The organism is Muribacter muris (genome assembly GCF_001038205.1).
Taxonomy (GTDB): Bacteria; Pseudomonadota; Gammaproteobacteria; order Enterobacterales; family Pasteurellaceae; genus Muribacter; species Muribacter muris.
The window spans coordinates 1-45,194 of the sequence record NZ_JWIZ01000054.1; the positions used below are offsets into that span (position 1 = coordinate 1).

Consider the following 45,194-nt stretch of genomic DNA (forward strand, 5'->3'; position numbering starts at 1 on the left):
ATTATAGAGAAATCCAAAATCAATGCAAGTGGTTTTTGAGAAAAATGTGCAAAATAATCGAAAAATCTTACCGCTTGGTGAAAATAGAATCAAAATCAACCATTTTAGTCTAAATTATCGGCTGTTTTCTCTCTAGACAATGAAATTCTCCACACTCAATTCAGTTTTATTCAAAAACTGAGCTAAGACAAAAGTTTGGTTATTCACCTGATAATTTAGTGTTTGGGTGTCTTTACTCCAAGAAATCGCTGTATTTCCATTCGGTTCATTTGAAAATAACCCGGCAAAATCTCCTTTCAGATCCAGTACGCTTAGGTCCAATTTATCTTCTGCTGCATTAAAATCACCGATAATATTGAGTTCTTGATGTTTAAAATCATTATTTCCCAACACAAAAATATCCTTCCCTTTACCACCAAAAAGCACATTTGTGCCACTCCCACCATCTAGGCGATTATCGCCATCATTACCGTATATATGTTCTATTTTAGCTTGAGACGTGCTACTAAAGTCTTGTTTATCCGCTAAATGATAAACAACAACCGGCATAACTTCTTGTGTCTCACGCCCATTAATCAATAATTTGGATTGTGCCAACCGACTATTTGCATCATTTGGATCAGAATGGAAATGTAATTCAACAATATCTGCAATACCGTCTTTATCGCTATCTTTCATATAAGCATTTTCACCCTCTTCCCATTTATCGTGGCGACCACCGAAAGAAAAATGTTTTACCAAATCGTCGGTTTTTTCATAAAAACGGATCATTGAATGAGATTCAATCCAATCTTTTTTCAACGGTTCAAAACGTACCGTATTGTCATAAGTACCTAGTCCTTCTTTTTCTAATTTTTCCAGTACTTCATTAGCAAGGGAATTACCTTTTAAAGCACCTAAAGAACCACCTAGCAATGCACCAGCTGCAAGACTAGCTCCCCCAGTAACCAAAGCCAAAAGACCACCTACTATAGTACCAGCTACGCCTCCACCGATAATACCAGCCTCCTTTGCCTTATCTCGCGGAACTCCTCCATCAGCAAGAAACTCACCATTTATTATATAAGAATTGGTTTTGTAAAGAAAATTACCGCTCATTACATCATCGTTACTAATTGCTTCTTTAACAAATCTATCCGTATTTTCTCTAGCCTTAATAAGACTAAGATTAGAGCCTTTATCCGTTAATAACAGGAGTGGATTAAAAATCGCACTATGTTTCATTTTTGCTTGAAATGCCGCACTTTCTTGCATCGCATAGGCAGTGAAATATTGTGTTAAATACCCACCTAAGGAATGTCCGGTAGCATAAACAGTATCAGGGCTATACTTATCCACAATCGCTTTCGTCTTCCCAACCAACTCTTTTGCCTGTGTTGGTAAATCGCCTCGTAATACTTTCAAATCAGCATACCAATCTTGCAAATTAGTATAACTTCCCTTCGATCCCCGAAAAGCAAGTACAATTTGTTGATAACTACCATCAGGCTTTTTACCATTCCCAAATACGGAATAGTCTAAACCACTACCTAAAAAATCACTTGTATTCTTAAATTCAATTAACGCCCAATTCTGAATAAAATCTTCGCTCTCTTTTTCGCTAAAGGTATTATTTAGCCCGCTCTTCTTATCGAGATTGATTTCTTGCCACGCTTTTAGGTTTTTATTGGTAAAAATAGCGTTAAGTTCTTTTTCATCTTTATAAGACAAGGTTGTAAAAGTGCGTAGATCCCGTTCGGATACATTCCACATAGTAGGATTAGGATCGAGTGCATCAAATAAACCGTCTTTATCCGTATCGTTTTTAAACATACTATCATCATATTGATAGGATTTTATCAGTATTGGTTTCTGCTCAACTTCAGGCTTCTCCAATACTTCTTTTTCTGCGGAATCAGCCGGCTTATCTACTTGCAGTTTATCGGACTGAGACTGCCCCATCTGAACTTTGTCTATTTTAGATGCCGAAGATTGAACATTATCCTTAGTCGGCTGAGTCTGTCCTTTATCTATCTGAGATGCAGGAGATTGAACATTATCTTTAGTTTGATGAGAATGTGTTGCCACATTACTTCCATCACCTTTACGCCCTCCACCGGACAATGCGAATGCACCTCCGCCCAATACCAATCCACCGAACAAATACCATTTTAAATAGTCGCTTTGTGAATGGGAGCTCTCTCTTTGTTCTACCTCTTCAGCAACAACAGGTTCTGAAGAAGATATTTCGGACAACATACCTCGCTCCTCTGTATATGAGGACGGTAAATTACTGTGCGTCTGAACTTCTGCTTCAGGTATATTGCCCTGTGTAACCGCATTGTCGATATTTTGTTCTAAAGCACTTAAATCGTGTTTTTTGGCTTGTTCAACCATAAAGAGCTCCTGTCAATAAAATCAAAAGGTTTAAATATCACCAATAAATACGATTCACATACATCTCGATAAATGGTGGTTTTTTAATTATATATTGTTTTTTTTTTGCGCAATTATTTATACTACTTGAGAGATTTTCTAATTAAAGAACAAAAGAAAAAATGAAAATAAAGATTTGTCTAACGATTTGGTTAAGAAAAAATATCAGATTCGGTTTGAAGTATATTGGGGGAAAAGAATCGAAAACTAATATAGACTTAGTTGAGATATACAAGAAAATTCTAATTAAGTGGAAAGATATAATGATAGTAATCAGATTGAATATAAGGAATGAGGATGGTCGGCGAGATAGGATTTGAACCTACGACCCACTGGTCCCAAACCAGTTGCGCTACCAAGCTGCGCTACTCGCCGATAGTTACTCATAAAGAGTATATTGAATGGGGTGGCTAATGGGACTTGAACCCACGACAACTGGAATCACAATCCAGGGCTCTACCAACTGAGCTATAGCCACCAACGCTATGTTGAACTTGCATTACCTCTGGCGCGCTCGACAGGATTCGAACCTGCGACCTTTGGCTCCGGAGGCCAACGCTCTATCCAACTGAGCTACGAACGCTTTGTTTCAGTATTGCGTCGCAACGGAGGCGTATATTAGTGATTTCACCCTCGCTTGTCTAGCACTTTTTTCAAAAATATGCTTACTTGCTTTTAATTTGCTCAAAACGTTTATTTATTATCAAAGCTGCTGATTTTATAGCTGTTTTGTCAAATAATAGTAGGCATATTTCATCAATCTTAGCTGCCGCTGCCAGCGCGTCGGTTGCTGCCATAATCGAAAAAGCCATTCTAACCCTAATTGCCGCCAAATTTGGGGGGCTCGTTTCACTTTTCCCACAAATACATCATAACTGCCGCCGACTCCCATATAGAGCGTATCAGGGTAAATCTGCTGTGCATTAGCAATAAACATTTCCTGTTTTGGAGACCCCATCGCCACGCTCACAAATTTTGCGCCGCTTTGACGGATTCGCTCGATCACACTATCCTGATCTTCCGCAGCAAAATAACCATCTTGCAAGCCGACTATACGCACACCTAAACGGCGTAATTTTTCTGCCGTTGCTGCCAGCACATCAGGCTTTCCCCCCACTAAAAAAACAGGGAGGTCATAGGCAATCCCCGCCATAAACAACGCTTCCCATAATTCTACGCCGGCAATTCTTTCTACCTGCCGATGCTGCGGATATTTCCGCTTAATTGCACACACAATACTGATACCATCGGCATACTTATACTCGGTATTGTGTAAAAGGTGGAGAAGTTGCGGGTTTTGTTCGCTGATGATAACCTTCTCGGCGTTAATGGCGACCAATTTTCCTGTGCGAATATCGCCGTGGTTTAGCAAAAAATCCACAAATTGCATTTGATTTGGCACGGCTAACAGCTCAATCCCTCTAATTGTTACGCTCCCGATCATTTGCCACCTTTCCTTGCCAGATAGCCAAGCCATTTTGCCAGCTGCCACGCAAGCACAAACACAATACTAAAAAAGACCCAGCGGGACACAAACGCATCTGCCCCCTCCCTCACTAGCACAACCAAATTGAACAGGTTTGCCAAGCAATAGGCTTTACCTAAAACTTCGACACGCTCAAACACGACGTCAAAGGCACGGATTATCGCCCCGACCGCCAGCATTCCGCACGCCATCAACGGATAACCGCCCATAATATAGAATGAACCCAACAACGTCGGCGACATCGCCAAGCCGGACTGATTGCCCAACACAATTTTGGTGAAATAATTCGCACTGTTCCACACAATATCCGGGCGATCCGCCCACCACGCCTGCGGAATATAGACATAAAAATCCCGCACAATCGGCATCAGACCTTGATAGTCAATCTCACTGGCAAGAATAAGGGCAAAATTTTGCCACGGCGAAAAGGTATCCCGTGTCAAATAAAGAAAAGTAAACCACGCTTCTCGCCCGCTCACCGCCAAATCGTACCGCCATAACGCCAACCAGAACATTGCGATGACCGCCAAACAAGCGCTCGAAATCAGCCATTTTTTTGCAACATAGCCGAAACGCCAGCCTAATAGCAGAAAAAGTGCCACCACCAAGGCGATATTTGCCCTTGTCCCACCAACCGCCAAATAGCTTAAAATGCCGAACCCGAGACCAAGTATCAGCCCCCACCACCAGCGTTTTAGGCTGGGCTTGAGCCAGAAAAAAATCAGTAATGCCGGAATGAAAAAGTAGAAAAACCGCTTTAACGGCACGCCCTTCACCCTTGCCGAAAAAATCTGGCTGTATTTTTCCAATTTAAACAGTAGCAATCCTTCATTTAAGCCGATAAACAGAGCCAATGCGACCGTGCTAATCAACATCAATAGACAAGCGGTCAGTTGCACCTCTTTTGTTGCAAGCGCAGTAGAACGATAAGCGGCTTTTCCGCCTATCCGGTTCGCCCCTTGGTAGCCTAGCCAATACAGCCCGTAGCCGCCTAACGCCGCCCCCAGTGCAGAGATGGAGGCCGCCGTATCCGGCAATGGCTGCCCGAACTGCCACGCCAGCAGCACTGAAAACGGCACGCCCAAAAAGCAGGTTACCCCATAAATCAGACTAAACAAAAGATGGAACGTCTGCCCCTGCTGCCGTAGGCCCTGCCAAATTACCGAGCCAATCAGTACAACTGCTACAAAAAACAGGCTGATTAAGATTCCGTATGCCATTGTGCCTCTTTGCAAAAATATCGCCAAAACCGACCGCTTGTCAGGCAGCGTTCGCCCAATTCGCCAAGCAATGCCGCCATAACGGCAGATAATTCGGTGGGAAAAAACGGATATGCCCTTTATCCAACGCCGCTAATTGCTGGTTGGTCGCCTGAATAGCCGCTCGGTTCACGCACCCGCTGAATAAAAACGGAATCTGCTCCGCCTGCATATCTACACAAAACGGATTTTCCTTCGCCAAAACCACCGGAATATTCATCGCCAACAATGCACAAATCGTGCCAATGCCCTGCTGCCGCTTAAACAAAAACAGCCCGACATCACACTGCGCCAAGATCGCCAAATACGCCTCAAAAGCCAGTTTTTGCGTGAGAATTTGCACATTTTCAGCAGGAAATAACCGCTTGCTATGGGCTGCAACCGCCTCAACATAAGCGTGATTTTGCACTGGATAGCCCATCGGGATAATCACCCTCACCTGCGAGCCAAATTGCCGATGAATATCGTCCAAGCCTTGCAAATGGCGATTAGCACTATCACCGGAATTGCCCAATAAAATAGTCAGTTTCGACCGTTCTTCTGATTGTTGAGGCAATGCAGGCGGCATTTTAGACGGAAAATACAATAATTGATCCTGATCGCCCTTGCGCTTTAACAAAGAGTGGGAAAACTGCAAATCACCGCGGGTCGCCCATATTTGAGCTATTTTACGTTGTGCAGCACGGCGGATCGGATACGCTAATCTAAACCGCCAAGCCGTTGAATGCTCGTACAAATCTGCGCCCCAAACGTGCCACGCACAACGCTCACCGGGCAATCGCCCACACAAAATCGCCAGCCAAAGCGGAAAATTAAACTGCCCGTGCAACACAAATTTTGCCTGCGGCTGCGACTTTGCCGCTTCAATCACCGCCTTAGCTAACTGCATTTTGCCTGCAAAACGGCGGATCGATAATGCCGGAAATGCCACCGCTAAATCATCTTGACTCACCACATAAAATAGCGACTGCTCTCCCCATTCCGCCAAACGCATTTCTTGAAAAAAGGCTAACAACGTGCGGTTATGGTGGGGAATATCCGCCCCAAGAATATGATAAATCACCACTGCCCTTTCTATTTTTTAAATAAGGAATATCAGCGATCATAACAAAACTTAGCAGAATTATCCGAAAAACTCACACTTCAGAGTTATTTGAGCAAGACAACCTACGTTTCTTTTGATGTGGGGTAGAAAGATTATCCACTAAAGAATAAACTCATTTCTATTCCAATCGACAATAGCCATACAAGCCAGAGAAAAATAACCGGCTCAAGACTTGGGGAAATATAGCTATCAACGAACCATCTCACTCTTTACTATTTATCGTATTCCCCTAATATGAATCCGTCATTAATTCTTCTGAATATTTAAACAAAACCCGCAAGCCAGAGGCGGATTTTTAAGCCCCAGTAGCTGGTTAAGCCGGTTGTGTGGTTGATAATCTGTCCGTTTTTGATTATTAAAATGGTGGGGGTTGCTTGGATTCCCCATTGTTTTGAAAGTTGCCCGTTAGGATCGTTAATAACGCTGAATGTGTAGCGATTATCCGCTAAATAGCCTTGTACCTCTGCCGCCGAGCCGGATTTTAGGGCAACGCTTAATACCGGCGAACCTTGCTCGGCAAATTTTTGGACGGCGGGAGAGGTATATTCACAAAAATGACACCAACTGCCCCAGAAGTAGAGTAACATTGGTTGATTATGGCTCAACTGTGCAATGATTTTCGGCTGTTGGGCAACATCATAAAGCACCTGATCTGCAAATTGAGCCGGCGCAGTGGGCTTTCGATACCAATCTACCACGATGCTCAAGATAATGAACAAGCTGCCGAACAGGAGTAGGTTTTTCGTAAAACGGACAATAAGAGACGGCTTTTTCATTTGTGTTCTTGCCCCATTGCTAAATAATTTGCACCTCTGGCGAGCATTCTAAGTTGCATTACCACCCTTTGTTTGAGTTTTTCCCGCTCTTGTGTATTCATATCAAGCGCGTGAGAACCGGCGGTAAATACTAACGTAACCAGTCCTTCCGATTCAATATAAGCCAATTCTCGCCCGATGCTATGGTTTTTAATCTGAATGTAATCCGCCAATTCCGCCACAAAATGTTGGATTTCCCGAGATGCCGCAGTTCGAAAGGCTTGCGATGTGCCGGAACTTTCCCGTAATAGCAGGCGGAACATATTCGGTCGTTCTTCAATAAACTCAAAAAAGGTTTCCACTGAGATGACGATCACACTACCGCCCTTTTCCAACCGCTTGCGAGCTTGCCGCATTAGCTGGCGAAGAATTAAGCCCGACTCGTCCACCATTGCCAGTCCTAATTCATCCATATCTTTGAAATGCCGATAAAACGAGGTGGCGGCGATGCCGGCTTCTCTGGCAACTTCTCTTAAGCTGAGATTGGAAAAACTTTTTTCGGCGGTCAATTGGTTAAATGCGGCGTCCACTAAGGCGCGGCGGGTTTTCTCTTTTTGAATCGCCCGAATACCGACCGTACTCATTTGACGTCATCCATCATTGTTTTAATCGTTTTCGCTAAGCGTTCATAGCGAAGTCTAAGCGGTGAACCGGGGCGATATACCAAACCGATTGTTCTGAAGGGTTTTGGTTCGTTGAAGCCGAGATAGACACTATGCTCATTTTGATCGGAACCTGCCGCTAACTCCGGCATTAAGGTAATCCCTGCACCCGTGGCGACCATATTACGCAAGGTTTCCAAACTGCCTACTTTAATCCGCTCATTCTCTTTTGCACCAATAGTATTACAGTAGTCCATTATTTTAGTGCGTAAGCAATGACCGTTATCTAACACCAAAATTTCTTGATCGGATAATTGATCCAAATCGATTTTCTCTTGTTTTGCCCAAGGGTGATCGTCCGACACCGCTAACAACATATTTTCATTAAAAATCGGCACTTCGATAAAGGACTCTGTTTCCTTGGCAAGCGATAAAATCGCACAGTCTAGTTGCCCCGACTCTAACTGCTCAATCACCGTATTGGTTGGCAATTCGTAGAGGTAAATTTCAAGTTCGGGGAATTGAGACTTTAACTGCGGCAGAATAAGAGGGGAAATATAAGGTGCTAAGGTCGGAATAATCCCGATATGCATCGGGCCGGACATCTCTTTACCTTGGCTACTCGCCATTTCACGCAGAATTTTTACCTCTCTCAGCACGACTTTTGCCTGCTCGACCAGACCAAGCCCCGCTTGCGTAAATAGCACTTTACGGCTCGTTCTTTCCAGCAATACCGTGCCTAATTCATCTTCTAATTTACGAATTTGCCCGCTTAATGTCGGCTGGCTCACATTACACGCATCGGCCGCTTTACGAAAATGCTTAAAATCAGCGAGCGCAATGAGATATTCTAAGTCACGGATATTCATACTGTTTCCTTGCTAAATTGAAGATGGCGAATTATGGCATATTTATGTGTATAATGCCTGTGATTTTTCACACAACGAAATATTAGGAGAAAATTAAGATGTCTTTTAAAGATATGACCGGGCAAAAAGTCCCGCACGTTACGTTCAAAACCCGCCAAGATGATGCTTGGGTAGATGTTACTACCGATGAGCTGTTTAATAACAAAACCGTCATCGTCTTTTCACTGCCGGGTGCCTTCACACCGACTTGTTCATCGACCCACTTACCCCGCTACAATGAATTAGCACCGGAGTTTTACGCTTTAGGTGTCGATGAAATCATTTGTATGTCGGTAAACGATACCTTTGTAATGAACGCGTGGAAAGCCGATCAAGAATCAGACAACATCACCGTTATTCCAGACGGTAACGGCGAATTTACCGCCGGAATGGGAATGTTAGTCGGCAAAGAAGATTTAGGCTTTGGCAAACGTTCTTGGCGTTATTCAATGTTGGTGAAAAACGGTATCGTTGAGAAAATGTTTGTCGAGCCGCAAGAGCCGGGCGATCCGTTTAAAGTGTCTGATGCCGATACAATGATCAAATATCTCAAACCGGACTGGCAGGCAAAACCGTCTGTGGCGATTTTCACTAAGCCGGGCTGCACCTTCTGCCAACAAGCCAAAGCGTTACTTGCAGAGAAAGGGTTGAGCTATGAAGAAATCGTCTTAGGGCGTGATGCCAGCACCACTTCATTACGGGCGATTACCGGGAAATCCACCGCACCGCAGATTTTTATCGGCGGAAAATTGATCGGCGGTAGCGATGATTTAGCCCGCTATTTCGCATAGTGATCTCTAAAGCTAAGCCCTATGCTTAGCTTTTTTCGTTTCCGGCTCTTAAAGAGATCTCCCCTATCGTAAACGCTCGAATAATTTCCCCCTGCTGCAAAATCAGCTCGCCTTGATCATTAATCCCCAGCGAAATTCCTTGTATTTCCTCCTTTTCAGTGATCAATTTCACCGAGCGGTGATAAAAGAGATCAAAACGTTGCCAACGCTGGGCATACGGCGCAAAACCTTGTTGTCGGTAGTGTTGTAATGCGGTTTGTAATCGCTGACCAAGTTCAATTACCAAAGCGGTACGATCCAACTCATAGGCGGATAAATCACTCCATTGCTGAGTTACGAGTGAGAGATCAACCTGATCCATTCCCAAATTCAGCCCGATCCCGATCACCAAATAAATCCCCTGTCGATCGACACGGCTTTCAATTAAGATCCCGCCCATTTTTCTGCCTTGATAGTAAATATCGTTAGGCCATTTAATCTGAATCGCGGGAATGTCCAATGCCTCAAAGGTTTCCGCAATCACCACCGATACCACCAAGCTCAACGCCGATAGTTGCGGGATCTCCGCCGTTTCATAATGCCATAGCATTGAAAAATAGAGATTACGGCTTTGGGGCGAAAACCACTGCCGCCCCCGTCTGCCCCGCCCCGCCGTTTGTGTTTGTGCTACGCACAGCGATCCGTTGGCTAAATCTCGGTAATGCTGCAACACATATTCATTGGTCGAATTAAGCTGCGCAAAACTCAATACCTGCCCTTGCGTTAAGGCTTGGGCGATCCGCTGTGCATCAATATCATCGCTCATCGGGTCGCTACCTCGCTATCCACTTCCCCTTGCTTGCCGATAAAACGCACTTCAGGGTGCAATTCCACCCCAAACCGCTCCCGTACTTTACGGCGAACCGCTTGCGCTAATGCCACCACATCTGCCCCGGTGGCATTCTCTTTATTGATCAGCACCAACGCTTGTTGCGTATGCACCGCCGCTCCACCAATTTGATAGCCTTTGAGTGCGGCTTGATCGATCAGCCAGCCCGCCGGCAATTTAACGCGACCATCAGCTTGCGGATAGTGAGGAATGGTAGGGCAAGCGGTCTGAATCCGCACAAAATTTGCAAAATCCACTACCGGATTTTTAAAGAAACTGCCCGCATTACCCACATCATCGGGATCAGGCAATTTAGCACGGCGAACGGCACACACCTCGTCAAAAATCTGCTTAGGGGTAACCGTTTGCGGGTCAAGCTGCGTGAGCGAGCCATAATTCAGCACCGGCTGCCACGCTTTCGCCAGTTTAAGCCCAACCGCTACAATCGCATAACCTTCACGGTACTGCCGTTTGAAAATGCTGTCCCGATAGCCGAACCGGCAATCCTCTCGGCTTAAACGGATCGTTTCACCGTTGTTTAAATTCAGCAGATCGACATAATCGCACACCTGCTCAAACTCTACACCGTACGCTCCGATATTTTGGATCGGTGCAGAGCCCGCCACGCCGGGAATTAACGCCAGATTTTCCAAGCCGCCCATACCGTGAGCCAACGTCCACTCCACCAAAGCGTGCCAATTTTCGCCGCCGCCAACGTGTAAATAGTAAAACTGCTCGTCCTCACGCGGTTCAATCCCTTTTAATCGGTTAATTAGCACCGTGCCGTCAAAATCCGCTAAAAATAGGACGTTAGACCCCTGCCCCAGCAACAAAGTCGGTTCATTATTTTGCTTTGCTTGCTGCCAAGCCGCCAGCAACTGTTCAACCGTATCAAAGGGTACGATCGTTTTGGCTTGCACAGGCAGGTGAAAGGTGTGAAAAGCGGTTAATTGTTTCATTCGGTTTCTCCACGTCAAAGGGGAAGGCACTACTCTAGATTTTGGATCTGCTCACGCATCTGCTCGATTAACACCTTCAGCTCAACCGCAGAATTGGTAATGTCAGCATTGATCGATTTTGATGCCAACGTATTCGCTTCTCGGTTCAACTCTTGCATCATAAAATCCAATTTACGCCCGACCGCTCCGCCTTTATTCAGGATTGCCGTTGTTTCTTTAACGTGAAGTTGCAAGCGATCCAACTCTTCCGCCACATCGATTTTTTGTGCCAATAGTACCATTTCTTGCTCTAAACGTTGCGGGTCGAGTGCCAGATTTAACTCGTCAAAACGCTGCTGCAAGCGGTCTTTTTGCCACTGTAAAATGCAAGGCATCTGCGCCTGCACTTTGGCGGTTTCTGCCGCAATGCTATCGAGACGTTGTTGAATAAGGGCGTGTAAATTCGCCCCTTCCCGTCCTCGCATTGCGATAAACTCCGCCAAAATTTGCTCAAAGCCTTGCAACACGTCTTGGCTCATCGCATCAAGATCTTGATGCTGCGTATCAACCACCCCCGGCACACGCAGAATATCGACAAGGTTAATCTCACCCTGCCCTGCGGTATTTTGTAGCCATTTTAACGCCTCGATAACTTGGACGGCATAGCCCTCATTTAAAGCTACCCCTTTATTTTCAGCCTGATTAAACTCAATGCGCAGGCTACATTCCACTTTGCCCCGAGTGAGCGCTTGGCGCAACCGCTCACGCAAGCCCATTTCTAAATGGCGAAAACTTTCCGGCAAGCGAAAATAGGTTTCCAAAAAACGTTGATTAACGGAACGTATTTCCCATACGGCATTGCCCCACGCTTTTTTCAGTTCCAAGTGGGCAAACGCGGTCATACTGTAAATCATTTTGTGCTTCTCTCTTGATAAAATTTGGCATATTGTACTGGTTATTCTGCTAAAATAGGCAAAATTTTATTAAAAAGGAAGAAATATGCGTCCAAATAACCGCCCTGCCCACCAAACCCGCCCGATTAACATCACCCGCCATTACACCCGCTATGCCGAAGGGTCAGTTCTGGTTGAATTTGGCGAAACCAAAGTGCTGTGTAATGCCACGGTTGAAGAAAGCGTGCCACGCTTTCTGAAAGGTCAGCAACAAGGTTGGATTACTGCCGAATACGGAATGTTACCCCGTGCTACCCATAGCCGCAGTCAGCGGGAAGCGGCAAAAGGCAAACAGAGCGGACGCACGATGGAAATTCAGCGACTAATCGCCCGCTCGCTGCGTGCGGTGGTTGATTTGACCGCCTTAGGCGAACGTACGATTACCCTTGATTGTGATGTCATTCAAGCGGACGGTGGCACCCGTACCGCTGCAATTACCGGTGCGTGCGTGGCACTCCACGATGCGTTAAGCAAATTAGTGGCTGACGGCGTATTAAAACAGCATCCGATGAAAGCCTTGGTTGCCGCGATTTCGGTCGGCATTGTCGCAGGCGAAGCGGTTTGCGATTTGGAATATGTGGAAGACTCCAACGCCGAAACGGATATGAATGTGGTAATGTTGGAGGACGGACGTTTGGTCGAGGTGCAAGGCACTGCCGAAGGCGAACCGTTCAGCCACACTGAATTGCTGACTCTGCTGGATTTAGCAAAGCAAGGCATTCAACAGCTGATTAGCGCTCAACGCCAAGCGCTTAATTTAGCCTAAACAACAATCGGTCAATAATGACCGCTTTTTTGCAAAAGGAGATAAACAATGCACCACAACACCATTCACCCGAAAATGTTTTATTACGGTTTTCCGGTAATTTTACTCACCACCTGCGATCAACAGGGTAAAACCAATATCACCCCGATTTCGTCCAGTTGGTGCTTAGGCGATAATGTCGTCATCGGTTTAAGCACACAGGGCAAAGCCTTTGAAAATTTACAGCAATGTGGGGAAGCGGTGCTAAATCTTGCCGACCAATCCCTATGGCAACAGGTTGAAAGTATTGCCTCTCTCACCGCCAAAAGCCCGATACCTGATTTTAAACAAGATCACTACCAATTCTGCGACACTAAATTTGAACGAGGCAATTTTACTGCCCAAGCCGCTACACAGATTCAGCCTGCCCGAATCTTAGAATGTCCGATTCAAGCAGAAACCCAAGTGGCGCAGATCAACTTACGGGAGGGCTATGCGATTATTGAGCTGAAAATCGTTGTGGTACACGCCCACCCGGATTTAATCTTCGACAACGACAAAATCAATCCGGAAAAATGGCAACCGCTCATCTACAATTTCCGCCATTATCACGGATTGAGCGAAACCCTCGGTAAAAACTTTCGGGCATAGCTACGACAAGCGGTCGGTTTTCGGTCATTTCTTGCAAAACAGTCGCGTTAAGTTTTTCTTAAGATTTATTTGCTTTAATAGATTTAAGCGCAATGCGCTGCTTAAATGAAACATAATAAATTTAGTAGAGGACACCGAATGAAAAAAGTGATCGCACTCGCCGCTTTAGTCGGCTTATCTTCCATTGCCGTTGCTCAAGGTTTTAAAGACGACAACAACACTTATCACGGTAAACCGCATACCCAACACGGTTTTTACGATGACAGAAATGCCGCTAAAAGCGTAAAAGACGCCTTAAACGCCGCCGATAACAGCCTTGTAATTATCGAGGGGAAAATTGTTAAACAAGTCGGCAAAGATGATTTTATTTTCCAAGATGCCACCGGCGAAATGGAAATTGAGGTCAGCCGTAAAGCGTGGAACGGGCAAACCATTACCCCGCAAGATACCGTTGAAATCCGAGGCAAAGTGGATAAAGACTGGGGTAAAACCGAGATTGAAGTGAAGCAAGTGATTAAGAAATAATGGCATTAAAGGGATATCGTAATATATCCCTTTATTTATTTTTTAAGATATTATTTCTCGAATAACGTACTGATACCCCGTTTCGTGCGAGACAAATTCAAAAATGTGGCTAATGCAGTCGGGTGCATCGCTCTCTTGGTGGGAAACAAATAAGAGTTGGGTTTGGCTGTTTTGAACCAGTTGGTCGATAAAATGCTTCACCAGCTTGCGATTTAAGCCGTCCAACCCTTGTAGCGGTTCATCTAAAATCAAAATCGGTGGGTGCTTTACCATTGCCCGTGCAATGAGCAGTAGCCGTTGTTGCCCCCACGAGAGCGAGCGAAACGGGGCATTTGCCAAATGTAATAGATTTAAACGAGCCAGCCACTCTTGCGCCTTATGTTTTAAGGTATCGGGAATCCGTTGATAAACGCCGATCGAATCAAAAAAGCCCGACACAATCACATCGCACACACTGCAATTTACCCGATAATCCATATGCAACTGGCTGCTCACATAGCCGATACGTTGCTTGATCTCCCAAATGGTTTCACCCGATCCCCGCTGCTTGCCAAACAGTACAACGTGGTTGGCATAGGCTTGCGGGTGATCGCCCGTGATGAGCGAAAGAAGCGTAGATTTGCCCGCTCCGTTCGGCCCTTTAATCCACCAATGCTGCTGCAGTTTCACCGTCCACGAGAGATCCGCTAAAATTTGCTTTTCGCCATATTGCACGGTTACATTCTTCAATTCAAAGGGGACAACATCAGGCGGAAGGCGAACGGGCGGTTGCGGGCTGGTCGGAAGCGGGACTGTGATAGCGGTTTCCGCATAGATAAGTTGCTGAAATAACGCATTTTGTGCCGCCTCCGTCTGACTCCCCTGCCAAACCAAATTCAGTTGGTCGAGCAAAGCAATATGCGTGGCTTGCGGGGGAATGTCGTTAAACCGATTCACGATAAGCACCACCGCCATTCGCTGCCGTAACCGCTGCAACAAGCTAAGCCAATGTTGAACGGATAGCTGATCCAACCCCTCAAAAGGCTCGTCTAAAATCAGCAAATCCGGCTCACTCACCAATAATTGACACAATAGCACTTTGCGGCTTTCGCCGGTGGAGAGCTGAATAAACGGGCGATCCAACAAAGCAAGAATGCCTAGCTGCTCGGCGTAATCCTCACACCGGTTCGCCTCACCGCCTTCTGCTAAGATCACTTGGCGGGCGGTAAGACCGAAATCATCGGGTTCAACGGTATCATTATTACGAGCGTGAAAAATCGCCTCGATCAGTTGCTGTTGCTGCTCAAACGACGATAAGCCGATTTTGCAAAAATCGCTGTCAAACCGACCGCTTGTCAGCGGGAAATCGCCCCGCAGCGTGCGGGCAAAAACACTTTTTCCACTGCCGTTGCCGCCGACAACGACCCAAAAATCCGAACGGCAGATCGTTAACTGTTCAATCCCTAATCTGTGTTTGCCGAGCTGGAATACCCCTTGCTGAATAGTCAGTTGCATATTTCCCCCTAGTAAATGTCTTGATCCCGCAATAAATGCACGTTTCCCTTACGCCGTAAAAAGCCGCTGCGATCAAAGTATTCAATCAGTTGCACCGTCAATTTACGCCCGTATTGCAATTCATCACGCAGTTGATTAACGGAAATATCGCCCTGTTCCGCGATGATCCCTTTAATGCGTTGCGCAAAGTCAACAATATGTTCGTGCAGTAAAAAGCGATCCTTGACAATCGGCACGAGATAGCCCAATTTGCCCGCTTTATAGAGCAGATGGCGGATCGCCGTTTCATCTGCCGATAACGCCTCGGCAATCTCTCTTACCCACAATGCGTGGTGAGTTGCCGCAAAAAGCGGTTGGATCATAGCCCATTTTTGCCATTCATCTTGATTAAATTCAATCCGATGATCAGGCAGATGCAACCAACCTCGTGTTTGGTTAAGACGCTTGTCTGCCAATAACTGATCAATAATGTGATAGACCAACGGTTCGGACTGATGCAAAGCGGCAATCCGATATAAGCGCGCCTTAGTTACTCCGATTTGATCGTTATGCTGTGCGTGATAATCTGCCAATTTAGCCACGATTTGTTGCTGGAGCTGCTGCTGAAAAACATCAGTATATAACCATTTACCATAGGTGAGCGTATCCGAACCGTCTAAATCGGCACTAAACATTTGCTCAAGCCAAGCCAATTTTTCTCTTTCAACCGCATTCTGCTGCGTATAAAGCGCAAGACGCTGCGGATAGTCGGCAGCACACGCCAGTCGTGCCAAATACTCTAGCCGCTGTGGTGTGCGTTTGTGTCGTTTGGGTGCGTAAATTTCCAGCACCCTCGCACCAGCGAGCGTTTGACTATCATCACCACTACGCAGAATGAGCTTATCCCCAAAGGCAATATGCAACGGTTCATCAAGGATAATTTCTGCAAAAAATTGCCCGTTTCCGACCGCTTGCTCGGTATTAAGTAAGTTCATTTTTGCGGTAATGTGGCTCGCATAGTGGTAAAGATGCACCACCGTACTTGGCTTTAGCGATAAAAGCGGGGTAAGTTCAACGGTTATGCGCAGAGTGGCATTATCAAGGGGCAGCTCGGTAAGCCAATCCCCCCGTTTTATTGTCGCCTTATCCGCATTTGCCAAATTTAACGCCAGCCGCTGCCCCGCACAGCCTTGCTCACTCGGCTGATTTTGGGCGTGGATTTGTTTTACCCGCACCATTGCACCACCGGAAAATGACAGTTCATCGCCAACCTTTACCCGACCTGCCACAGCTGTGCCGGTTACAACCACGCCCGCGCCTTTCACCGTAAACACCCGATCAATCGCATAACGAAATGGTTTGGTGATCGGCGCATTCTCGCTTTTTAAACGAATTAAGTGCTGCTTTAAGTCATCAATGCCCTGCCCGGAATGGGCTGATGTAATAAAAAAAGGGGCGGTGGCTAAACAAGCGTAACGCTGTTTGAGTTCAACGATAAGTTGCTGAATGTGATCCGGTTCGGCACGATCGGCTTTCGTCAGCACCACCATAATATGTTGAAATGCTAACAAAGTGAGAATGCGAAGGTGTTCATCAGTTTGCGGTTTAATCCCTTCCTCCGCCGACACAACCAACAATGCGTGCTGAAGACTGCCCAACCCCGCCAGCATATTGGAGAGAAATTTTTGATGCCCCGGCACATCAATAAAACCGAGCGTATCATTTTCAACAGGCAAATAGGCGTAGCCTAAATCAATCGTCAATCCCCGTTTTTTCTCTTCGGGAAGATGGGCGGTGTGCGTGCCGGTTAATGCTTGCAAGAGTGAGGTTTTGCCATGGTCAACGTGGCCGGCGGTAACAACAATCATTGTGCCTCCAAATCCATTCAATCAGCCAATGATATAAGGAAAGAGAAAAAGAATCCAGATAAGAAAAACACCGCATTATGCGGTGTTCAACTGATTATAATGATTGAGCAATGCGATCCAACTCGGCTTTTGCAGATTGTCGCGCTTTTTCAACCGCTTGTTCGCCCATTCCAATCCCTTCCGCATAGACAAATTCGACATCGGTAATCCCAATAAAAGCAAGGAAAGTTTTTACATATTGTTTCACTAAATCTGTCGGACTGTCTTTATGTAAACCGCCGGTCGTTAAAATAACCACAGCTTTTTTGCCCTTCACCAACCCTTCCGGTCCTTCTGAAGTATAGCGGAACGTTACACCTGCGCGGGCAACATAATCAAAATAGCTTTTAAGCTGTGCCGGAACACTGAAATTATACATTGGCGCATTGATAACCAGTACATCCGTCTTTTGTAACTCGGCAACCAACTCATCCGAAAGAGCCAGTAGTGATTTTTGTGCCTCTGTCTGCGGCGCACCACGAGTTGCAACCGCTGCTTCACCGTTAAAATAAGGCAACGGCTCTGCCGCAAGATCACGGGTAGTTATATTGGCGTTTAACTGCGCCGTGAAATAATCACTTAATAAATTAGATTGGGAATGGTCAGCCAAAATACTGGATTTTAATACTAATACATTTTTCATCATTAACCTCAATATATCAACAACGGCGATAAGAAACACCATCAAATCTATTGCTAGTTTACGTTATTTTAACTAGAAATAAACCCTCTAAAAATGAAAAGAGTATTTACTCATACTAAATAATCGTAAGTGGCAATTTATCTAACTTCACTATTATATTGCCATTGCATAAACTGATATTTTCACACATCATCATAGTGCAATGCCCACGTTTGCAATTCAAGAGTGCTATTCAATATACCACTTGGCACACAATGTAAAATGCTAATCAATTATTGAATATCTACTGTTATAAATGCAATACCGCAAATTTTCTCGGCGATCTCACCGCTTGCAAAAGTTCACAGAAAAACAAAAAGCCCGAATAAATCGGGCTTTTAGCATCAATCAAATAGATTATTCAGTTACAGTTTCTGCAGAAACTTCCGGGCGATCTACTAACTCAATGTAAGCCATTGGCGCATTATCACCTGCACGGAAACCACATTTTAAGATACGGGTATAACCACCCGCACGTTGTGCAAAACGTGGACCTAATTCATTGAATAATTTAGCAACGGTTTCGATGTTGCGAGTACGGGCAAAAGCTAAGCGACGATTCGCTACGCTATCAACTTTTGCTAAAGTAATTAACGGCTCAACTACACGACGTAACTCTTTCGCTTTTGGCAATGTAGTCTTGATAATTTCATGACTAATTAATGAACTTGCCATATTGCGGAACATCGCTTGGCGATGACTGCTGTTACGGTTTAATTGACGTCCACTCTTACGATGGCGCATAACCTATTCCTTCTTAGAAAATCTAATATCTGAATTAGTCTTCAGCAATACTTGCCGGAGGCCAATTTTCAAGGCGCATACCCAGTGATAAACCACGAGAAGCAAGCACATCCTTAATCTCGGTAAGTGATTTCTTACCAAGGTTAGGTGTTTTTAATAACTCAACTTCTGTACGTTGGACTAAATCACCGATATAGTGAATTGTCTCTGCCTTCAAACAGTTAGCAGAACGAACTGTCAGCTCTAAGTCATCTACTGGACGTAGAAGAATTGGATCAAACTCCGGTTTTTCTTCTTTCACTTCTGGCTGACGAACATCACGCAAATCAACGAATGCAGCTAGCTGTTCTGCTAAAATCGTTGCAGCACGGCGGATGGCTTCTTCCGGATCAAGCGTGCCGTTAGTTTCCATCTCAATAACCAGCTTATCTAAGTCTGTACGTTGTTCCACACGTGCCGCTTCTACATTGTAGGCGATACGGTCAACCGGACTAAAACGTGCATCCACTAATAAGCGGCCGATAGGACGATCATCTTCTTGCGTATGTACACGAGCAGATGCCGGTACATAACCCCGACCACGTTGCACACGGATACGCATATTGATAGAGGCGTTTTTATCCGTTAAGTGACAAATAACGTGTTCAGGATTCACAATTTCAACATCACTATCAAGTGTAATGTCGGCTGCAGTTACAGGGCCAATCCCAGATTTAGTCAGTGTCAAAATAATATCATCTTTATTTTGCACTTTTACCGCTAGACCTTTTAGGTTTAACAAGACTTCAAGAATATCTTCTTGAACACCTTCTTTGCTGCTGTATTCGTGTAATACACCATCAATTTCTACTTCTGTAACTGCGCAACCAGGCATAGACGAAAGTAAAATGCGACGAAGTGCGTTACCTAAAGTGTGCCCGAAGCCACGCTCTAACGGTTCTAATGTCACTTTTGCGTGAGTTGAACTGATTTGTTCAATATTCACTAAGTGGGGTTTTAAAAATTCTGTTACAGAACCCTGCATTTTATCCTCTCTTTGCTTTCAAGCTACTATTGCTAACGATTATTTAGAATAGAGCTCAACGATCAGATGTTCATTAATATCTGCTGATAGATCAGAACGTTCAGGCGTACGTTTAAATACACCTTCCATTTTAGTTGCATCCACGTCTAACCAAGTTGGTTTTTCACGTTGGGTTGCTAACTCTAATGATGCTTTAATACGTGCTTGTTTTTTAGATTTCTCACGTACAGCGATCACATCATCAACAGAAACTTGGAATGAAGGAATGTTGACAACACGACCGTTTACCACGATAGATTTGTGGCTTACAAGCTGACGTGCTTCCGCACGTGTTGCTGCAAAGCCCATACGGTAAACAACATTATCTAAACGACCTTCTAATAACACTAATAAGTTTTCACCGGTATTGCCTTTTAAGCGGTTAGCTTCTTTATAGTAGTTACGGAATTGACGTTCCAAAATACCATACATACGGCGAACTTTTTGTTTTTCACGAAGCTGACTACCATAGTCAGATAAGCGAGGTTTACGAGCACCGTGTTGACCTGGCGCTGTATCAATTTTACATTTTGACTCGATCGCGCGAACACCTGATTTAAGGAATAAATCGGTACCTTCACGACGGCTTAGCTTGAGTTTTGGACCCAAATATCTTGCCATTTTCTTTCTCCAATTATCCTACGTCAATTACACACGACGTTTTTTCGGTGGACGACAACCGTTATGAGGAATCGGAGTCACGTCAGTAATATTCGTAATACGGAAACCCGCTGCATTTAATGCACGAATAGTGGATTCACGACCTGGACCCGGACCTTTAACCATAACTTCTAAATTCTTTAAACCAAACTCTTTAACCATTTCAGCACAACGCTCAGCAGCAACCTGTGCGGCGAATGGTGTTGATTTACGAGAACCACGGAAACCTGAGCCACCCGCAGTTGCCCAAGCAAGAGCATTACCTTGACGGTCAGTAATGGTTACGATTGTATTATTGAAAGACGCATGGATATGAGCTACGCCATCTGCGATCTGTTTTTTTACACGTTTACGTGCACGAACTGGTGTTTTAGCCATTTTATCTATCTACTCCGATTATTTTTTGATCGGTTTGCGTGGACCTTTACGGGTACGCGCATTAGTCTTAGTACGTTGACCACGTACCGGTAAACTACGACGATGACGTAAACCACGATAGCAACCTAGGTCTAAAAGACGTTTGATGCTTAAAGTTACTTCACGACGTAAATCACCTTCGACAGTAAATTTACCAACTTCTTCACGCAGTTTTTCAATCTGCTCTTCAGACAATTCTCTGATCTTCACATCTTCAGCAATACCCGTTGCAGCGCAAATTGCTTTTGCACGAGTTTTACCGATGCCATAAATAGCAGTCAGTGCAATTACGGTATGTTTTTGATCAGGAATGTTAATGCCTGCAATACGGGCCACTATGCACTCCTATTTTTAAAGTTATTGATATACTGATCTTGAAAAGCCCGTTTCAGGATACTCAAACAGCATATCAGGACAAAATGAGCTGAGCAGTATAACTGCCCAGCAGGTTCTTTGCAAGAAATTTGTCAATTAACCTTGACGTTGTTTGTGTTTAGGATCGCTACAAATAACGCGTACGACACCTTCACGCTTAACAACTTTACAGTTACGACACATTCTTTTTACTGAAGCACGAACTTTCATTGCTTATCCTTTGATATCAAAGGGCTACTGCCCTAAGCCTTTTAGATTGGCTTTCTTCAACACAGAATCATACTGCAAAGACATTAAATGACTTTGTACCTGTGCGATGAAATCCATAATAACAACCACAACAATCAATAATGAAGTTCCGCCTAATTGGAAAGAAACTTTCCATAGAGATGTTATGATATAAGGAACCAAACAAACAAAGGTGATATATAACGCACCAATTAAGGTTAAACGTGTCATCACTTTATCAATATAACGAGATGTTTGCTCGCCTGGTCGATAACCTGGTACAAACGCACCTGATTTTTTTAAATTATCCGCTGTATCACGAGGATTATACTGCATTCCTGTATAAAAGAATGCAAAGAATATGACAGCCATCGTAAATAATACGACATATAACGGCTGACCCGGTTGTAATAACTGTGATAAATCAAATAACCATTCAAATCCTTCGGCAGAACCGAACCATTGTGCTATCGTTGCCGGAAATAAGATAATACTTGAGGCGAAAATTGCAGGAATAACGCCTGCCATATTAACTTTTAATGGTAAATGAGATGATCTTGCAGGTGCCATCATTCTTCCTTGCTGGCGACTTGCATAGTTTACAACGATTCTTCTTTGTCCACGCTCAACAAAAACGACAAAATATGTTACTGCAAACGCAATGACCGCTATCAACAGTAGGACAAGTAACGAGATCTCACCTTGACGAGATTGTTCAATTGTCTGACCGATTGCCGATGGCAAATCTGCGACAATCCCTGCAAAGATAATAAGTGAAATACCATTACCAATACCCCGCTCCGTAATTTGTTCGCCTAGCCACATCAGGAACATTGTTCCGGTTACTAAGCTGATTACAGAGGTAATATAGAATAGCATACTTGGATTAGGCACTAATCCGTGCAGCATATTCGGAAGTCCGACTGAGATACCGATAGACTGAATGAGTGCTAATAACAATGTCGCATAACGTGTATATTTGCTGATTTTGCGTCTGCCCGCTTCGCCTTCTTTTTTCAATTCAGCTAGGGCAGGGTGAACTGCTGTCAATAATTGAAGAATAATTGACGCAGAAATATAGGGCATAATCCCTAATGCAAATATAGAAGCTCTACTTAAAGCACCACCAGAGAACATATTGAACATATCAATGATGGTGCCTTGCTGTTGTCGAACTAGCTCGGATAATACAGAAGCATCAATACCAGGAACAGGAATAAAAGAACCGATACGAAAAACGATTAAAGCACCTAAAACGAACAATAATCTTGATTTTAATTCACTAGTCCCCTTCTGAGTATTACCTTGATATCCTGGTTGTTTAGCCATTTATTATTCCTCGATAGAACCACCAGCAGCTTCAATAGCAGCTTTTGCACCTTTAGTTACGCTTAAGCCTTTAACCACTACTGCTTTTTCAATTTTACCTGAAAGAATAACTTTAGCAGATAAAATATCTTTTGTGATTACGTTAGCTGCTTTTAAAGCCTCTAAAGTAACTGTGTTACCTTCTACTTTTGCTAACTCATTTAAACGTACTTCAGCTGTATGCAATGATTTAAGAGAAGTAAAACCAAATTTTGGTAAACGACGGTATAAAGGCATTTGACCACCCTCGAAACCACGGCGAACACTGCCACCGGTACGAGATTTTTGACCTTTATGACCACGACCACCTGTTTTACCTAAACCGGAACCAATACCACGGCCTAAACGTTTTGCACTGTGCTTAGCACCTTCAGCTGGAGAAAGAGTATTTAAACGCATTTGATTACTCCTCCACTTTAACCATATATGAAACTTGATTGATCATACCGCGTACAGCAGGTGTATCTTCCAACTCAACAGTATGACGAATATGACGTAGACCTAAGCCTTTTAACGTCGCTTTATGCTTCGGTAAACGAGCAATCGAGCTACGGGTTTGAGTTACTTTAATTTTTGCCATATTCAATTACCCCAAAATTTCTTCAACGGTTTTACCACGTTTAGCAGCAACCATTTCCGGTGATTTCATATTTGCAAGTGCATCAATTGTTGCACGAACAACGTTAATAGGGTTAGTTGAACCGTACGCTTTAGAAAGAACGTTATGCACACCTGCAACTTCTAACACCGCACGCATTGCACCGCCTGCGATGATACCCGTACCTTCGCTTGCCGGTTGCATAAATACACGTGAACCTGTGTGAGAACCTTTAACAGGGTGTTGTAATGTACCTTCGTTTAACGCTACATTAACCATATTGCGACGAGCTTTCTCCATCGCTTTTTGGATTGCTGCCGGAACTTCACGAGCTTTACCGTAACCAAAACCTACACGACCGTTACCATCGCCTACTACTGTTAAAGCAGTAAAGCTCATAATACGACCACCTTTAACGGTTTTTGATACACGATTAACCGCAATTAGCTTTTCCTGCAGTTCACCAGCTTGTTTTTCGATGTTTGACATCTCAAATTCCTCTATTAGAACTGAAGACCAGCTTCACGAGCAGCATCTGCTAAAACTTGCACACGACCGTGATATTTAAAACCAGAACGATCAAATGCAACCGCTTGAATACCTTTTTCTAAAGCACGCTCTGCAATAAGTTTACCTACTACTGCCGCCGCATCTTTATTACCGGTATATTTAACTTGCTCTTTAATTACTTTTTCAACAGTTGAAGCTGCTGCTAAAACTTCTGAGCCATTTGGTGCAATTACCTGCGCATAAATATGACGAGGTGTGCGATGTACAACTAAACGCGTTGCACCTTGCTCTCTCATTAAATGACGTGCACGGCTTGCACGACGGATACGAGCTACTTTCTTATCCATAGTGTTACCTTACTTTACTTTTTCTTAGCCTCTTTTGTACGTACGATTTCATCAGCGTAACGTACACCTTTACCTTTATAAGGCTCTGGACGGCGATATGCACGAATATCTGCTGCTACTTGACCGATTAACTGTTTGTCTGCACTCTTAAGAACGATTTCTGTTTGAGACGGACATTCACCAGTTACGCCAGCAGGCAATACATGTTCAATCGGGTGTGAGAAGCCTAAACTTAACGCAACTGTGTTGCCTTTCATTTGTGCTCTATAACCAACACCAACTAATTGTAATTTCTTAGTAAAGCCTTCGGTAACACCGATAACCATTGCATTAACTAATGCACGAGCAGTACCTGCTTGCGCATCCGCATTGACAATCCCTGCTTTAGGGGCGAATGTTAATACATTAGCTTCGTATTTTACTTCAACCGCATTATGAATTTCACGAGATAACTCGCCGTTTTTACCTTTAACTGTTAATAGCTGACCATCGAGTTTTACATCAACTCCGGCAGGAACATTAACAGGTGCTTTTGCAACACGAGACATTTTTCCTACCTCACTATTATGCTACGTAACAGATAATTTCACCGCCGAGACCCGCTTGACGCGCTGCACGGTCGGTCATTACACCTTTAGATGTAGAAACTACTGCGATACCTAATCCGCCCATTACTTTTGGTAACTCGTCTTTACGTTTATAAATACGAAGACCAGGACGGCTCACGCGCTGGATACTTTCTACAACCGGTTTGTTTTGGAAATATTTTAACGTAATTTCCAGTTCAGGTTTAACACCTTCAACAACTTTAAAGCTCTCAACGTAACCTTCTTCAGCTAAAACGCTTGCAATCGCAACTTTTAACTTAGATGAAGGCATACTGATTGCAACTTTGTTCGCAGCTTGACCGTTACGAATACGGGTCAGCATATCTGCGATTGGATCTTGCATACTCATGTATTTACTCCCATGATTCCAAATTAAAAGAGGTTATTACCAGCTTGCTTTTTTAAGGCCCGGAATTTCGCCACGCATAGCGGCTTCACGCACCTTAATACGGCTTAAACCAAACTTGCTCAGTACGCCGTGAGGACGACCAGTTTGGCGGCAACGATTACGCTGACGGCTAGGGCTAGAATCGCGAGGAAGTGTTTGTAATTTTAACACTGCTGCCCAACGATCTTCGTCAGAAGAATTTACATCAGAGATGATTTTCTTTAATTCTTGACGTTTAGCGTAGAATTTATCAGCTAATTTCGCACGTTTTACATCACGTGCAATCATTGATTGTTTTGCCACGATAACCTACCTTATTTACGGAATGGGAAATTGAAAGCAGCTAAAAGAGCTTGACCTTCTTCATCACTTTTCGCTGTTGTTGTGATAGTAATATCCAAACCACGCACACGATCTACTTTATCATAGTCGATCTCAGGGAAAATGATTTGCTCACGCACACCCATGCTGTAATTACCACGACCATCGAAAGACTTCGCATTTAAACCACGGAAGTCACGGATACGTGGAACAGCAATAGTAATCAATCTTTCAAAGAATTCCCACATACGTTCGCCACGAAGGGTTACTTTGCAGCCGATAGGGTAGCCTTGACGGATTTTAAAGCCTGCAACAGATTTGCGTGCTTTTGTAATTAAAGGTTTTTGACCGCTGATTGCTGTTAGATCCGCCACGGCGTTATCTAATAGTTTTTTGTCGGTCAATGCTTCACCCACACCCATATTTAGGGTTATCTTTTCGATTCGTGGGACTTGCATGACAGATGAGTAGTTGAATTTTGCTTTTAATTCATTAACTACTGTATCTCTGTAGTAATCATGCAGTTTCGCCATCGCATTACTCCAGTTAATTAAATTGTTTTATCGTTAGACTTGAAGAAACGTACTTTCTTACCGTCTTCAAATCTAAATCCTACACGGTCAGCTTTATTTGTTTCAGGGTTAAAGATTGCAACATTTGACGCATCAATCGCTGCTTCTTTTTTCACTAAACCACCCGCTTTGCCTAATGCCGGCACCGGTTTTTCGTGCTTAGTGATAATGTTGATACCCTCAACAAACACTTTACCGTTTGGTAACACTTTAGTTACCTTACCACGCTTACCTTTATCTTTACCGGTAAGTACGATTACTTCATCGTTTTGACGGATTTTTGCAGCCATTACATTCTCCTTATAGTACTTCTGGAGCTAAAGAGATGATCTTCATAAACTTCTCAGAACGAAGTTCACGCGTCACAGGTCCAAAAATACGAGTACCGATTGGTTGCTCTGTGTTATTGTTTAAGATTACACAAGCATTGCCATCGAAACGAATAACTGCGCCATCTGGGCGACGAACACCCTTCTTGGTGCGCACAACAACTGCTTTTAACACATCACCTTTTTTCACTTTACCGCGTGGAATTGCTTCTTTTACAGTAACTTTGATGATATCGCCAATAGCAGCGTAACGACGGTGCGATCCACCTAGAACCTTGATACACATTACGCTACGAGCCCCTGAGTTATCAGCAACATCCAGCATAGTCTGTTCTTGGATCATATTAGTGCTCCGTTAAAATAAAAAACACCCTTTCGGGACGAATCTACTTGCCCTATGCAAATAGCTGGCGGAATATATCATAATTATGCTCAACATATCAAGCAAATTTTTACGGTAAGCGGTCGCTTTCCATTGAAATTTTGCAAAAAAATCACGCCGACCGACCGCTTGCAAATAAAAAAGCGAACCGAAGTTCGCTTTTTAGGGTTAATGATCAATACGGCCAAATCGTCCGTTTTTCACATCATCAAATGCCTGTACAATTTCTTCACGGCTGTTCATTACAAACGGGCCGTAACCGACAACAGGCTCGTTCAACGGCTGTCCGGTTAAAATCAGCAATTTTGCATCATTATTGGCTTCAACCAGCACATCTGCACCGCCACGTTCAAAGGTAGCCAATTCACCTCGGCGGGCAATGTGATCACCACCGATTTGCACCGTGCCGTCCAACACCAAAATCACCACATTATGCGCTGCCGGTACGCTGAAAAGGTGGCTTTTGCCCGCATTCATCACCGTATCCCACATATTGATTGGGCTAAAAGTGCTGGCTGCCCCGTGGATATGGAGTAATTCACCGGCAATCACACGCACTGTACCTGCCGCGTTCGGCAATGCCACCACCGGAATCTCCGCCGAGTTAATCGCTTGATATTTTGGTGCGGTCATCTTATCTTTTGCCGGTAAATTGACCCAAAGTTGCACCATTTCAAATAAGCCGCCCTCTTTAGCGAATTTTTCGGAGTGCATCTCTTCGTGCATAATGCCTGAGCCTGCGGTCATCCATTGCACATCACCCGTGCCGATAGTACCGCCGCCACCGTGTGAATCCCGATGAGCCACTTCGCCTTGGTAAGCAATGGTAACGGTTTCAAAACCACGGTGCGGGTGCTCTTCCACACCTCGCAAATCAAATGCCGAGTTATCACGGCGACCACCTTGGAAATATTTCGGCGGGTTATAATCCATCAATAAAAACGGATCAAGGTGTTTATCACGATCGTTATAGTTAAACATTGATTGAACGTGGAAACCGTTACCGACCCAGTGTTTTTCCGGCGCTTGCCAAACATTTGCGACTTTTTTCATTTTATCCTCACTTATTTATTACTCAAACGCTGTCGTTTGTTGATGGACGTATTATAGATAATCAAAACAAGTAGATAAATAAGCCTTTTATTGAAAGATAATTTCTAAAAAAGAAAGAATAAGCGGTCGGTTTCGTGATGAAATTTGCAAAAAATCGCCCGCACCCGACCGCTTACTTACCAGACAATCTGTTCAAAACGGGTAACGAGAAAATCAATCAATGTCCGTACTGCAAGGGGCAGACGGTGGCGGCTAGGGTAAAGTAAATAGACATTAAAGGTCGGGAGCTGCCACTCATTCAGCACCGTTTGCAGCGTGCCGTTTTGCACCAAATCCGCCACCAAGTAAGTCGGTAACATTGCAATGCCCTTGTGAGCCAACACACTGTGAAGCAATACGTTCGTATCGTTGGTCGCAAATCGGCTGCTGAGGGTTAAACTGACCGTTTGTTGTGCTTTTTGAAAAGTTAATACCTTTTGATTGACGTTGATATGCGATAAAAAGCTGTGGCAGCTTAGTTGCTCTAATTGGCTCGGCGTACCAAATTGCGCCAAATACTCAGGGGTGGCAACCAGTACGGAATGGCACTCCGCCAATTTACGTGCGACCAAATGCGGATCGGGGCTATGGGTAAAGCGGACGGCTAAATCAATCCGCTCGGCGATTAAATCGACCAAGGTATCGGTCAGTTGAAGCTGAATATTCAGTTTCGGGTGTAGGGCAAGAAAATCGTTCACCGCTTGCAATAAATGGTTCGCACCGAACGCCGCATTACAAGACAAACGCACCACGCCTCGCAACTCGCCCTGCATTGCCGCCATTTCCTGCTGCATTTCTTCGCTTAAATTTGCCATTTTCCGACAGAAAACGACCGCTTGCTCACCGGCATCCGTCAGCGAAACTTTACGGGTTGTACGTTGTAGCAATCTCGCGCTTAGCCACTCTTCCATTAACGCAACATAACGGCTAACCATCGGTTTGGATAACCCCAATCGCTCTGCCGTTACCGTAAAATTACCCGTTTCTGCAACACTGAGAAAGACGTGAATAGCGGTTAATCTGTCCATTTTACCCTCCCATTTATTTCTTATATTGAAACAATTATATGCAAAAAACGTACTTTTTCCGAGAGTTTATTTCAGTATAATGCCTGCCATTCAAAACACACTTCATCATTTAGAGGAACACATAATGAAAAAATCACTCACCTTTTTAGCCGCACTTGCGGCTGCAACAACGGCATTGGCACACACCACACCGGAACAAAACAAAGCAGCGGTACTCGCCTTTTACGAATTAGCGTTCAATCAGCATAAAGTGCAAGAGGCGGTTGATAAATATGTGGGAGCGGAATATCGTCAGCACAATCCGACTGTGGCGGACGGCGGCAAAGACTTCGTTGATGCCTTCGAGCCTTTCTTAAAAGCAAACCCGAAATCTAAAGCCACAATCAAACGTGTTTTGGCAGACGGCGATTTGGTCGCATTGCACGTACACAGCCAACTTGACGATCAAGATAAAGGCGAGGCGGTGGTGGATATTTTCCGTTTCGATGAAAACGGCAAAATTATCGAGCATTGGGACGTGATCCAAGCCGTGCCGACAGAAAGTGCCAGCGGGCGTGGAATGTTTTAATAAACGGCAACTATTGTTTTAGACACAGTCGCTCAAAAAACAAAAACCGCCTGAATAGATTGGGCGGTTTTTAACAAGCGGTTACATTCACCGTCAAATTTACAAAAGGCTCACTTAAAGCAGGTTTACAATATTCACCTCAAGCGGTTGGCTGAGCAGATCTCCAAACGCTTTCACTGCGGCAAAAATACGGCTGTTGAATATGCCATTCTAAATCCGCCATTGAGTGCCACTGTTCAATGTTTCATCAAGGCTAGTCAAACAAACCTTTAACGGTTAATGCTAACCAGTCCCACGCTTTGCCGAAAATACCGGCTTCTTCCACTGCTTGCATCACTTGTAGGTTGATCGTTGCCAGATCTTTCCCGTTCAGTTGATACACGATTTTCCCGACTACCTGACCTTTCGCCAGCGGCGCTTCAAGATTTTTCTTATCTAGTGTGAAGCGAGCCTTCAACTCGCCGGCTTTACCTTTCGGCACGGTGATATAGCTGTCTTGCAATACGCCGAGTTGCACTTTGTTCAAATCGCCGTAATAGACGCTCTGCTCGGACACGCTCTGCCCCGCAATAAGCGGTTTGACCGTTTCAAAATTAGCAAAGCCCCATTGCAGTAATTTTTTACTTTCGACTTCACGGCCTTTGTAGGTCGGCACGCCCATTACCACAGACACAAGGCGGGTATTGCTGTTATACGCCGAAGCCACCAGATTATAACCGGCTTTATCGGTATGACCGGTTTTCATTCCGTCCACATTAATGGTTTTATCCCATAATAAGCCGTTGCGGTTAGGCTGCTTGATTTTATTGAAAGTAAACTCTTTTTCAGCGTAGATTTTATACTCGTCCGGCAAATCACGAATAATATGGATACCGAGCAACGCCATATCACGTGCAGAGGAATATTGGTTTGCATCGTCCAAGCCGTGTACGGTGGTAAAATGGGTATTTTTCAAGCCGAATTGATGGGCATACTTATTCATCGTTTCAATAAAGGCTTGCTGAGAGCCGGAAATATGCTCCGCTGCTGCTACGCTGGCATCGTTACCGGAGACAATAATAATCCCTTTGTTCAGATCTTCCAGCGAAACCTGCTGATTGAGGTTGAGGAACATTTTAGACGAGCCGGGAAATTTTTGCCCCCACGAGCTTTCCGTTACCGTAATCATATCGCTGTTTTTTACTTTGCCGCTTTTTAACGCATCGCCAATCACATAGCTGGTCATCATTTTGGTTAAACTAGCAGGGTACTGACGCTGATCCGGATTTAACGCCGCCAACACTGCCCCGGAGTTGTAATCCATTAAAATAAAGGTTTGGGCGTTCAGTTGCGGTGCAGGAATACCGTGCCCGATCTCATCGGCGTGGGCAAATTGCATACTGGAAAATGCCAATGCGCACACACCGGCAGAAATGCGTAATTTTTTCTTTAACATATTAAGTCCCGTTTATTTTGCTGAATAATGAATAGATTGATAATGCGCCAATTTCACAATCTGCTTTTTCACGCTCTTGCTTTCGCTGAGATTGGTAACGGCGATCACTACCCGATACTGCTTACCGACTTTTTCAACATAGGCTTTTTGCTTTACCGCTCTTGCGATTTTTTTCGCCTCTTTTTCGTTATCGGTTATCACGGTTAAACTTGGCGAAGGCTGTTTGGTCGCTTTGGAAGCGGTCTGTTTTTCCGGTTTTTTTGCCGAAATCTCCGCTTTAATCGCCAGGCTGTTTCCTGACCCTTTCACCCTAAAGGCTAACCCCTCTTTTTGTGCCAGCTTGCGTAAACTCTCCGCGCCTTTGCCGATGATGTAACCTTGGCTATCCACCTGCATCGCTTCCACCCGCACTTTTGCGACACCGGAATGAAACATACCGATTTCACGAGCCGCCGCTACCGACAGATCAATAATACGGGCTTTGCTGAACGGACCTCGATCGTTGATTTTCACAATCACCTTACGCCCATTGCGTAAATTGGTAACTAACGCATAAGAACCTAACGCTAAGGTTTTATGCGCCGCCGTATAGGCATTTTTATTGAAGATCTCACCGCTTGCGGTTTTTCGCCCGTGGAACATTCCGCCATAATAGCTGGCAACGCCCGTTTGACTATACAGACGAGATGCCTCTTTGCTGATCGTTGTATGCGTTTTACCTTTTTCACGGTAACTGTAACGCTTCGTGCTGACTTTAGTCGGCTGCAACTTTGCCCCTTTCACGCCGTAAAGGGTTTTGGTTTCATTTGCCATAGCTGACGGCTTTTTTTGAGTAACCGCCGTTTTCTTGGTTGCTTTTTTCACCACTGTCTTTTTTGGTGATGACTTTTTTATCGAACCTTTAGTTGCACCAAAACTCTGCGTGGGCAACAATGCCATTAAGATTGCCATCAATACGGCGGCAAATTTTGTGAATTTCATTCAATCCTCCTTAAATTCCCCTGCACGATGCAGACGATTGCGTTATTTTAATTTATTAAACGGATTATTTTTGTCCTTACGTTCACGGTGAACATAAGCGGACATCATCAACCCAAAAGCTGCCATCAGGGTAACATAGGACGTTCCCCCATAGCTAAACAGAGGTAAAGGCACGCCCACTACAGGCAAAATCCCGCTTACCATACCAATATTAACGAACACATACACAAAAAACAGCAATGCCGTGCCGCCGGATAAAATCCGCCCGAATGCCGTGCCGGCTTTTGCGCCGATCGTCAGCCCGCGAGCGATAATAAACAGATAGATCGCCAATAAAATCAACACGCCGATCAAGCCGTGTTCTTCACCCAATACCGCAAAAATAAAATCCGTATGGGGTTCGGGCAAAAATTCCAACTGTGATTGTGTGCCTTCCATCCAGCCTTTGCCTTCAATCCCCCCCGAGCCAATCGCAATTTTCGATTGGATAATGTGATACCCCGAACCGAGCGGATCTTTTTCCGGATCAATCAGCGTCATTACCCGTGTTTTCTGGTAGTCGTGCATTAAATAGAACCACATTATCGGGATAAAACCGGCTAAGAATACAACACCCGCGCCGATCAGCTTCCAGCTCAAACCGGCAAGGAATAAGACAAAAATCCCCGCCGCACACACCAAAATAGATGTACCTAAATCCGGCTGTAACGCCACCAATAAGGTTGGCACAATAATCATCGCCAAAGCAATAAAGGTATCCCGAAAATCCGGTGGTAGCGGACGCTTGCCTAAATAAGTCGCCACCATTAGCGGCACGGCAAGTTTAGCAATTTCAGACGGCTGAAAGCGAATAAAGCCCAAATTCAGCCAACGCTGCGCGCCCTTACTGGTTTCCCCTGCCACATCGACCAACACGAGTAGGATAATGCACACCACATACAGATACGGGGCAAGTTTTTCATAAAAGCGTGGCGGGAAAAATGCCATCACCAGCATTAGCCCCAAGCCTAAGCCGACTTGGAATAGGCGGCTGATAAACATTTTTTCACTGCCGCCGCTGGCACTATACAATACAATTAAACCATAGCCGGTAACCGCCAGCAGACCGGTCAGCAGGAAAATATCCAATGCGAACACTTTCCAAAAACGAGCTAAAAATTTATTCACGGCGTTCCCCATTATTGACAGGCGGTGCGTTATCGTCATTTTTTTGCAAATCCGGACGTGCTACGGATTGGTTCAACGCATAATCCATCACTTTACGTCCCATTGGCGCAGCCGTGCTACCACCACCGCCGGCATTTTCTAAAATCACCGCCACCACCACCGTTGGATTGTCGTAAGGTGCATAGCCGATAAACCAGCCGTGATCGTGCAATTTCTTTGAGATTGCGTGCTTGTTATAGGTCGCACCTTTTAAGCTGAACACCTGCGCCGTCCCCGTTTTACCTGCCGCACGGTAAGACGCACCGGCAAAGGCTTTTCGCCCCGTCCCATTGCTGGCGTTAATCACATTGTACATACCGAGCTTGGCAATCTGCCAGTAACGGGCCGGCACGTTTTTAATATCGTCATACAGCAGCGGATCTTGATAAGGGATCGTTTCAGTGGACATAATCTCTTTCATTAAATGCGGGGTATTCACCCGTCCGTTATTGATAAGCACCGCCGTTGCCTTCGCTAATTGCAACGGCGTGGAAATCCAATAGCCCTGCCCAATGCCGACAGAAATGGTATCCCCCGGAATCCAGCCTTTTTTATAGCGTTTCTGTTTCCACTCACGGCTTGGCATAATCCCTGAGGATTCTTCGTGCAAATCAATGCCGGTTTTGACCCCAAAACCGAACATTTTCATCCAATCGGACATTTTATCGATCCCCATATCGTAGGCGAGCTGATAAAAATAGGTATCCGACGACTCGGTGATTGCTTTATTCACATCTGTGCTGCCGTGTCCGCTTTTTTTCCAATCCCGAAAGCGTTGGGTTGTACCGGGTAAGAGCCAGTAGCCGGGGTCAAACACGGTTTTAGTCGGCGTAATTTTGCCTTCCGCCAAGCCCGCCACTGCCATAAACGGTTTAATCGTGGAGGCGGGTGGGTAAGTCCCTTGCGTTGCCCGACTGTACAAAGGGCGGTCAGGATCGTCCAATACTTGCTTATAATCCTTACCTGAAATGCCGTCCACAAACAGATTATTGTCGTAACTCGGTGTCGTTACCATCGCTAAAATACTACTATCACGAGGGTCAAGCACCACCACCGAGCCTCGATGATTACCGAGTAAATCGGCAACATAGCGTTGCAGTTCGACATCAATGGTCAAGCGAATACTGCCGCCGGCAACCGCCGCTTGATCCCGCAGTTTGCGGATCACTTTGCCCCGGTTATTGATTTCCACTTCTTCAAAACCGGTTGTGCCGTGAAGCTGATCTTCATAAAACTTCTCAATCCCCAGTTTTCCAATATCGTGCGAGCCAGCATAATTACCGAATTTCCCCTCATCTTGCAGCCGTTTTTTATCCTTATCGTTAATTTTAGCGACATAGCCGAGAATATGGGTCATTATTTCGCCGTACGGGTAATTCCGTTTGAAATAGGGGTGAATATCCATTCCCTGAAAACGATGCTGATTGACCGAAAAGCGGGCGATCTGCTCTTCGGTCAAATCCGGTTTAAGCAAAATCGGCGTATAGCGAGACGAACGTTTCTTTTCCTTACGAAAATTATCAATATCCGCCTCGCTCAAACCGACCAACGCCTGCAATTCCGCCAGCGTTTGCTCTAAATTATCCACCTTTTCCGGCACAATATATAAGCCGAAAAAGGTTAAGTTTTCCGCCAATACTTTACCGTTACGATCGTAAATCAGCCCTCTTGTCGGCGTAACCGGCAACAACTTGATGCGATTGCCGTTGGAACGGGTTTGGTAGGATTCATAGTCGGTAATTTGCAAATGATATAGATTCGTCAGCAAAATGCCCGTCAGCCCTAATACGCCGAGAAAAGCAATCAACGCCCGACGGATAAACAGATTTAACTCTGCCTGCCCGTTGCGGACTTTTTCGTAGTGTTTGGGTTTCGTTAATTTGCCCAGTTTGCCAAACATTGCACGTTATTCTCGGTGATAAGGGTGATTGGTGGTTAAAGACCACGCCCGATACAAACTTTCCGCGACCACCACTCGCACGAGTGGGTGCGGTAGGGTCAGCGGGGAAAGCGACCAACTTTGCTCCGCCGCCGCTTTACATTCGGGAGAAAGCCCCTCCGGCCCGCCGATGAGCAGGCACACATCCCGCCCGTCATTTTTCCAACTTTCCAACTGCTCGGCAAGTTGCGGGGTCGTCCAAGGTTTACCGGGAATATCTAAGCTGACAATCCGCCCCCGCCCGCAAGCGTTGAGCATCAACCGTCCTTCCTGTTCCAAAATACGTTTAATATCAGCATTTTTACCCCGTTTACCCGCCGGAATTTCCACCAGCTCAAACGGCATATCTTTGGGAAAGCGGCGCTGATATTCTTCAAATCCTTTTGTTACCCAATCGGGCATTTTAGTTCCCACCGCAATTAACTGAATTTTCATTAGATCCACAATTTTTCGAGTTGATACAATTCGCGGCTTTCCCGTTGCAGAATATGCACAATTGCCTGCCCGAAGTCGATCACAATCCAGTCGGCAACGGCTTTGCCTTCGTGAGCAAATACCTCAACGCCGGCTTTTTTACTCTCTTCAATCAGATTATCGGCAGTAGATGCCACGTGGCGACTCGAAGTGCCGGTGCAGAGGATCATTGTATCGGTAATGCTGGATTTTCCTTTGACATCAATTGCTTGAATCTCTTGTGCTTTTAAACCTGACAGGGTTTCAACTAAAAAATCAACTAAATTCTGTGCCATATTATATGTTCTTCTCATTACAAGCGGTCGGTTTTGCCGATTTTTTGGCAATGTTGATTGTACCGACCTAAGATAATAAAGGTATAAAAGGGGTGAAGTATAGCATAGAAATCAGGCGCATTCGGCAGCCCGTCAAAAAGAAAGCGGTGGGATTTGCAAAAAATCGTGCTAATCTCACCGCTTGTAGAGGTACTCAATGGAGTGTTTTTTTATTGTGTTGTGTTTGCTGTTTGCTAGGTTTGATCGTCTTTCGGCAGATACTCAATGCGAATATTAAGGCTAGCGAGAATGATCGCAATCACCGGAATGGTGTAATTCATCACTGCATAAGGGGCATATTCAAACGCACTGACCTGCAACATTGAGAAGGCAAATACCCCACAGGTGTTCCACGGCACAAGTACGGAAGTTACCGTGCCGCCGTCTTCCAATGCACGGGAAAGATTTTTTGAACTTAGCCCTTTATTTTGATAGGCGGTTACATACATTCTGCCCGGTAATAAAATGGAGATATATTGCTCGGAGGTGGTAATGTTGGTTACAATTGCCGAAAAAATGGTGGCAATAATCAGGCTGGAGGCTTTTTTGGCGAAGTTTAAAATCGTTTCCACCACAGAACGTAGCATTCCCGTTTGCTCGGCAATACCGCCAAAAGTCATTGCCACAATCGTCAATGAAATGGTGTACATCATTGACTCAATCCCGCCCCGATTAAACAGCGTGTCGATCATTTCGTGCCCGCTCTCAATTTTATAGCCGTCGTGCAAGGTTTTCACTGCAACCGCTACCTCGCCGCCTTGTACAAAAATATGGCAGAGCCAGCCCATTAAAATCCCCGCGGTCAATGCAGGCAATGCCGGCACTTTCTTCGCAACTAATACCACTACCAATACCGGCACCGCTAATAACCACGGCGAAATCACGAAATTCCGCTCCATTGCCTGCATAATATCGGTGATTTTACTTAAATCTACATTATCGTTAGCAAACTGAAAGCCCATATAAAGATAGACGCCAAGTGCAATAATAAACGCCGGTACGGAGGTAATAAACATATGGCGAATATGGTCAAACAGCGGTGTGCCGGTAATACCCGCAGCAAGATTGGTAGTATCCGAGAGCGGCGACATTTTATCGCCGAAGTACGCACCGGAGATCACCGCACCAGCCACCATCGGTGCCGGAATGCCGATACTCAACCCGATACCCATTGCCGCTACGCCGATTGTCCCCATTGTTGACCACGAACTACCGATTGCCAAGGTTACAATGGCACAGATAATACAAATGGTAAACAAAAACAGCGAGGGTGAAATCAGCTTCAAGCCATAGTAAATCATCGTGGCGACAATGCCGCCGCCCAGCCACGCCCCAATAGTCAGCCCAATCATAATGATGATGACTATCGCAGGTAACGCCATTTTAATGCCACGATAAATCCCTTTTTCAATCGTATCCCAGCTATAACCAAAATAGAGTGCGATACAACTGGCGGTAACCGCCCCAATCAACAACGGCACGTGTGGCGAGGCTTCAAATTTAATAATTGCCACCGCCATTACGCTGACCATCACGACAATCGGTAGTACGGAATAAATAAAGGGAATACGAATATCTTGTTGTGTTTGCATAGTTCCTCCTGCTTACAAGCGGTTATTTTTTCTCTGTTTTTTGCAAGCAGTCTGCTTAACTTAATACTTCACGAATGCGTGCCAACGCCCAGTCGAGATCCGCTTTTTCAATCACGAGTGGTGGGGCAAAGCGAATCACCGTATCGTGCGTTTCTTTACATAACAAACCTTTTTCTTTTAAGGCTTCGCAGTACGGGCGAGCGGCTTCGTGTAATTCCAAACCGATGAACAAGCCACGCCCCCGCACCTCTTTAATGGAAGGGTGCTGGATTTTTTTCAATTCCGCTAAGAAATAGTCGCCCAATTCCCGTGAACGCTCGGCGAGATTCTCTTCAATCAGTACATCAAGCGAAGCGATTGATACGGCACAAGCTAACGGATTTCCCCCGAAAGTCGAGCCGTGCGAGCCGGGGTTAAACACCCCTAAAATAGCTTTGTCCGCCACCACACAGGAAATCGGGAAGACCCCGCCACCTAACGCTTTACCGAGAATATACATATCCGGCTCAAACCCTTCCCACTCGCAGGCAAACAATTTACCGGTACGCCCAAGCCCCGCTTGGATTTCATCGGCGATAAAGAGGACATTATTTTGCTGACAGAGTTGGTAGGCTTGTTTGAGGAAATCTTTTGGTGGGATAATGATGCCGGCTTCGCCTTGAATCGGTTCGACTAAGAAAGCGGCGGTGTTAGGGGTAATCGCCTGCTTTAATGCCTCCAAATCACCGTACGGAACTAGCTTAATCCCCGGCAATAACGGCCCGAAGCCCCGTTGGTAGTCCGGATCGGAAGAGAGCGACACCGCCGCCATTGTCCGCCCGTGGAAATTGCCTACGCAAGCGATAATTTCCGCCCGATTTTCTGCAATACCCTTGACATCATAGCCCCAACGGCGTGCCGCCTTGATCGCCGTTTCAACCGCTTCCGCCCCCGTATTCATCGGCAAAGCCATTGATTTTTTGGTTAATTGGCAGATTTTTTCATACCAAATACCAAGTTGATCATTATAAAACGCCCGAGAAGTGAGGGTAACTTTGTCCGCCTGATCTTTTAACGCCTGCACGATTTTCGGGTGGCAATGCCCTTGATTGACCGCCGAATACGCACTGAGCATATCCAAATAACGTTTGCCCTCCGGATCTTCGACCCAAATCCCCTTCGCCTTGCTAATCACAATCGGCAAAGGAAGATAATTGCGTGCGCCATACTGTTCGGTTTGAGAGATAAGTTGCTGAGATAAAGCAGACATAATACGTCCTTATTGTTAATCAAATGTTAAACACCCGTCGATTGTAACAACTTTTACGCAAAAGGAACGAAAAATTTGTGAAATTTATGATCTAGTTCTCATTTTTGTTTATCCGAAGAATGCGTCTCTTACTTTTTTATGAAGTGCTTAGGTAAAAATGCTGTAAGAACATCTTCTACAATCATATATAACGCTCTTTAATAATTTTAGTAGAGTCCCTGCCTAAAATTTGTTAGACTTTTTTCAACATCCTCTCCAATACACTCGAATTTTATTATGTCACAAACACCGAAAAACCGACTCTCAATGACAATTACCAATAGTACCCACCTCGAAAGCGGTAAAATGGTTTCCTCTCATTTTAGTCCTGAAGGCGGGCAAGTCGGGAGTGGGGAAAACAATCATTGGGTTATCCAAGATTTGCATAAAAATATCCCCGCCAATCAATTTCGGATTGAATGGCGTGATCATCATTTCTGTTTATTAGTTCTCCATCAATCGCTTTTACTGAATCACGCTGAATTTACCCCAAAATCCGGTTTTATTCGCTTAAAACAGGGCGATATTATTTCAGTAGGCGATTTGGTGATTCGAGTGAATTTGGAGAAGAATGCAGATACAAATATCCCCCAAACCATTGAGGAAATAGTTCAATCTGAGACAGCCTCGTTACATACTATGCTGTCCGGACACACTTCTATTTCCCGCTTACGCTCACCGCTATCCACTTCTGAGACACCGACAATGAAAAAATTTGACGACCCTTTAGTTGCATTAAATGAAACAATAGCAGACACACAGGCTCAAATGCCGATTGCTGATGAATCGCCTCTTGCAAATAAGCCACAAACTTCCACTTTCAAAGAACGTGAGTTCGATCAGACTTTTCTGGATTTGCCTGATACGGTTACAGGACAACATTCAGAAACATTAAATGCGCATCATGTTGCCTTAACCCCTTTAATACGAGAATTACACACAACTCTTCCGATTGAAGATACGCAAACGGCTAATGATTTTCTTGAAGAAATCGGTAAAACTTTACACGCAGCAATTATGGGTTTACTTGCACTGCAAAAAGAAAAGAATAACTTATCCGATAAACATTTAAGACCGATTGAAGATAATCCGTTGCGATTAAATTTAGATTACAGCACCACTATTGATATTCTCTTTGGTGCGAAAAAAAGTCCGGTACATTTATCCGCACCGGCGGCCGTTTCGGAAAGCTTACATAATGTATTGTTACACAATAAAGCAAATACGATTGCGATTACCGCCGCATTAAATGCGATTTTAGCCGCATTCTCCCCCAATACCCTATTAAATCGGTTTGAAAACTATCGCCGTAGCAATGAGCGCCAAGCGACAACCGATGCTTGGGCGTGGGAAATGTACAACAATTATTATCAAGAGCTCACCTCTGCTCGTCAATTTGGGTTTGAAAAATTGTTTTGGGAAGTCTATTCACAAGCCTACGATAAGGCATTAAGGGACGCCCATAAAAATTAAGGATAATCACGTGAAATTACTACACTTTACGTTAATGTGTCTGGTGGCGTGGGCAACAAGTGGTTGTAGCAGCGCCATTGATGCGGCAAAAAAGATCGGGCAAGTCATTATGGATCCGTCTATTCAGGTCGGTAAGGATACGGATCAGCCTTCAACGCTACGATTAACCCTATTAGCCGAACCGAATATTAACCCTAACAGTGCTAATCAGCCTTCGCCTATCAATCTGCAAGTAATTTATCTCACGGAAGATTCAATGTTACAGGCGACTTACTATGACCAATTACAAGAGACGGAACTTAAAGATATTCTCGGTAAAAACTATTTAGATCATCAAGATTACACCCTAGTCCCTGCACAATACAAACCTTTACCCGAGATAACGTTAGACGAGAAAAACCAGTATCTTGGACTGATTGCCTATTATTCCAATCCCGAAATATCGGAATGGAAGCAGGTCATTAAATTAAACGGTACAGGCGGTCATCGTTATCACGTCTTAGCACAAGTTAAAAAACAACATCTTATTATTAAAGTGGAAAAGGAATAAATATGTCGAGTCAAAATCGTATTATTTGGCAAGAAGGGCTCTTCATCAAGCCACAACATTTTCAGCAACAGCAACGCCATATTGATTATTTACTGCATAGTCAGCTTACCACACTGTCTCACTATCACTATGGCATAAGTGCCCTTGAGATTAACCGGGAACTGTTAAATTTAGGGAAGTTCGGATTGCTTTCAGCCTCCGGCATATTTAATGACGGCACTCCTTTTTCTATGCCGTCCGAAGATTTTTTACCGGATACGATTGATATCAAAGATATTAGTACCCGCGAAAGCCAAGATATTTATTTAGCCTTACCCACAACAAACCCTTCCGTTAACGATATTCAATCCGCCTATCACACATCGGATGCTCGTACGGTTCGTTATAGAGAAGATGTGCAAGAGGTTCGAGATGTGCATACACCACAAGGGAATAATGCTCAGGTATTCGTTGCCCGCCTTGCGCCCCGTTTAATGCAAGGGTCTGAAGATCGCAGTGCCTATACCTGTATTTTGATTGCCCGTATTCGTCATATTGAACAAGACGGTAGAATTGAGTTGGACCAGCAATTTATCCCAACCTGTTTATCCGTCAAAGCCTCAACCATTCTACGGGATTTCTTGACTGAAATTGCCGGCACACTCGATCAGCGCACCGGCACGCTCTCTTCTCGTATCGGTTCACCGAGCCAACAAGGGATTGCCGATGTTACCGAGTTTTTAATGCTACAACTTTTAAACAGGCAGTTTCCGTTTTATACACATTTACAAGCCCAGCCGACTATTCACCCAGAGTTTTTATATCGGCACTTAATCAGTTTTGCCGGTGAATTGATGACCTTTACCGACGCCTCCCGCATTGCACACATTTACCCAGAATACGATCACGACGATTTAACCGGTACCTTTAATGACGTATTACGGGGTATTCGGATTGCACTGAGTACCGTATTAATGCCTAGAGCCGTCTCTATTCAACTGATTGATCGTGAGCACGGTATTAAGATCGCTTCAATCAACGATCGGGATCTCTTAGAACGGGCCGAATTTATATTAGCCGTAACAGCACAAATCCCTGATGAACAGCTACGCCGCCAATTTGTGCAACAAACGAAAATCACCTCACCGGATAACCTACGCCACTTAGTGAGTATACAGTTACCGGGGGTATTACTCACACCGTTAAGTGCCGTACCACGCCAACTCCCGTATCATTCCGGTTACACCTACTTTAAGTTGGATACACTCGGTCAAGAATGGCAGCAAATTAAGACACATCACGCACTGGCTTTCCATGTATCCGGACACTTTCCGGCATTGGATATGCAACTGTGGGCAATTCGAGGATAATCTATGGCTGAATTAGACTATCACCTTTCATCAGACGAACTTGATTTAGCTTATCACTATCACCTCGCATTAAGAGGGCATAATATCAACCCGATGATTGACGCGGCTACGCCGCTACTGGGAATGGTATTACGCTTAAAAGAATTGGCAGATCGTGATATTCCAAAAGGATTATATCAGCAAGTCGTGCGGGATATCACCGCCATTGAACATACCCTTCAGGCACAGCATTATGAACCGGCTGTCGTGGTCTCTTTTCGTTATATTCTTTGCACCTTTATTGATGAAATTGCACTCGGGCACGGGTGGGATCGCCAAAGCGATTGGTATAAACAATCCCTTCTCACCCATTTCCATAATGAAACTTGGGGGGGTGAGAAAGTGTATCTTTTACTGGATAAATTACTGACCGAACCGAAGCGTTATAAAGAACTCCTAGAGTTTCTTTTCCTCTGTTTTAGTTTGGGATTTCGTGGTCGTTATAAAGTGCAGCAATCCTCAGTAGAATTTAATGAGATTTATCAGAATCTCTACCGCTATATTCGAGAACTCACGCCCGAGCCGGGTCAAATCGTGCTGCATCATACCCCCAACCTAAAAAAATCCCGCTATCTGCTTCTCAAAAAATGGGGGATTAAACACTATGCCTGTTTAGGTCTGATAATCTTAAGCGGGATATATAGCGTTTATGCGTTTAAGTTACATTACCAAACGCAAGCAATCTTAAAACAAATTGGCAATCTCTTACATTAAAGCCCAAACAAAGTGAGGAACGACTATGATTCAAAACACCCGCACCACCGGACTCTATTTTGAATTAACCCTGCCAATTGACAACAACATCAGACTGGAGGTCGTCTCCTTCACATTAGATGAGGCTTACAGCCAACTCTTCACATTAGACATACAAGCCGTCAGCCGCTATCAAACCTTAGATTTTTCCACCCTGCTGGGTAAAAACGGCACCTTACGTCTATACCAAGCCGGCGTACTTCTGCGAGAAATCACCGGGCTTATCTGCCATTTTGATACCGGTGATAGCGGATTTCATCATACTTTCTACCACCTTACCCTCTCGCCTCAACTCTATCAGTTGACCCTACGCCATAATTGCCGGATTTTTCAGAAAAAAGACCTACGTCATATCTTAGCACAGCTACTGGACGAACACCGTATTGTCGATTACCAGTTTGCTTTCCGTTTCGACCACCCGGTAAGAGAATATTGCGTCCAATACCGTGAAACCGACTTTGACTTCTTACAGCGTTTAACTGCCGAAGAGGGTATCCTATTCACATTTGAGCAAACTGCAAGCGGTCGGAATAGCGTAGTATTTTACGACGATGTTGCCTATCTCAATGCCACAAAAGCCGCCCAAATCTGCCTGCCTTACCGTGTGCCTCAACAAGGGAATACCGAGTCTAGTGTCAGCACTTTCCGTTTCGGCGGTAACCTTCGCCCCTATATGGCCAGCCTCAACGATTTTAACTTTAAAAGCCCATTGGCCTTATTTACATCAGCATAAAGAGCGCGCATATCAGCCCTTTGATAACGAAGCAGGCAATATACGCCACGAACACTATGATTATCCCGGGCGTTTTAAAACCAGTGAATGGGGGCAAGCCTTTACCCGATACCGTATCGACAGTTTACGGCGAGATGTTCATTGCGGTGAAGGTGCCAGCAACGCAGCAATACTTAGTCCGGGGCGTTTTTTAAAACTGACCGACCACCCTAAAGCCGACTTTAACCAACTGTGGCAAATCACTGCCGTCCGTCATCATGGCGAGCAACCTCAAAGTCTGGAAGAGGGACATCAGCAGACGGATACCTCCCAAGGGTGTTACCTGACCAACCACTTTCACGTTATCCCCCGAGCCCAAAGCTGGCGTATCAATCTACCACAAAAGCCTCAAATTCACGGCACACAAACCGCGACCGTTGTCGGGCCACCCGGTGAAGAGATTTTTACCGATAATTACGGGCGAGTTAAGGTACAATTTCATTGGGACAGAGAGGGGCAACACAATGACCGTAGTTCCTGCTGGATACGAGTCGCCAGCCATTGGGCAGGCGAAGGCTGGGGAATGCTTTCCCTTCCCCGTATCGGACAGGAAGTCCTTGTCAGTTTTCAAGAAGGCGACCCCGACCAACCAATAATCATCGGGCGTGTTTACAACGGCACACATCTGCCGCCAGGACATCTCCCACAAAGCCGCACCCAAATGTACATTAAATCCAAAACCTACAAGGGAAAAGGCTATAACAGTATGATGTTTGACGATGCCCCCCACAATGAACTGTTTGAGATGCACGCCGAGCGGGATATGGCAACCTTAGTCAAACACGACCAACGCAATCATATTCGGCACGACCGCCATTTAACTGTCGATAACACACAAACGACCACTATCGGTCGGGGCAGAACCGCCCAAATCACCACCGGAAATGATGTCAAATCCGTCTTAGCCGGCAGTAACTTAGAGACGGTCAGCCTGCTCAAAAGTACTGTGGCGAAAGAGATTTTCCAGTATGGCAAAGACCATATTGAGTTAGAAGTCGGTGAGCAGACCTCTATCACGCTGGATAATGAGAAAATCCTATTACGCTTCGGGCAATCGACTATTTTAATGAACGCCGAGGGAATATGGTTGGATGGTAAGCATATTGGGATGATGGAGAAAAACCCGGTTCACCAAAATTCTGAAATGACATTTCAAGATGCTAATGAGCTTATGCCGGATTGCTTACAGTCCTTAGCACAGTTAAAAAAATAAAGGGGCTGTACTAGATAACTAGGGAAATCTAATTTCAGGTTAGAATAATCCCTATGAGAAGAAGTCGTTTAAGTCAGTACAAGCAAAACAAACTG

52 protein-coding genes and 3 tRNA genes are annotated in these 45,194 nt (G+C 44.8%); 11 read left to right on the forward strand and 44 right to left on the reverse strand.

What is annotated here, in order from left to right; translation table 11 throughout:
- Positions 1-132: 132 nt before the first annotated feature.
- The 10 genes from RO21_RS08240 to oxyR all read right to left on the reverse strand — a co-directional run bounded on the left by RO21_RS08240 (position 133) and on the right by oxyR (position 8,551).
- Positions 133-2,376 carry a M10 family metallopeptidase C-terminal domain-containing protein gene (locus RO21_RS08240; protein ID WP_047977319.1) on the reverse strand — a complete coding sequence of 748 codons (2,244 nt, stop codon included), beginning with the start codon at positions 2,374-2,376 and terminating at the stop codon, positions 133-135.
- A 337-nt stretch (positions 2,377-2,713) separates the two neighbouring features.
- A tRNA-Pro gene (locus RO21_RS08245) sits at positions 2,714-2,790 on the reverse strand.
- Between the two features lie 27 nt (positions 2,791-2,817).
- Positions 2,818-2,893: transfer RNA gene (locus tag RO21_RS08250), tRNA-His, on the reverse strand.
- A gap of 28 nt (positions 2,894-2,921) precedes the next feature.
- A tRNA-Arg gene (locus tag RO21_RS08255) sits at positions 2,922-2,998 on the reverse strand.
- 135 nt (positions 2,999-3,133) lie between these two features.
- Positions 3,134-3,859, reverse strand: a complete 726-nt coding sequence (wecG, locus tag RO21_RS08260; protein WP_047977320.1) for a lipopolysaccharide N-acetylmannosaminouronosyltransferase — start codon at positions 3,857-3,859, stop codon at positions 3,134-3,136.
- Positions 3,856-5,121 carry a WzyE family oligosaccharide polymerase gene (locus RO21_RS08265; protein ID WP_047977321.1) on the reverse strand — a complete coding sequence of 422 codons (1,266 nt, stop codon included), beginning with the start codon at positions 5,119-5,121 and terminating at the stop codon, positions 3,856-3,858. The genes wecG and RO21_RS08265 overlap by 4 nt, the downstream gene beginning before the upstream one ends.
- Before the next feature lie 40 nt (positions 5,122-5,161).
- Complete coding sequence (locus tag RO21_RS08270) at positions 5,162-6,223, reverse strand: TDP-N-acetylfucosamine:lipid II N-acetylfucosaminyltransferase family protein (RefSeq protein WP_084724277.1); 1,062 nt, start codon at positions 6,221-6,223, stop codon at positions 5,162-5,164.
- A gap of 305 nt (positions 6,224-6,528) precedes the next feature.
- A complete protein-coding gene (locus RO21_RS08275; protein WP_047977323.1) occupies positions 6,529-7,041 on the reverse strand; it encodes a protein disulfide oxidoreductase in 513 nt (170 codons plus the stop codon).
- Entirely contained in the window at positions 7,038-7,664 is a 627-nt protein-coding gene (gene fabR / locus RO21_RS08280) for an HTH-type transcriptional repressor FabR (RefSeq protein ID WP_047977324.1), read from the reverse strand. Before fabR ends, RO21_RS08275 begins: the two co-directional genes overlap by 4 nt.
- On the reverse strand, positions 7,661-8,551 hold the full coding sequence (oxyR, locus tag RO21_RS08285; RefSeq protein WP_047977325.1) for a DNA-binding transcriptional regulator OxyR: 891 nt from the start codon (positions 8,549-8,551) through the stop codon (positions 7,661-7,663). The genes fabR and oxyR overlap by 4 nt, the downstream gene beginning before the upstream one ends.
- A gap of 98 nt (positions 8,552-8,649) precedes the next feature.
- On the opposite strand from oxyR, the gene RO21_RS08290 reads away from it, so the two are divergent.
- A complete protein-coding gene (locus tag RO21_RS08290) occupies positions 8,650-9,381 on the forward strand; it encodes a glutathione peroxidase (RefSeq protein ID WP_047977326.1) in 732 nt (243 codons plus the stop codon).
- Positions 9,382-9,406: 25 nt separating this feature from the next.
- Here the strand turns inward: RO21_RS08290 and RO21_RS08295 are convergent, their stop codons facing one another.
- The 3 genes from RO21_RS08295 to RO21_RS08305 are packed head-to-tail and all read right to left on the reverse strand — an operon-like array spanning position 9,407 to position 12,101.
- Positions 9,407-10,186, reverse strand: a complete 780-nt coding sequence (locus RO21_RS08295) for a biotin--[acetyl-CoA-carboxylase] ligase (RefSeq protein WP_047977327.1) — start codon at positions 10,184-10,186, stop codon at positions 9,407-9,409.
- Positions 10,183-11,208: a UDP-N-acetylmuramate dehydrogenase gene (murB, locus tag RO21_RS08300; RefSeq protein WP_047977328.1), complete on the reverse strand. Its 1,026-nt coding sequence runs from the start codon at positions 11,206-11,208 to the stop codon at positions 10,183-10,185. Before murB ends, RO21_RS08295 begins: the two co-directional genes overlap by 4 nt.
- A 29-nt stretch (positions 11,209-11,237) precedes the next feature.
- The gene (locus RO21_RS08305; RefSeq protein ID WP_047977329.1) at positions 11,238-12,101 is read right to left on the reverse strand and encodes a YicC/YloC family endoribonuclease; all 864 of its coding nucleotides are present in this window, start codon (positions 12,099-12,101) and stop codon (positions 11,238-11,240) included.
- An 85-nt stretch (positions 12,102-12,186) separates the two neighbouring features.
- Between RO21_RS08305 and rph the strand changes: the two genes are divergently transcribed.
- The 3 genes from rph to RO21_RS08320 all read left to right on the forward strand — a co-directional run bounded on the left by rph (position 12,187) and on the right by RO21_RS08320 (position 14,061).
- Positions 12,187-12,906: a ribonuclease PH gene (rph, locus tag RO21_RS08310; RefSeq protein ID WP_047977330.1), complete on the forward strand. Its 720-nt coding sequence runs from the start codon at positions 12,187-12,189 to the stop codon at positions 12,904-12,906.
- Between the two features lie 48 nt (positions 12,907-12,954).
- On the forward strand, positions 12,955-13,536 hold the full coding sequence (locus RO21_RS08315; protein ID WP_047977331.1) for a flavin reductase family protein: 582 nt from the start codon (positions 12,955-12,957) through the stop codon (positions 13,534-13,536).
- Positions 13,537-13,674: 138 nt separating this feature from the next.
- Positions 13,675-14,061 (forward strand): YgiW/YdeI family stress tolerance OB fold protein, encoded by a 387-nt coding sequence (locus tag RO21_RS08320; protein ID WP_047977332.1) that lies wholly within the window; start codon positions 13,675-13,677, stop codon positions 14,059-14,061.
- Positions 14,062-14,103: 42 nt separating this feature from the next.
- Here RO21_RS08320 and modF read toward each other — a convergent pair whose 3' ends face one another.
- The 22 genes from modF to RO21_RS08425 all read right to left on the reverse strand — a co-directional run bounded on the left by modF (position 14,104) and on the right by RO21_RS08425 (position 29,153).
- Positions 14,104-15,555 carry a molybdate ABC transporter ATP-binding protein ModF gene (modF, locus tag RO21_RS08325; RefSeq protein ID WP_047977333.1) on the reverse strand — a complete coding sequence of 484 codons (1,452 nt, stop codon included), beginning with the start codon at positions 15,553-15,555 and terminating at the stop codon, positions 14,104-14,106.
- An 8-nt stretch (positions 15,556-15,563) separates the two neighbouring features.
- A complete protein-coding gene (selB, locus tag RO21_RS08330; RefSeq protein WP_047977334.1) occupies positions 15,564-17,402 on the reverse strand; it encodes a selenocysteine-specific translation elongation factor in 1,839 nt (612 codons plus the stop codon).
- Positions 17,403-17,496: 94 nt separating this feature from the next.
- Entirely contained in the window at positions 17,497-18,084 is a 588-nt protein-coding gene (locus RO21_RS08335; RefSeq protein WP_047977335.1) for an FMN-dependent NADH-azoreductase, read from the reverse strand.
- Positions 18,085-18,480: 396 nt separating this feature from the next.
- The gene (gene rplQ / locus RO21_RS08340) at positions 18,481-18,867 is read right to left on the reverse strand and encodes a 50S ribosomal protein L17 (RefSeq protein ID WP_047977336.1); all 387 of its coding nucleotides are present in this window, start codon (positions 18,865-18,867) and stop codon (positions 18,481-18,483) included.
- A 34-nt stretch (positions 18,868-18,901) separates the two neighbouring features.
- Complete coding sequence (locus RO21_RS08345; protein ID WP_047977337.1) at positions 18,902-19,891, reverse strand: DNA-directed RNA polymerase subunit alpha; 990 nt, start codon at positions 19,889-19,891, stop codon at positions 18,902-18,904.
- A 39-nt stretch (positions 19,892-19,930) separates the two neighbouring features.
- Positions 19,931-20,551, reverse strand: coding sequence for a 30S ribosomal protein S4 (rpsD, locus tag RO21_RS08350; RefSeq protein ID WP_047977338.1), 621 nt, complete (start codon positions 20,549-20,551; stop codon positions 19,931-19,933).
- Between the two features lie 27 nt (positions 20,552-20,578).
- On the reverse strand, positions 20,579-20,968 hold the full coding sequence (rpsK, locus tag RO21_RS08355; protein ID WP_005705959.1) for a 30S ribosomal protein S11: 390 nt from the start codon (positions 20,966-20,968) through the stop codon (positions 20,579-20,581).
- A gap of 18 nt (positions 20,969-20,986) precedes the next feature.
- Positions 20,987-21,343 carry a 30S ribosomal protein S13 gene (gene rpsM, locus RO21_RS08360; protein WP_005599322.1) on the reverse strand — a complete coding sequence of 119 codons (357 nt, stop codon included), beginning with the start codon at positions 21,341-21,343 and terminating at the stop codon, positions 20,987-20,989.
- A 135-nt stretch (positions 21,344-21,478) separates the two neighbouring features.
- The gene (gene rpmJ / locus RO21_RS12580) at positions 21,479-21,592 is read right to left on the reverse strand and encodes a 50S ribosomal protein L36 (protein WP_005705974.1); all 114 of its coding nucleotides are present in this window, start codon (positions 21,590-21,592) and stop codon (positions 21,479-21,481) included.
- 24 nt (positions 21,593-21,616) lie between these two features.
- On the reverse strand, positions 21,617-22,939 hold the full coding sequence (gene secY / locus RO21_RS08365) for a preprotein translocase subunit SecY (RefSeq protein WP_047977339.1): 1,323 nt from the start codon (positions 22,937-22,939) through the stop codon (positions 21,617-21,619).
- A 3-nt stretch (positions 22,940-22,942) separates the two neighbouring features.
- Complete coding sequence (gene rplO / locus RO21_RS08370) at positions 22,943-23,377, reverse strand: 50S ribosomal protein L15 (RefSeq protein ID WP_047977340.1); 435 nt, start codon at positions 23,375-23,377, stop codon at positions 22,943-22,945.
- A 4-nt stretch (positions 23,378-23,381) separates the two neighbouring features.
- A complete protein-coding gene (gene rpmD / locus RO21_RS08375; RefSeq protein WP_006250021.1) occupies positions 23,382-23,558 on the reverse strand; it encodes a 50S ribosomal protein L30 in 177 nt (58 codons plus the stop codon).
- A gap of 6 nt (positions 23,559-23,564) precedes the next feature.
- Positions 23,565-24,065, reverse strand: coding sequence for a 30S ribosomal protein S5 (rpsE, locus tag RO21_RS08380; protein ID WP_005711985.1), 501 nt, complete (start codon positions 24,063-24,065; stop codon positions 23,565-23,567).
- A gap of 14 nt (positions 24,066-24,079) precedes the next feature.
- Positions 24,080-24,433 (reverse strand): 50S ribosomal protein L18, encoded by a 354-nt coding sequence (gene rplR / locus RO21_RS08385; RefSeq protein WP_047977341.1) that lies wholly within the window; start codon positions 24,431-24,433, stop codon positions 24,080-24,082.
- A gap of 14 nt (positions 24,434-24,447) precedes the next feature.
- Positions 24,448-24,981 (reverse strand): 50S ribosomal protein L6, encoded by a 534-nt coding sequence (gene rplF / locus RO21_RS08390; protein WP_047977342.1) that lies wholly within the window; start codon positions 24,979-24,981, stop codon positions 24,448-24,450.
- Positions 24,982-24,997: 16 nt separating this feature from the next.
- A complete protein-coding gene (gene rpsH, locus RO21_RS08395) occupies positions 24,998-25,390 on the reverse strand; it encodes a 30S ribosomal protein S8 (RefSeq protein WP_047977343.1) in 393 nt (130 codons plus the stop codon).
- A 36-nt stretch (positions 25,391-25,426) separates the two neighbouring features.
- Positions 25,427-25,732, reverse strand: a complete 306-nt coding sequence (gene rpsN, locus RO21_RS08400; protein ID WP_047977344.1) for a 30S ribosomal protein S14 — start codon at positions 25,730-25,732, stop codon at positions 25,427-25,429.
- A gap of 11 nt (positions 25,733-25,743) precedes the next feature.
- Positions 25,744-26,283 (reverse strand): 50S ribosomal protein L5, encoded by a 540-nt coding sequence (gene rplE / locus RO21_RS08405; protein WP_047977345.1) that lies wholly within the window; start codon positions 26,281-26,283, stop codon positions 25,744-25,746.
- A gap of 17 nt (positions 26,284-26,300) precedes the next feature.
- A complete protein-coding gene (gene rplX / locus RO21_RS08410; RefSeq protein ID WP_047977346.1) occupies positions 26,301-26,612 on the reverse strand; it encodes a 50S ribosomal protein L24 in 312 nt (103 codons plus the stop codon).
- A gap of 10 nt (positions 26,613-26,622) precedes the next feature.
- The gene (gene rplN / locus RO21_RS08415) at positions 26,623-26,994 is read right to left on the reverse strand and encodes a 50S ribosomal protein L14 (RefSeq protein WP_005711998.1); all 372 of its coding nucleotides are present in this window, start codon (positions 26,992-26,994) and stop codon (positions 26,623-26,625) included.
- A gap of 207 nt (positions 26,995-27,201) precedes the next feature.
- On the reverse strand, positions 27,202-28,086 hold the full coding sequence (locus RO21_RS08420; protein ID WP_047977347.1) for a pirin family protein: 885 nt from the start codon (positions 28,084-28,086) through the stop codon (positions 27,202-27,204).
- 176 nt (positions 28,087-28,262) lie between these two features.
- Complete coding sequence (locus RO21_RS08425; RefSeq protein WP_047977348.1) at positions 28,263-29,153, reverse strand: LysR family transcriptional regulator; 891 nt, start codon at positions 29,151-29,153, stop codon at positions 28,263-28,265.
- 124 nt (positions 29,154-29,277) lie between these two features.
- Here RO21_RS08425 and RO21_RS08430 point away from each other — a divergent pair, with 124 nt between their 5' ends.
- Positions 29,278-29,721 (forward strand): nuclear transport factor 2 family protein, encoded by a 444-nt coding sequence (locus RO21_RS08430; RefSeq protein ID WP_047977349.1) that lies wholly within the window; start codon positions 29,278-29,280, stop codon positions 29,719-29,721.
- Positions 29,722-29,974: 253 nt separating this feature from the next.
- On the opposite strand, the gene RO21_RS08435 is transcribed toward RO21_RS08430, so the two are convergent.
- The 9 genes from RO21_RS08435 to RO21_RS08470 are packed head-to-tail and all read right to left on the reverse strand — an operon-like array spanning position 29,975 to position 38,911.
- On the reverse strand, positions 29,975-31,156 hold the full coding sequence (locus RO21_RS08435) for a serine hydrolase (protein ID WP_047977350.1): 1,182 nt from the start codon (positions 31,154-31,156) through the stop codon (positions 29,975-29,977).
- A 12-nt stretch (positions 31,157-31,168) separates the two neighbouring features.
- Positions 31,169-32,137 (reverse strand): septal ring lytic transglycosylase RlpA family protein, encoded by a 969-nt coding sequence (locus tag RO21_RS08440; protein WP_053067750.1) that lies wholly within the window; start codon positions 32,135-32,137, stop codon positions 31,169-31,171.
- Between the two features lie 42 nt (positions 32,138-32,179).
- A complete protein-coding gene (gene rodA, locus RO21_RS08445; RefSeq protein ID WP_047977351.1) occupies positions 32,180-33,316 on the reverse strand; it encodes a rod shape-determining protein RodA in 1,137 nt (378 codons plus the stop codon).
- Positions 33,297-35,243, reverse strand: coding sequence for a penicillin-binding protein 2 (gene mrdA, locus RO21_RS08450; RefSeq protein ID WP_047977352.1), 1,947 nt, complete (start codon positions 35,241-35,243; stop codon positions 33,297-33,299). Before mrdA ends, rodA begins: the two co-directional genes overlap by 20 nt.
- A 6-nt stretch (positions 35,244-35,249) precedes the next feature.
- Complete coding sequence (rlmH, locus tag RO21_RS08455) at positions 35,250-35,717, reverse strand: 23S rRNA (pseudouridine(1915)-N(3))-methyltransferase RlmH (protein ID WP_047977353.1); 468 nt, start codon at positions 35,715-35,717, stop codon at positions 35,250-35,252.
- Positions 35,717-36,031 (reverse strand): ribosome silencing factor, encoded by a 315-nt coding sequence (rsfS, locus tag RO21_RS08460; RefSeq protein WP_047977354.1) that lies wholly within the window; start codon positions 36,029-36,031, stop codon positions 35,717-35,719. The genes rlmH and rsfS overlap by 1 nt, the downstream gene beginning before the upstream one ends.
- Positions 36,032-36,048: 17 nt before the next feature.
- Complete coding sequence (locus RO21_RS13130) at positions 36,049-36,228, reverse strand: hypothetical protein (protein WP_162198525.1); 180 nt, start codon at positions 36,226-36,228, stop codon at positions 36,049-36,051.
- A gap of 36 nt (positions 36,229-36,264) precedes the next feature.
- Positions 36,265-37,662, reverse strand: a complete 1,398-nt coding sequence (nhaC, locus tag RO21_RS08465; RefSeq protein WP_047977355.1) for a Na+/H+ antiporter NhaC — start codon at positions 37,660-37,662, stop codon at positions 36,265-36,267.
- Between the two features lie 55 nt (positions 37,663-37,717).
- Entirely contained in the window at positions 37,718-38,911 is a 1,194-nt protein-coding gene (locus RO21_RS08470) for an ornithine--oxo-acid transaminase (RefSeq protein WP_047977356.1), read from the reverse strand.
- Between the two features lie 306 nt (positions 38,912-39,217).
- Between RO21_RS08470 and tagH the strand changes: the two genes are divergently transcribed.
- The 6 genes from tagH to tssI (RO21_RS08495) are packed head-to-tail and all read left to right on the forward strand — an operon-like array spanning position 39,218 to position 45,099.
- Positions 39,218-40,423, forward strand: coding sequence for a type VI secretion system-associated FHA domain protein TagH (tagH, locus tag RO21_RS08475; protein WP_053067751.1), 1,206 nt, complete (start codon positions 39,218-39,220; stop codon positions 40,421-40,423).
- Positions 40,424-40,433: 10 nt separating this feature from the next.
- Positions 40,434-40,973 (forward strand): type VI secretion system lipoprotein TssJ, encoded by a 540-nt coding sequence (tssJ, locus tag RO21_RS08480; protein ID WP_064774266.1) that lies wholly within the window; start codon positions 40,434-40,436, stop codon positions 40,971-40,973.
- Positions 40,974-40,975: 2 nt separating this feature from the next.
- Positions 40,976-42,322, forward strand: coding sequence for a type VI secretion system baseplate subunit TssK (gene tssK / locus RO21_RS08485; RefSeq protein ID WP_047977358.1), 1,347 nt, complete (start codon positions 40,976-40,978; stop codon positions 42,320-42,322).
- 3 nt (positions 42,323-42,325) lie between these two features.
- Positions 42,326-43,075, forward strand: a complete 750-nt coding sequence (gene icmH, locus RO21_RS08490) for a type IVB secretion system protein IcmH/DotU (RefSeq protein WP_047977359.1) — start codon at positions 42,326-42,328, stop codon at positions 43,073-43,075.
- Between the two features lie 25 nt (positions 43,076-43,100).
- Positions 43,101-43,847 carry a type VI secretion system tip protein TssI/VgrG gene (gene tssI, locus RO21_RS13655; RefSeq protein ID WP_053067752.1) on the forward strand — a complete coding sequence of 249 codons (747 nt, stop codon included), beginning with the start codon at positions 43,101-43,103 and terminating at the stop codon, positions 43,845-43,847.
- Entirely contained in the window at positions 43,747-45,099 is a 1,353-nt protein-coding gene (gene tssI / locus RO21_RS08495) for a type VI secretion system tip protein TssI/VgrG (RefSeq protein WP_053067753.1), read from the forward strand. The genes tssI (RO21_RS13655) and tssI (RO21_RS08495) overlap by 101 nt, the downstream gene beginning before the upstream one ends.
- Positions 45,100-45,194: the final 95 nt, after the last annotated feature.

Bases quoted from the DNA above. Each gene is read 5' to 3' on its own strand.
- RO21_RS08320 (WP_047977332.1), top strand. From the start codon at position 13,675: ATGAAAAAAGTGATCGCACTCGCCGCTTTAGTCGGCTTATCTTCCATT.
- RO21_RS08295 (WP_047977327.1), bottom strand. From the start codon at position 10,186: ATGAGCGATGATATTGATGCACAGCGGATCGCCCAAGCCTTAACGCAA.
- secY (WP_047977339.1), bottom strand. From the start codon at position 22,939: ATGGCTAAACAACCAGGATATCAAGGTAATACTCAGAAGGGGACTAGT.
- rodA (WP_047977351.1), bottom strand. From the start codon at position 33,316: ATGGGGAACGCCGTGAATAAATTTTTAGCTCGTTTTTGGAAAGTGTTC.
- rpsK (WP_005705959.1), bottom strand. From the start codon at position 20,968: ATGGCTAAAACACCAGTTCGTGCACGTAAACGTGTAAAAAAACAGATC.
- rplQ (WP_047977336.1), bottom strand. From the start codon at position 18,867: ATGCGCCATCGTAAGAGTGGACGTCAATTAAACCGTAACAGCAGTCAT.
- mrdA (WP_047977352.1), bottom strand. From the start codon at position 35,243: ATGTTTGGCAAACTGGGCAAATTAACGAAACCCAAACACTACGAAAAA.
- rpsE (WP_005711985.1), bottom strand. From the start codon at position 24,065: ATGTCAAACATCGAAAAACAAGCTGGTGAACTGCAGGAAAAGCTAATT.
- oxyR (WP_047977325.1), bottom strand. From the start codon at position 8,551: ATGAATATCCGTGACTTAGAATATCTCATTGCGCTCGCTGATTTTAAG.
- rpmJ (WP_005705974.1), bottom strand. From the start codon at position 21,592: ATGAAAGTTCGTGCTTCAGTAAAAAGAATGTGTCGTAACTGTAAAGTT.
- RO21_RS08435 (WP_047977350.1), bottom strand. From the start codon at position 31,156: ATGTTAAAGAAAAAATTACGCATTTCTGCCGGTGTGTGCGCATTGGCA.
- RO21_RS08275 (WP_047977323.1), bottom strand. From the start codon at position 7,041: ATGAAAAAGCCGTCTCTTATTGTCCGTTTTACGAAAAACCTACTCCTG.
- rplN (WP_005711998.1), bottom strand. From the start codon at position 26,994: ATGATCCAAGAACAGACTATGCTGGATGTTGCTGATAACTCAGGGGCT.
- rph (WP_047977330.1), top strand. From the start codon at position 12,187: ATGCGTCCAAATAACCGCCCTGCCCACCAAACCCGCCCGATTAACATC.
- rplE (WP_047977345.1), bottom strand. From the start codon at position 26,283: ATGGCGAAACTGCATGATTACTACAGAGATACAGTAGTTAATGAATTA.
- nhaC (WP_047977355.1), bottom strand. From the start codon at position 37,662: ATGCAAACACAACAAGATATTCGTATTCCCTTTATTTATTCCGTACTA.
- rsfS (WP_047977354.1), bottom strand. From the start codon at position 36,031: ATGGCACAGAATTTAGTTGATTTTTTAGTTGAAACCCTGTCAGGTTTA.
- icmH (WP_047977359.1), top strand. From the start codon at position 42,326: ATGGCTGAATTAGACTATCACCTTTCATCAGACGAACTTGATTTAGCT.
- rplO (WP_047977340.1), bottom strand. From the start codon at position 23,377: ATGCGTTTAAATACTCTTTCTCCAGCTGAAGGTGCTAAGCACAGTGCA.
- rpmD (WP_006250021.1), bottom strand. From the start codon at position 23,558: ATGGCAAAAATTAAAGTAACTCAAACCCGTAGCTCGATTGCTCGTTTA.
- tagH (WP_053067751.1), top strand. From the start codon at position 39,218: ATGACAATTACCAATAGTACCCACCTCGAAAGCGGTAAAATGGTTTCC.
- RO21_RS08240 (WP_047977319.1), bottom strand. From the start codon at position 2,376: ATGGTTGAACAAGCCAAAAAACACGATTTAAGTGCTTTAGAACAAAAT.
- RO21_RS08335 (WP_047977335.1), bottom strand. From the start codon at position 18,084: ATGAAAAATGTATTAGTATTAAAATCCAGTATTTTGGCTGACCATTCC.
- RO21_RS08290 (WP_047977326.1), top strand. From the start codon at position 8,650: ATGTCTTTTAAAGATATGACCGGGCAAAAAGTCCCGCACGTTACGTTC.
- tssK (WP_047977358.1), top strand. From the start codon at position 40,976: ATGTCGAGTCAAAATCGTATTATTTGGCAAGAAGGGCTCTTCATCAAG.
- RO21_RS08440 (WP_053067750.1), bottom strand. From the start codon at position 32,137: ATGAAATTCACAAAATTTGCCGCCGTATTGATGGCAATCTTAATGGCA.
- modF (WP_047977333.1), bottom strand. From the start codon at position 15,555: ATGCAACTGACTATTCAGCAAGGGGTATTCCAGCTCGGCAAACACAGA.
- RO21_RS08315 (WP_047977331.1), top strand. From the start codon at position 12,955: ATGCACCACAACACCATTCACCCGAAAATGTTTTATTACGGTTTTCCG.
- RO21_RS08425 (WP_047977348.1), bottom strand. From the start codon at position 29,153: ATGGACAGATTAACCGCTATTCACGTCTTTCTCAGTGTTGCAGAAACG.
- rpsD (WP_047977338.1), bottom strand. From the start codon at position 20,551: ATGGCAAGATATTTGGGTCCAAAACTCAAGCTAAGCCGTCGTGAAGGT.
- rpsH (WP_047977343.1), bottom strand. From the start codon at position 25,390: ATGAGTATGCAAGATCCAATCGCAGATATGCTGACCCGTATTCGTAAC.
- rplF (WP_047977342.1), bottom strand. From the start codon at position 24,981: ATGTCTCGTGTTGCAAAAGCACCTGTTAATGTTCCTGCCGGAGTTGAT.
- RO21_RS08345 (WP_047977337.1), bottom strand. From the start codon at position 19,891: ATGCAGGGTTCTGTAACAGAATTTTTAAAACCCCACTTAGTGAATATT.
- tssI (WP_053067752.1), top strand. From the start codon at position 43,101: ATGATTCAAAACACCCGCACCACCGGACTCTATTTTGAATTAACCCTG.
- murB (WP_047977328.1), bottom strand. From the start codon at position 11,208: ATGAAACAATTAACCGCTTTTCACACCTTTCACCTGCCTGTGCAAGCC.
- selB (WP_047977334.1), bottom strand. From the start codon at position 17,402: ATGATTGTTGTTACCGCCGGCCACGTTGACCATGGCAAAACCTCACTC.
- RO21_RS08470 (WP_047977356.1), bottom strand. From the start codon at position 38,911: ATGTCTGCTTTATCTCAGCAACTTATCTCTCAAACCGAACAGTATGGC.
- RO21_RS08305 (WP_047977329.1), bottom strand. From the start codon at position 12,101: ATGATTTACAGTATGACCGCGTTTGCCCACTTGGAACTGAAAAAAGCG.
- RO21_RS08420 (WP_047977347.1), bottom strand. From the start codon at position 28,086: ATGAAAAAAGTCGCAAATGTTTGGCAAGCGCCGGAAAAACACTGGGTC.
- RO21_RS08430 (WP_047977349.1), top strand. From the start codon at position 29,278: ATGAAAAAATCACTCACCTTTTTAGCCGCACTTGCGGCTGCAACAACG.
- rplR (WP_047977341.1), bottom strand. From the start codon at position 24,433: ATGGATAAGAAAGTAGCTCGTATCCGTCGTGCAAGCCGTGCACGTCAT.
- fabR (WP_047977324.1), bottom strand. From the start codon at position 7,664: ATGAGTACGGTCGGTATTCGGGCGATTCAAAAAGAGAAAACCCGCCGC.
- rplX (WP_047977346.1), bottom strand. From the start codon at position 26,612: ATGGCTGCAAAAATCCGTCAAAACGATGAAGTAATCGTACTTACCGGT.
- rlmH (WP_047977353.1), bottom strand. From the start codon at position 35,717: ATGAAAATTCAGTTAATTGCGGTGGGAACTAAAATGCCCGATTGGGTA.
- wecG (WP_047977320.1), bottom strand. From the start codon at position 3,859: ATGATCGGGAGCGTAACAATTAGAGGGATTGAGCTGTTAGCCGTGCCA.
- RO21_RS08265 (WP_047977321.1), bottom strand. From the start codon at position 5,121: ATGGCATACGGAATCTTAATCAGCCTGTTTTTTGTAGCAGTTGTACTG.